Origin of the sequence: Streptomyces sp. Edi4, from assembly GCF_040253615.1 — a bacterium.
GTDB lineage: Bacteria > Actinomycetota > Actinomycetes > Streptomycetales > Streptomycetaceae > Streptomyces.
Genome location: NZ_JBEJGY010000004.1, coordinates 1,601,000 through 1,656,089, shown reverse-complemented (window position 1 = coordinate 1,656,089; position 55,090 = coordinate 1,601,000). Strand labels below are relative to the sequence as shown.

The 55,090-nt window shown below is 72.3% G+C and carries 50 protein-coding genes and 2 pseudogenes (1 of these 52 only partly in view); 28 read left to right on the top strand and 24 right to left on the bottom strand.

All coding sequences use genetic code 11. The features are described 5' to 3' along the window. A protein-coding gene (locus ABR738_RS09550; RefSeq protein ID WP_350229539.1) for an AAC(3) family N-acetyltransferase crosses the window boundary here: on the top strand, nt 1-340 show its 3' portion. The gene continues 500 nt to the left of window position 1, outside the view; the window shows 340 of its 840 coding nt (coding positions 501-840); the start codon falls outside the window, past its left edge; the stop codon is at nt 338-340. 113 nt (nt 341-453) lie between these two features. Continuing rightward, a complete protein-coding gene (locus ABR738_RS09545; protein ID WP_350229538.1) occupies nt 454-1,410 on the top strand; it encodes a slipin family protein in 957 nt (318 codons plus the stop codon). Nucleotides 1,411-1,427: 17 nt separating this feature from the next. Here ABR738_RS09545 and ABR738_RS09540 read toward each other — a convergent pair whose 3' ends face one another. Next, entirely contained in the window at nt 1,428-2,468 is a 1,041-nt protein-coding gene (locus ABR738_RS09540) for an ABC transporter permease (RefSeq protein ID WP_350229537.1), read from the bottom strand. Nucleotides 2,469-2,634: 166 nt separating this feature from the next. Between ABR738_RS09540 and ABR738_RS09535 the strand changes: the two genes are divergently transcribed. The 3 genes from ABR738_RS09535 (at nt 2,635) to ABR738_RS09525 (ending at nt 8,069) form a co-directional block, all read left to right on the top strand. Continuing rightward, complete coding sequence (locus tag ABR738_RS09535; protein ID WP_350229536.1) at nt 2,635-3,432, top strand: VOC family protein; 798 nt, start codon at nt 2,635-2,637, stop codon at nt 3,430-3,432. Between the two features lie 123 nt (nt 3,433-3,555). Beyond that, complete coding sequence (locus tag ABR738_RS09530) at nt 3,556-7,104, top strand: DNA polymerase III subunit alpha (RefSeq protein WP_350229535.1); 3,549 nt, start codon at nt 3,556-3,558, stop codon at nt 7,102-7,104. Beyond that, nucleotides 7,101-8,069, top strand: coding sequence for a DNA polymerase Y family protein (locus ABR738_RS09525; RefSeq protein ID WP_350229534.1), 969 nt, complete (start codon nt 7,101-7,103; stop codon nt 8,067-8,069). Before ABR738_RS09530 ends, ABR738_RS09525 begins: the two co-directional genes overlap by 4 nt. Before the next feature lie 88 nt (nt 8,070-8,157). On the opposite strand, the gene ABR738_RS09520 is transcribed toward ABR738_RS09525, so the two are convergent. Then, nucleotides 8,158-8,895 carry an SDR family oxidoreductase gene (locus ABR738_RS09520; protein WP_350229533.1) on the bottom strand — a complete coding sequence of 246 codons (738 nt, stop codon included), beginning with the start codon at nt 8,893-8,895 and terminating at the stop codon, nt 8,158-8,160. A 101-nt stretch (nt 8,896-8,996) separates the two neighbouring features. On the opposite strand from ABR738_RS09520, the gene ABR738_RS09515 reads away from it, so the two are divergent. Both ABR738_RS09515 and ABR738_RS09510 read left to right on the top strand, forming a co-directional pair. Continuing rightward, nucleotides 8,997-9,644, top strand: a complete 648-nt coding sequence (locus ABR738_RS09515) for a TetR/AcrR family transcriptional regulator (protein WP_350229532.1) — start codon at nt 8,997-8,999, stop codon at nt 9,642-9,644. Nucleotides 9,645-10,868: 1,224 nt separating this feature from the next. Further along, nucleotides 10,869-11,729: an esterase/lipase family protein gene (locus ABR738_RS09510; protein WP_350229531.1), complete on the top strand. Its 861-nt coding sequence runs from the start codon at nt 10,869-10,871 to the stop codon at nt 11,727-11,729. Nucleotides 11,730-11,844: 115 nt separating this feature from the next. Here the strand turns inward: ABR738_RS09510 and ABR738_RS09505 are convergent, their stop codons facing one another. Further along, entirely contained in the window at nt 11,845-12,864 is a 1,020-nt protein-coding gene (locus ABR738_RS09505; protein ID WP_502964058.1) for a lytic polysaccharide monooxygenase auxiliary activity family 9 protein, read from the bottom strand. Nucleotides 12,865-13,143: 279 nt separating this feature from the next. Between ABR738_RS09505 and ABR738_RS09500 the strand changes: the two genes are divergently transcribed. Together ABR738_RS09500 and ABR738_RS09495 are read left to right on the top strand one after the other, a co-directional pair. Continuing rightward, nucleotides 13,144-13,593, top strand: a complete 450-nt coding sequence (locus ABR738_RS09500; RefSeq protein WP_350229530.1) for a GNAT family N-acetyltransferase — start codon at nt 13,144-13,146, stop codon at nt 13,591-13,593. A gap of 56 nt (nt 13,594-13,649) precedes the next feature. Further along, nucleotides 13,650-14,222, top strand: a pseudogene (locus tag ABR738_RS09495) (class I SAM-dependent methyltransferase); the annotation flags it as partial. Between the two features lie 164 nt (nt 14,223-14,386). Here ABR738_RS09495 and ABR738_RS09490 read toward each other — a convergent pair. Then, entirely contained in the window at nt 14,387-14,890 is a 504-nt protein-coding gene (locus ABR738_RS09490) for a ribonuclease FAU-1 family protein (protein WP_350229528.1), read from the bottom strand. A gap of 109 nt (nt 14,891-14,999) precedes the next feature. On the opposite strand from ABR738_RS09490, the gene ABR738_RS09485 reads away from it, so the two are divergent. Continuing rightward, entirely contained in the window at nt 15,000-15,374 is a 375-nt protein-coding gene (locus ABR738_RS09485; protein WP_350229527.1) for a GntR family transcriptional regulator, read from the top strand. A 43-nt stretch (nt 15,375-15,417) separates the two neighbouring features. Here ABR738_RS09485 and ABR738_RS09480 read toward each other — a convergent pair whose 3' ends face one another. Next, complete coding sequence (locus tag ABR738_RS09480) at nt 15,418-16,548, bottom strand: DUF5925 domain-containing protein (RefSeq protein WP_350229526.1); 1,131 nt, start codon at nt 16,546-16,548, stop codon at nt 15,418-15,420. A 100-nt stretch (nt 16,549-16,648) separates the two neighbouring features. Here ABR738_RS09480 and ABR738_RS09475 point away from each other — a divergent pair, with 100 nt between their 5' ends. Continuing rightward, complete coding sequence (locus ABR738_RS09475; protein WP_350229525.1) at nt 16,649-18,028, top strand: xylan 1,4-beta-xylosidase; 1,380 nt, start codon at nt 16,649-16,651, stop codon at nt 18,026-18,028. Here the strand turns inward: ABR738_RS09475 and ABR738_RS09470 are convergent. The 4 genes from ABR738_RS09470 to ABR738_RS09455 are packed head-to-tail and all read right to left on the bottom strand — an operon-like array spanning nt 18,001 to nt 21,930. Next, nucleotides 18,001-19,281 carry a lipopolysaccharide biosynthesis protein gene (locus ABR738_RS09470; RefSeq protein ID WP_502964057.1) on the bottom strand — a complete coding sequence of 427 codons (1,281 nt, stop codon included), beginning with the start codon at nt 19,279-19,281 and terminating at the stop codon, nt 18,001-18,003. The genes ABR738_RS09475 and ABR738_RS09470 overlap by 28 nt on opposite strands. Nucleotides 19,282-19,283: 2 nt before the next feature. Continuing rightward, nucleotides 19,284-20,093 (bottom strand): polysaccharide deacetylase family protein, encoded by an 810-nt coding sequence (locus ABR738_RS09465; protein WP_350229524.1) that lies wholly within the window; start codon nt 20,091-20,093, stop codon nt 19,284-19,286. Beyond that, nucleotides 20,090-21,115, bottom strand: a complete 1,026-nt coding sequence (locus ABR738_RS09460; RefSeq protein WP_350229523.1) for a glycosyltransferase family 2 protein — start codon at nt 21,113-21,115, stop codon at nt 20,090-20,092. Before ABR738_RS09460 ends, ABR738_RS09465 begins: the two co-directional genes overlap by 4 nt. Then, a complete protein-coding gene (locus tag ABR738_RS09455; protein ID WP_350229522.1) occupies nt 21,112-21,930 on the bottom strand; it encodes a glycosyltransferase family 2 protein in 819 nt (272 codons plus the stop codon). The genes ABR738_RS09460 and ABR738_RS09455 overlap by 4 nt, the downstream gene beginning before the upstream one ends. 893 nt (nt 21,931-22,823) lie before the next feature. Between ABR738_RS09455 and ABR738_RS09450 the strand changes: the two genes are divergently transcribed. Then, nucleotides 22,824-23,633: an SGNH/GDSL hydrolase family protein gene (locus ABR738_RS09450; RefSeq protein WP_350229521.1), complete on the top strand. Its 810-nt coding sequence runs from the start codon at nt 22,824-22,826 to the stop codon at nt 23,631-23,633. Between the two features lie 388 nt (nt 23,634-24,021). Next, a complete protein-coding gene (locus ABR738_RS09445) occupies nt 24,022-24,285 on the top strand; it encodes a hypothetical protein (protein ID WP_350229520.1) in 264 nt (87 codons plus the stop codon). 179 nt (nt 24,286-24,464) lie between these two features. Here the strand turns inward: ABR738_RS09445 and ABR738_RS09440 are convergent, their stop codons facing one another. Continuing rightward, entirely contained in the window at nt 24,465-25,247 is a 783-nt protein-coding gene (locus ABR738_RS09440) for an ABC transporter permease (protein ID WP_350229519.1), read from the bottom strand. Then, nucleotides 25,244-26,206, bottom strand: a complete 963-nt coding sequence (locus ABR738_RS09435) for an ATP-binding cassette domain-containing protein (RefSeq protein ID WP_350229518.1) — start codon at nt 26,204-26,206, stop codon at nt 25,244-25,246. The genes ABR738_RS09440 and ABR738_RS09435 overlap by 4 nt, the downstream gene beginning before the upstream one ends. 64 nt (nt 26,207-26,270) lie before the next feature. Between ABR738_RS09435 and ABR738_RS09430 the strand changes: the two genes are divergently transcribed. Together ABR738_RS09430 and ABR738_RS09425 are read left to right on the top strand one after the other, a co-directional pair. Beyond that, nucleotides 26,271-26,978 (top strand): TetR/AcrR family transcriptional regulator C-terminal domain-containing protein, encoded by a 708-nt coding sequence (locus tag ABR738_RS09430; RefSeq protein WP_350229517.1) that lies wholly within the window; start codon nt 26,271-26,273, stop codon nt 26,976-26,978. A gap of 53 nt (nt 26,979-27,031) precedes the next feature. Next, nucleotides 27,032-27,565 (top strand): GNAT family N-acetyltransferase, encoded by a 534-nt coding sequence (locus tag ABR738_RS09425; protein ID WP_350229516.1) that lies wholly within the window; start codon nt 27,032-27,034, stop codon nt 27,563-27,565. A 42-nt stretch (nt 27,566-27,607) separates the two neighbouring features. Here the strand turns inward: ABR738_RS09425 and ABR738_RS09420 are convergent, their stop codons facing one another. Genes ABR738_RS09420 through hmgA form a run of 3 tightly spaced genes read right to left on the bottom strand, consistent with a single transcriptional unit; the run spans nt 27,608 to nt 30,930 of the window. Next, on the bottom strand, nt 27,608-28,807 hold the full coding sequence (locus ABR738_RS09420) for a type ISP restriction/modification enzyme (protein WP_350229515.1): 1,200 nt from the start codon (nt 28,805-28,807) through the stop codon (nt 27,608-27,610). Nucleotides 28,808-28,831: 24 nt separating this feature from the next. Further along, entirely contained in the window at nt 28,832-29,587 is a 756-nt protein-coding gene (locus ABR738_RS09415; protein ID WP_502964214.1) for a GntR family transcriptional regulator, read from the bottom strand. A 17-nt stretch (nt 29,588-29,604) separates the two neighbouring features. Continuing rightward, nucleotides 29,605-30,930: a homogentisate 1,2-dioxygenase gene (hmgA, locus tag ABR738_RS09410; RefSeq protein WP_350229513.1), complete on the bottom strand. Its 1,326-nt coding sequence runs from the start codon at nt 30,928-30,930 to the stop codon at nt 29,605-29,607. 147 nt (nt 30,931-31,077) lie between these two features. Between hmgA and ABR738_RS09405 the strand changes: the two genes are divergently transcribed. The 4 genes from ABR738_RS09405 to ABR738_RS09390 all read left to right on the top strand — a co-directional run bounded on the left by ABR738_RS09405 (nt 31,078) and on the right by ABR738_RS09390 (nt 35,877). Next, on the top strand, nt 31,078-31,653 hold the full coding sequence (locus tag ABR738_RS09405; protein ID WP_502964056.1) for a TetR/AcrR family transcriptional regulator: 576 nt from the start codon (nt 31,078-31,080) through the stop codon (nt 31,651-31,653). Nucleotides 31,654-31,826: 173 nt separating this feature from the next. After that, complete coding sequence (locus ABR738_RS09400; RefSeq protein ID WP_350229511.1) at nt 31,827-33,236, top strand: CitMHS family transporter; 1,410 nt, start codon at nt 31,827-31,829, stop codon at nt 33,234-33,236. 100 nt (nt 33,237-33,336) lie between these two features. Further along, complete coding sequence (locus tag ABR738_RS09395; protein ID WP_350229510.1) at nt 33,337-34,731, top strand: aldehyde dehydrogenase family protein; 1,395 nt, start codon at nt 33,337-33,339, stop codon at nt 34,729-34,731. Between the two features lie 66 nt (nt 34,732-34,797). After that, entirely contained in the window at nt 34,798-35,877 is a 1,080-nt protein-coding gene (locus ABR738_RS09390) for a Zn-dependent alcohol dehydrogenase (RefSeq protein ID WP_350229509.1), read from the top strand. A 60-nt stretch (nt 35,878-35,937) separates the two neighbouring features. Here ABR738_RS09390 and ABR738_RS09385 read toward each other — a convergent pair whose 3' ends face one another. Then, nucleotides 35,938-36,582 (bottom strand): TetR/AcrR family transcriptional regulator, encoded by a 645-nt coding sequence (locus tag ABR738_RS09385; protein ID WP_350229508.1) that lies wholly within the window; start codon nt 36,580-36,582, stop codon nt 35,938-35,940. 85 nt (nt 36,583-36,667) lie between these two features. On the opposite strand from ABR738_RS09385, the gene ABR738_RS09380 reads away from it, so the two are divergent. From ABR738_RS09380 to ABR738_RS09370, 3 genes are all read left to right on the top strand, one after another. Next, nucleotides 36,668-37,819, top strand: a complete 1,152-nt coding sequence (locus tag ABR738_RS09380) for an acyl-CoA dehydrogenase family protein (RefSeq protein WP_350229507.1) — start codon at nt 36,668-36,670, stop codon at nt 37,817-37,819. 79 nt (nt 37,820-37,898) lie between these two features. Next, nucleotides 37,899-38,186 (top strand): YiaA/YiaB family inner membrane protein, encoded by a 288-nt coding sequence (locus ABR738_RS09375; protein WP_350229506.1) that lies wholly within the window; start codon nt 37,899-37,901, stop codon nt 38,184-38,186. 71 nt (nt 38,187-38,257) lie between these two features. Next, a complete protein-coding gene (locus ABR738_RS09370; protein ID WP_350229505.1) occupies nt 38,258-38,893 on the top strand; it encodes a TetR/AcrR family transcriptional regulator in 636 nt (211 codons plus the stop codon). Nucleotides 38,894-38,970: 77 nt separating this feature from the next. Here ABR738_RS09370 and ABR738_RS09365 read toward each other — a convergent pair whose 3' ends face one another. Beyond that, nucleotides 38,971-39,432, bottom strand: a complete 462-nt coding sequence (locus ABR738_RS09365; RefSeq protein ID WP_350229504.1) for a MaoC family dehydratase — start codon at nt 39,430-39,432, stop codon at nt 38,971-38,973. Nucleotides 39,433-39,600: 168 nt separating this feature from the next. Between ABR738_RS09365 and soxR the strand changes: the two genes are divergently transcribed. After that, nucleotides 39,601-40,062: a redox-sensitive transcriptional activator SoxR gene (soxR, locus tag ABR738_RS09360; protein ID WP_350229503.1), complete on the top strand. Its 462-nt coding sequence runs from the start codon at nt 39,601-39,603 to the stop codon at nt 40,060-40,062. Between the two features lie 17 nt (nt 40,063-40,079). Here the strand turns inward: soxR and ABR738_RS09355 are convergent, their stop codons facing one another. Then, a complete protein-coding gene (locus ABR738_RS09355) occupies nt 40,080-40,787 on the bottom strand; it encodes a 3-keto-5-aminohexanoate cleavage protein (RefSeq protein ID WP_350229502.1) in 708 nt (235 codons plus the stop codon). 62 nt (nt 40,788-40,849) lie between these two features. Then, the gene (locus ABR738_RS09350; protein WP_350229501.1) at nt 40,850-41,461 is read right to left on the bottom strand and encodes a hypothetical protein; all 612 of its coding nucleotides are present in this window, start codon (nt 41,459-41,461) and stop codon (nt 40,850-40,852) included. A 550-nt stretch (nt 41,462-42,011) separates the two neighbouring features. On the opposite strand from ABR738_RS09350, the gene ABR738_RS09345 reads away from it, so the two are divergent. Then, nucleotides 42,012-44,792, top strand: coding sequence for a penicillin acylase family protein (locus ABR738_RS09345; protein ID WP_350229500.1), 2,781 nt, complete (start codon nt 42,012-42,014; stop codon nt 44,790-44,792). Nucleotides 44,793-44,810: 18 nt separating this feature from the next. Here ABR738_RS09345 and ABR738_RS09340 read toward each other — a convergent pair whose 3' ends face one another. Beyond that, on the bottom strand, nt 44,811-46,115 hold the full coding sequence (locus ABR738_RS09340) for a serine-threonine protein kinase (protein WP_350229499.1): 1,305 nt from the start codon (nt 46,113-46,115) through the stop codon (nt 44,811-44,813). A 128-nt stretch (nt 46,116-46,243) separates the two neighbouring features. After that, nucleotides 46,244-46,563, bottom strand: a pseudogene (locus tag ABR738_RS09335) (DUF1343 domain-containing protein); the annotation flags it as partial. Nucleotides 46,564-46,666: 103 nt separating this feature from the next. On the opposite strand from ABR738_RS09335, the gene ABR738_RS09330 reads away from it, so the two are divergent. From ABR738_RS09330 to ABR738_RS09315, 4 genes are all read left to right on the top strand, one after another. Continuing rightward, a complete protein-coding gene (locus ABR738_RS09330) occupies nt 46,667-47,950 on the top strand; it encodes a hypothetical protein (protein WP_350229498.1) in 1,284 nt (427 codons plus the stop codon). An 870-nt stretch (nt 47,951-48,820) separates the two neighbouring features. Next, nucleotides 48,821-49,594 carry an SDR family oxidoreductase gene (locus ABR738_RS09325; RefSeq protein ID WP_350229497.1) on the top strand — a complete coding sequence of 258 codons (774 nt, stop codon included), beginning with the start codon at nt 48,821-48,823 and terminating at the stop codon, nt 49,592-49,594. Next, on the top strand, nt 49,591-51,243 hold the full coding sequence (locus tag ABR738_RS09320; RefSeq protein WP_350229496.1) for a class I adenylate-forming enzyme family protein: 1,653 nt from the start codon (nt 49,591-49,593) through the stop codon (nt 51,241-51,243). Before ABR738_RS09325 ends, ABR738_RS09320 begins: the two co-directional genes overlap by 4 nt. Before the next feature lie 99 nt (nt 51,244-51,342). Next, nucleotides 51,343-51,939 (top strand): TetR/AcrR family transcriptional regulator, encoded by a 597-nt coding sequence (locus ABR738_RS09315; protein ID WP_350229495.1) that lies wholly within the window; start codon nt 51,343-51,345, stop codon nt 51,937-51,939. Nucleotides 51,940-51,951: 12 nt separating this feature from the next. On the opposite strand, the gene ABR738_RS09310 is transcribed toward ABR738_RS09315, so the two are convergent. The 4 genes from ABR738_RS09310 to ABR738_RS09295 form a co-directional block, all read right to left on the bottom strand. Further along, complete coding sequence (locus ABR738_RS09310; protein ID WP_350229494.1) at nt 51,952-53,166, bottom strand: acyl-CoA dehydrogenase family protein; 1,215 nt, start codon at nt 53,164-53,166, stop codon at nt 51,952-51,954. A gap of 8 nt (nt 53,167-53,174) precedes the next feature. Further along, a complete protein-coding gene (locus tag ABR738_RS09305; protein WP_350229493.1) occupies nt 53,175-54,197 on the bottom strand; it encodes a phosphotransferase family protein in 1,023 nt (340 codons plus the stop codon). 183 nt (nt 54,198-54,380) lie between these two features. Beyond that, nucleotides 54,381-54,701 carry a DUF202 domain-containing protein gene (locus tag ABR738_RS09300; protein ID WP_350229492.1) on the bottom strand — a complete coding sequence of 107 codons (321 nt, stop codon included), beginning with the start codon at nt 54,699-54,701 and terminating at the stop codon, nt 54,381-54,383. Further along, the gene (locus tag ABR738_RS09295; RefSeq protein WP_388458934.1) at nt 54,701-55,087 is read right to left on the bottom strand and encodes a YidH family protein; all 387 of its coding nucleotides are present in this window, start codon (nt 55,085-55,087) and stop codon (nt 54,701-54,703) included. Before ABR738_RS09295 ends, ABR738_RS09300 begins: the two co-directional genes overlap by 1 nt. Between the last annotated feature and the right edge of the window lie 3 nt (nt 55,088-55,090).

The following is a 55,090-nucleotide window of genomic DNA, read 5'->3' as shown; positions in this document are numbered from 1 at the left end:
CGCGGCCTCCCCGCTCGCCAAGCTCGTCGCCGCCGAGGCACGGGTCCTCCTGATCAATGTCGGGTTCGAGGTGTGCACCGCGTTCCACTTCGCCGAATATCTGGTGCCGTCACGGCCGGCGCGCGCCTACCGGGCGGTGATCAGGGACGAAACGGGCGCGGCCACCTGGTTCACCTACCAGGACGCCGCGCTCGACGACAGCGACTTCGCCCGTATCGGCGCCGGCTTCCCCGCCCGGCATCTGCGGCGCGGCGCCCTGGGCCGGGGTGGCGCGCTGCTCTTCCCCGTCCGGGCGGCCGTCGAGCACGCGACGGCCTGGATGACCGCCCACCGGCTGTGATCCGCGCGGGCGGCGGCCGCGCGCGTCCTCGTGGTGACCGGGGGCTCCCTCTGGGCGAGCAGCGGAGTTACCGTCGAAGGACACGCCCGATTCGCCCACCCCTGGGGGCCGTGATGGTCGAGGCACTGGTGACGGCAGGCATCGCCGTCGGTTCGGCCGGCGTCGTCTACGTGCTGGCGGCGGCCCGGGTCGTCAAGCAGTACGAGCGCGGGGTGGTGCTGCGGCTCGGCCGGCTGAAGGACTCGGTGCGCGGTCCCGGTCTGACGATGATCCTGCCCTTCGTCGACCGCCTGCGAAAAGTGAACATGCAGATCGTGACGATGCCGGTGCCCGCGCAGGACGGCATCACGCGGGACAACGTCACCGTCCGCGTGGACGCGGTGATCTACTTCAAGGTGGTCGAGCCGGCGGACGCGGTCATCCAGGTCGAGGACTACCAGTTCGCCGTCGCGCAGATGGCTCAGACCTCGCTGCGCTCCATCATCGGAAAGAGCGACCTGGACGATCTCCTGTCGAACCGCGAAAAGCTCAACCAGGGCCTGGAGTTGATGATCGACAGCCCGGCGATCGGCTGGGGCGTGCAGATCGACCGCGTCGAGATCAAGGACGTGTCGCTGCCGGAGACGATGAAGCGCTCCATGGCCCGCCAGGCGGAGGCCGACCGCGAGCGGCGGGCCCGGGTGATCAACGCGGACGCCGAGCTCCAGGCCTCGAAGAAGCTGGCAGAGGCGGCCGCGGTGATGTCCGAGCAGCCGGCCGCGCTGCAACTGCGGCTGCTCCAGACGGTGGTGGCGGTGGCCGCGGAGAAGAACTCGACGCTGGTGCTGCCGTTCCCGGTGGAACTCCTGCGGTTCCTGGAACGAGCCCAGACCCAGCAGGCCCCCACCCCGGGCCCACCCCAGGCCCCCACCGCCGGGCCTGCTCCGGCCCCGATCTCCGAGCCCGGGCCTGCTCCGGCCCCCACCCCCGAGCCCGATCCGGCACCCGGTTCCGATCCGGCACCCGCCTCCGCCGCGCCGGAAGCCCTTTCCGCGCGGCCACTCGACGCGACCGGCCCCGAGGGGGACTAAGGGGTGGCCGAGGGGGATTAGGGGGTGGGCGCGACCGGGCGTCCTGCCCCCACCGGCCCGCCCTCCTGGCCCCGCCGGAACGTCGCCATGGCCACGGTGACGGCGCTCCCGAGCACCGCCCAGATCGAGAGCACCAGAAGCGGCCAGGTGACCGCCTCCCCCCTGAAGTACGCGATGGAGCGCGCCGCCCAGGTGCCCGCGCCGGGCGGAAGGCCGGGTCCGATCGTGCGCCAGAACGGAGGCAGCAGCGGATAGGGATAGGCGCCGCCCGCGCTCGGGTTGCCGAGGACGACGATGACCAGGATCGCCAGGCCGATGCCGACGACACCGGCGAGCCCCTGGAAGGCGAGCGTGGTGGCGCCCACCGCGAACACGACGAGCGCGCCGAGCCCGGCCAGAGAGATATAGCTGCCCGGCAGCGCGCCGAGCACCGGCCCGATGATCAGAGAGCCGAGGAGCCCGGCGGCGATCGAGTACACCGCGAGCACCAGGAGCCGGATGAGCGCGCGATGGGTGTTGGCGGGCCGGGCGCCCGCGCTGATGGCCAGGATCGCGGCGCACAGATAGCCGCCCACGCACCAGCCGACGACGAGGTAGAACGAGGACAGGGTGCGCGAGTCGCCCTCGGCGGCCGGGGCGACGTCGTTCACCTTCACGGTGCGCTGCTGCGCCTTCTCGGCCGCCGTCGCGATCGCCTCCACCGCCTGCGCGAGCGAGGCCCCACCGCCGCTCGCCACGAGCAGCTTGTCGGTGGTGCCGCGCGGGTCGACGATCAGGGCGCCGTCGATACTCCGGTCGCGCAGCTGCCGGGCGGCGCCGGCCTCGTCCTTGGCGGTGCGTACGTCCAGCGGGCCGCCGGGCAGCGAGCCGAGGCGCTGGGTGAGCGGGCCGCTGATCTGCTGGGGCGCGACCACGGCGAAGGGAATGTCCTTCGGTTTGGGGCTGTGGAAGGCACCGGCGTAGGACGCGATGAAGGCGACCATCAGCCCCAGTACGCCGATGACCAGCAGGGCGGCCCGCACGGTGACGGCGTTCTTCATCTCGTCGACGAAAGTCATGCCCCCACGCTGGGCCGCCCCGCGTACGCGCGCAGTCGGGGCGAGGCCGAATGGCTGAGCCGCGCCGTTCGACTGTCGGGTGGTGGCGCCCGCTGCCACGCTGGGTCCACAGGCTCCCGTGGCCGTGGCCGCCGGGAGGACGACGCACCCGACAGGAGCACCACCGATGCTGACCTCCACACAGGTACCGGGCGGGCTGAACTGGCTCGATCTGGGGACCCCCGACATCGACGCGGCCGCCGCCTTCTACGGGAGCCTGTTCGGGCTCCGGTTCCAGTCGGCGGGGCCGGAGGCGGGTGGCTACGGCTTCCTTCAGAAGGACGGCAGGACGGTCGGCGCGATCGGACCGCTGACCGAGGGGGGTGCGAACTCGGCCTGGACGGTGTACTTCCGCACCGTGGACGCCGATGCCACCGCCAAGGCCGTGGAGCAGGCGGGCGGCACCGTGCGCTTCCCGCCGATGGACGTCTTCACGGCCGGGCGGACGGCCGGCTTCACCGACCCGGCGGGCGCCGAGTTCGCCGTGTGGCAGCCCCGGGAGACCGACGGCCTCGAACTCGTCAACGAGCCCGGCAGCGTCAGCTGGATCGAGCTGTACACCACCGACGCCGAGACGGTGAAGGAGTTCTACCGCACGGTCCTGTCGTGGGACACCCAGGACATGCACATGGGCGGGGCCGCCGGCGGTGTTGTGTACACCATCGCCGGTCCGGCGGGCGGCGGTGAGAAGACCATGCACGGGGGCATCATGCAGCTGCCCCAGCAGAACCAGGACGCCGGATCGCGCTCCGAGTGGCATCCCTACTTCGAGGTCGAGGACTGCGACGCGGCCGTGGCCCGCGCCCAGGGCCTGGGCGCCACCGTCATCATTCCCGCCGTGGACACCGAGGGCGTGGGGCGCATCGCGATGCTGCTCGACCCCTTCGGCGCCCCCTTCGCGGTCATCAGGAGCGCCACGGCCTGACCCCGGCCGGGCACCTGCCGGAGCCGGTCCGAAGGTGCCCGTTCGAACATGTCGCACGTACGTTCGAAACTGGTCTATGGTGGAAGGGAGGGGGAGGTGAGAACGGATTGGTAGGAGGTGCGGATGCCCGGCTTCACGCATCTGCACACCGTTTCGGGCTTCTCCCTGCGATACGGGGCCTCCCACCCGGAGCGGCTGGCCGAACGCGCCGTCGACCGGGGCATGGACGCCCTCGCGCTGACCGACCGGGACACCCTCGCGGGCACCGTCCGCTTCGCCAAGGCCTGCGCCAAAGCGGGCATCCGGCCGCTGTTCGGAGCCGATCTCGCCGTGCCCGAACACCCCGGGGACGTGGGCCGTGCCCGGGGCCAGGCCCGGCGCACCCCCATACGCGGCGGCGCGTTCGTCGACGAATCCGCCCCCCGGGTCACCTTTCTCGCCCGTGCCGGCGCGACCGGCTGGGCCGAGCTCTGCCGTCTGGTCAGCGCCGCGCACACCTCCGGCGGCCGCCCGCTCCTGACCCACGCCGACCTGCCCGCCGAAGGGCTCACCGTGCTGCTCGGCCCGGCCTCCGAGATCGGCCGCGCACTGAGCGCGGGCCGCCCCGACCGGGCCGCGAAGCTGCTTGCCCCCTGGCGGGAGCTCTACGGCGACGCGCTCCGCCTCGAAGCCGTCCACCACGGGCTCAGGGGCACCGGGCCCGGATCGCTGCGGCTCGCCGCGCGCACCGTGGGCTTCGCCGCCGAACAGGGCGTACGCGCCGTCCTGACCAACGCCGCGCGCTACGCCGACCCCGGGCAGGGTCCGGTCGCCGACGTGCTCGACGCCGCGCGGCGCCTCGTGCCGGTGCGCGAGCCGTTCGACAGCGGGGAGCGCTGGCTCAAGGACCCGGGCGCCATGTTCAAGATCGCCGAACGCGTCGCCGAGGCGGCCGGGTGGCGCCGCGACGTCGCCCACCGGCTGCTCGCCATGACCGAGGAGACCGCCGCCGCGTGCCTCGTCGATCCCCAGGACGACCTCGGCATCAAGACCTTTGCCCACTTCCCCGAACCGCACCTGGTCGGCGCGGCCGACCGCACCCCCCAGCGCGTCCTCGCCTCGCGGGCCGCCGCCGGCATGGTGCTGCGCGGCTACGCGGACCGGCGCGCGTACTGGGAGCGGATGCACCACGAGCTGGACATCATCGGGCACTGGGGGTACGCCCCGTACTTCCTCACCGTCGCCCAAGTCGTCGACGACGTACGGGAGATGGGCATCAGGGTGGCGGCGCGTGGCTCCGGCGCGGGCTCGCTCGTCAACCACCTCATCGGCATCGCGCACGCCGATCCCGTCGAGAACGGGCTCCTGATGGAGCGCTTCTTGTCCAAGCAACGGCCGGTGCTGCCCGACATCGACATCGACGTGGAGTCCGCCCGCAGGCTCGAGGTCTACCGCACGATCCTCGACCGCTTCGGCACCGAGCGGGTCGCCGCCGTCTCCATGCCCGAGACCTACCGCGTGCGGCACGCCGTGCGGGACGTGGGCGCGGCCCTGTCCATGGACCCGGCCGTGATCGACAAGATCGCCAAGTCCTTCCCGCACATCCGGGCCCGCGACGCCCGCACCGCCCTGCGGGAACTCCCCGAACTGCGCTCCCTGGCGGGCGAGATGGACAAGTACGGCAAATTCTGGGAGCTCGTCGAAGCTCTGGACGCCCTGCCGCGCGGCATCGCCATGCACCCCTGCGGAGTGCTCCTGTCGGACGCCTCGCTGCTGCGCCGCACCCCCGTCATGCCCACCAGTGGCGAAGTCCCTCTCGGCATCGAGGGCCAGGGAAGCGCCCCCATTCCCATGTCCCAGTTCGACAAGGAGGACGTGGAGGACCTGGGCCTGCTCAAACTCGACGTCCTGGGCGTACGGATGCAGTCCGCGATGGCCCACGCGGTCACCGAGATCGGCCGGACGACGGGAGAAGAGCTCGACCTCGACGACCCGGCGCAGGTCCCGCCGGGGGACGCGAAGACCTACCAGCTCATCAGGTCGGCCGAGACGCTGGGCTGCTTCCAGATCGAGTCGCCGGGCCAGCGCGACCTGGTCGGGCGGCTCCAGCCGTCGACCTTCCACGACCTCGTCGTGGACATCTCGCTGTTCCGGCCCGGGCCGGTCGCCGCCGACATGGTGCGCCCGTTCATCGAGGCACGGCACGGGCGGGCTCCGGTCCGCTTCCCCCACCCCGACCTGGCGGACGCGCTGCGCGACACCTACGGCGTGGTCGTCTTCCACGAGCAGATCATCGAGATCGTGAACATCATGACCGGCTGCGGCCGGGGCGAGGCCGACCGGGTGCGGCGCGGGCTCTCCGACCCGGAGTCGCAGGCGCGCATCAAGGTCTGGTTCGCCCAGCTCGCCGAAGAGCGCGGCTACGCGCCCGAGGTGATCGCCCGCACCTGGGGGATCGTCGAGGCCTTCGGGTCGTACGGTTTCTGCAAGGCGCACGCCGTCGCCTTCGCCGTGCCGACCTACCAGTCGGCCTGGCTCAAGGCGCACCACCCGGCCGCCTTCTACGCCGGGCTGCTCACCCACGACCCCGGCATGTACCCCAAGCGCCTGCTGCTCGCGGACGCGCGCCGGCGGGGGGTGCCGATCCTGCCGGTGGACGTGAACCGGTCCTCCGTCGCTCACACAATCGAACTGGTGTCCGGAACCTGGGGGGTGCGGCTCGCGCTCTGCGATGTCCACGGCATCAGCGAGGCCGAGAGCGCGCGCATCGAGGCAGGCCGTCCCTACACCTCGCTGCGCGACTTCTGGCAGCGGGCCAGGCCCAGCCGCCCCGTCGCCGAACGGCTCGCCCGGATCGGCGCGCTCGACGCGTTCGGCGGCAACCGGCGCGATCTGCTGCTCCACCTGTCCGAACTCCACGGCCTGCGCCACGCCGCCGGAGGCCAACTCCCGCTGGACGGCGGCACCTTGACGGCAGGCGCCGGGCTGCCCGACCTGGACGACGCGGAGCGCCTCAGCGCCGAACTCGGCGTCCTCGGCATGGACGCCTCCCGCCACCTGATGGAGGACCACACCACCTTCCTGCGTGAACTCGGCGTCCTCTCCGCCAAACGGCTGCGCGAGGCCGAGCACGGACAGACCGTCCTGGTCGCGGGCGCCAAGGCGGCCACCCAGACGCCGCCGATCCGCTCCGGCAAACGCGTCGTCTTCAGCACTCTCGACGACGGCACGGGCCTGGTCGATCTCGCCTTCTTCGACGACAGCCACGACGCCTGCGCCTACACCGTCTTCCATTCCTGGCTCCTTCTCGTACGGGGTGTGGTGCAGCGGCGCGGCCCGCGCAGCCTCAGCGTGGTGGGCGCCCGCGCCTGGAACCTCGCCGAACTCGCGGAACTGCGCCGCGAGGGCGGCCTGGACGCGGTCGCCTCCCGCCTCGCCGCCCCACCCGACCCGCCCGGCTCATCCGAGTCCCCTGAACCCTCTACGTCCTCCTCCGACTCCGACACCGAAACAACTGCGACCTCGACTGCGACGTCGGCCCCGACTGCGGTCAAGCCGGCCGCCGGCAACGACCGCCGCATCCATCTGTCCACCGGCTACGAGCTGAACCCGTGGGCCGACCTGCGCCCCGCCGGCGAAGGGGCACCCACCGGGCGGAAGCTGTGGCACTCCAGCCCAGGGAGCGCGGGATGATCCTTTGTGCGCGCTTCGCCCTCGCGGACGGGGGAGCGGCGCTTCCTCCGCTGATCGCGCTGGCCGAGAACCTGACCCCCGTCGTCCAGGCGCTCCCTCCCGACGGTCTCCTCGCCGACCTGGGCGGCGCCGAGAAGTACTTCGGCCAGGACGCGGGACAGCTCGCCGCGGTCCTGCGGGTGCGCGCCCTCGCCCACTTCGGCCTGGAGTGCGCCATCGGGCTCGCGCCCAATCCGATGCTGGCCAGGATGGCGGCGCGGGACGCCGGGCCCGGCACGACCCGCACGGTGCGACCGCATGAGGTGGAGCGCTACCTCGCCACGCGGCCGGTCCGCGCCCTCGACGGCGTCGGCCGCTCGACCGCCCGCACCCTCTGCGCGTACGGACTCGACACGGCGGGGCGGCTAGCCGAGGCCCCGCCGGGCACCGTCCAGCGGATCCTCGGCGCGAGGTCCGGGCGAGACCTCCAAGAACGCGCTCGTGGCATCGACCGCGCCCCCGTGGTGCCGAACGCGTCCGCCCGCTCCCTCGCCGCCGAACGTGCCTTCCCCCGCGATGAGTTGGACCCCGTGCGCCAGCGCCGGGAACTGCTCTCCCTCGCGGAGGAACTGGGCGTCCGGCTGCGGGGCGCCGGCCAGGTGTGCCGCTCGCTCAGTCTCACCGTGCGCTACGCCGACCGGTCCACCACGACCCGCACCCGTCACCTGCGCGAACCCTCCGCCCACTCACCCGCGCTGGCCGATCTGGCCTACGCCCTCCACGCGGCGCTGGGCTTGCAACGGGCCAGGGTGCGCGGCATCTCGCTGCGGGCCGAGGGTCTGACGACGGCCGAACTCGCCGCGCACCAGCTCACGTTCGACCCCCAGGACGAGCGGGCCCGCCGCATCGAGGCGGTGGCCGACCGTGCCCGGGCCAAGTTCGGCCCCCGCGCCATCATCCCGGGCTCCCTGTCGGACGCGGCCTGACCTGCCCGGCGGCGTGCACGGTCCCGCGCCGCAATGAACGGTCCGGCGCCGCAATGAACGGTCCCGCGCGGCGCGGTCGTCGGTGCCGTCACGCTCCCGAGGCCAGGCGGGCGCCTCCGTCCACCGTCAGGACGACGCCGGTCGTGAAGCTGTTGCCCACCAGGAAGGAGAGCGCGTCCGCTATGTCCTCGGGGCTGCCGCAGCGGCCGGCCGGTGTCGACTTGGCGTAGGCGGCGAAGGTGTCCGCCTTGGCTTCCGCGTCCATCCAGTCCCACCACGGGGTGTCGACCACTCCGGGGGACACCGCGTTGCAGCGGACCGGGGCCAGCTCGACCGCCAGGACCGGGACCATCGCCGCCACCGACGCGTTGACCGCGGCCAGGCCGGACGTGCCGGGCATGGCGGCGCCGGCCGACGCGGCGGTCACGAAGGTGATCGACCCGGTGGGGGACAGGACGTCGAGGGCGGCCCGCGCGGTGAGGCTGTGCGTGATCAGCTTGCCCTCCGCGGCCTCGCGCAACGCCTCCGTCGTCACCGACCGGAACGGCCCGGCCGCCGTGGAGCCCGTCGCGGCGACGATCACGTGATCGACCCGGCCGAGCCGTGTGAAGAACTCCCGCGTCGCTCTCTCGTCCCGGGCGTCCACCACCGAACCGCTCACCGCGGCCGATACGCCCTCGATCGCGGCCAGTTCGTCCAGCGCGGTCCGCAGACGCTCGGGGGAGCGGCCTGTGACGACGACGTCCCTCCCCTCCTTGAGCTGGCGTCGCGCCGTGGCCAGACCGATGCCGGACGTGCCGCCGACGATCACAACTTGCTCGTTCATGGTGCAGTCCTTTCAGACCTCTCGCGCAGGTCCTCGTTCTTTTCGAGGCTCGCTGTCTCGTAAAGAGTATTCCGAGGCACCGTGTCTTGTAAACTGTCCCCATGAAAAAAACCGAGAACGCGGCAGAGGACGGGTCCACGGACGGCTCCCCGCCGCGCGGGCGGCCCCGCAGCGAGGCGGCCCGGCGGTCCGTGCTCGACGCGGCACTGGAGCTGTGCCGGCGCGACGGCTACCAGGAGCTGACGATGAAGGGCCTCGCGGATGAGGCCCACGTCGGCAGGCAGACCATCTACCGCTGGTGGCCCACCAAGCAGGACGTCCTGCTCGAAGTCCTGACCGAGCTCCCGCACCGCAGCAGAGCCGAGCTGTTCCCCGACACCGGCGACGTGTACCGGGACGTCGAGGAACTGCTCGGCCACACCTTCCGGCTGACCCGCGGGCCGACGGGCCGGGCTGTGGTCGGGCTGATGGCCGACGCGCAGGCGGACGCCTCGCTCGCGCGCAGATTGCAGGACGAGGTGATCACTCCGCGCCGGTCCGCGCTGCGCGAGATCCTTCAACGGGGCGTGGCGCGCGGCCAGTTGCGCGGGGACGGCGCCGTCTCCCTCGACCTCGCCGTCGACATCGCGTTCGGCGTGATGTGGTACCGCCTGCTCAGCGGGCACGCCCCGGTCGACGGGGCACTGGCCTCGGAGATCGCCGACGCGCTGGCGCCGCTGCTCGGGAGCGGAGCCGTGGACCGGGGCTGACGCCCCGGCGCCGAAGGTGGCCCCGTCCCACCCCGGCGGGACCACCCCGGCGGGACCACCCGGCGGGGCGCCCCGACGGGATCGCCTCGCGTGACCGCCCCGACGCGACCATGCCGGCACGATCGCTCGGCGGGACTACCCCGGCGGGACCACCCGGCGGGGCGCCCCGACGTGATCGCCTCGCGTGACCGCCCCGACGCGACCATGCCGGCACGATCGCTCGGCGGGACTACCCCGGCGGGGTGGTCCGACGTGGCCATCCCGCGGGACCATCCCGCGGGGCCACCCCGGCGGGACCATCCCGGCGGCCCCGGCCAGCCGGGATCGCCCTAACGGGGCTGCTGCCTCGACGGGACTATCCCCGGCGGTCCCGGCCGGCGGGACCGCCCCCGACGGGACCGCCCGGCCGGGGGCCGCTCCACCGGGACCCCGGCCGCGCGGGGTCCGTCTTACCGGGGTCTGCGCCGCAAATGGCGCGCGCTTCCAGTGCCGCTTGGCGGCCAAGCCCCGCGCCCCGGCCCGGGCTCAGCCCCCCCGCCCAGCGATGAAGCGCCGCCCTCCCTGGTCCGGGCTCGGCGGCCCCGTCCAGCGGTGAAGTACCGCGCCCTGGCCCGGGCTCGGCGGCCCCGTCCAGCGATGAAGCGCCGCCCTCCCTGGTCCGGGCTCGGCGGCCCCGTCCAGCGGTGAAGTACCGCGCCCTGGCCCGGGCTCGGCGGCCCCGTCCAGCGGTGAAGCGCCACGCCCCGGCCCGGGCTCAGCGGCCCCGCCCGGCGGCCAAGCACCGCGCGCCCCGGCCTCCGGCTCGGCGGCCCCGTGCGGCGGCCAAGCATCGCCCGCCCCGGCCCGGGCTCAGCGGCCCCGCTCGGCGGTGAGGCACCGCGCGTCCCGCCCCCGCTTGGGCGGCGAAGCGCCACGCCCCGGCCCGGGCTCGGCGGCCCCGCCCGGCAGCCAAGCATCGCCCGCCCCGGCCCGGGCTCAGCGGCCCCGCCCGGCGGCCAAGCACCGCGCGCCCCGGTCCGGGCTCAGCGCCCCACTCGCCGGCGGCCCCCCGCGTCCGCCCCGGTCCACCAGTTTTTTACTGACGCGTAACTTCACTCCCACGCTACCGATGCGTAATTTGGCATGAGCACGCCCCGTACGCACCCAGTACGGCACTCACTTGTGGTCCGGGCCGCAGGGCGAATCCCCCATCGCAACTCCCTTGAGCCGCAAGGAGATCCCCCGATGCTGCCCTGGAAACGTGTGCTCAGACCGCTGTCCGCGCTCCTGCTCGCCGCCGCGGCCGCGCTCGCCCCCGCCGCCTCCGCGCACGCCCAGCCCGCGCCGAGCAGCGGCTGGAACAACTACTCCTGCAAGCCCTCCGCCGCCCACCCCCGGCCCGTCGTCCTCGTGCACGGAACCTTCGGCAACGGCACCGACAACTGGCCGGCGCTCGCCCCGTACCTGGTCGACCGCGGGTACTGTGTCTTCTCCCTCGACTACGGCCAGCTGCCCGGCGTCCCCCTGTTCGACGGCCTCGGCCCCATTGATCAGTCCGCCGCCCAGCTCGCCACCTTCGTCGACAAGGTGCTCGCCGCCACCGGCACGCCCAAGGCCGACCTCGTCGGGCACTCCCAGGGCGGCATGATGCCGCGCTGGTACCTGAGGTTCCTCGGCGGCGCCGCCAAGGTCAACGCCCTCGTCGGCATCGCGCCCGACAACCACGGCACCACCCTCGACGGCCTGACCCAGCTCCTGCCGTACTTCCCCGGCGCCGAGAACCTGCTGACCCTCGCCACGCCCGGCCTCGCGGACCAGATCGCCGGCTCCCCCTTCATCACCCGCCTGAACCAGGGCGGCGACACCGTCCCTGGCGTCCACTACACGGTCATCGCGAGCAAGTACGACGAGGTGGTCACCCCCTACCGCACCCAGTTCCTGACCGGCACCGACGTGCGCAACGTCCTCATCCAGGACAAGTGCGCGCTCGACCTCTCCGAACACGTGGCGATGGGCCTCACCGACCGCGTCACCTATCACGAGGTGACCAACGCCCTGGACCCGGCGCACGCCACCCCCACCACCTGCGCATCCGTCGTCGGCTGACGCGCACCACGTGACCACGCGGGCCCGCGCCCCCCAACTCCCGGGAGACGCGGGCCGACTCGGCGACTCGGCGACTCGGCGACTCGGCGATTCAGCGACTCAGTGACTCGGCGACTCAACGGCCCGGGCGGCCGGCCGCCGCCCTGCGGCGCAGCGCCGCGAAGAGGGTCACCGCGCCGAGCGTGATCGCGCCGGCGCCCCCGATGGCCAGATACGAGGCGCTGCCGTCGCCCCCGGTCTCGGCGAGCTTGCGCGGGGCGGGCGTCCCGGCCCCGTCCGGCGCGACGGCGTCCGGGGCGGCGGTGTTCGCGGGGGCCTGCGGAGTGGCGGCGTTCGAGGGCGCCCCGGGCGCGGCGGAGGCGTGGTGGTGCTGGACCTTCGACTTCGCCGCGCCGGCCGCGATCTCCCGATCGGTGGGCGCCGAGGCCGCGGGAGCCGGGGCGCCCGTCGTGCCGCTGTCCTTGCCGAACACGACGTCGGAGCAGGTGTAGAAGGCCTCGGGGCTGTCCGAACGCTGCCAGATCGAGTAGATCAGGTGGCGCCCCGAACGGGCTGGGATCTTCCCGGTGAAGACATAGTCGCCGCCGCGCATCGGCGGATCGGTGACCTTGAGGAACGGCGTCGGTTCCAGGTCCGACCACGTCAGCGGCTTCGACGGGTCGTAGCCGTCCTTGGTGATGTAGAGCGCGAACGAGCCCTTGTGCGGCGCCGTTCCCTTGTAGTGGAAGGTGTGGCTGCCGGCCGACAGCTGGGTGGCCGGCCAGTCGGCGCGCGGCAGGTCGAGACCCTTGTACTTGTCGTTGCCCGCGCCGCACAGCTTGCCGTCCGGGATGATCTGCCTGGACCGGCCGGCGGCGTTCGCCATGTTCACCGCGTTCCAGTCGTACAGGGCCTGCGCGCCACCGGCCGCGACGGCGGCCTTGCACGCCGCCGACCCGGGGTGCTCCGGACCTTCCGCGTAACAGGCCGCTACCCGGCTGACCGGATCCGTCATGGAACCGTGGGCGGCGGCCGGTCCGGCGGCGAGCACCGTCAGAGCGAGGGGCGCGACGCCGGCCGCGAAGACGACGACGACGGCGGCCCGGCGCGGTCCCCGCTGCCCGAACGCGGTGGAGAGCTGGGGGGAGGTCGTCACGGCGTACTCCTTCAATGGGCATGCGGCGATGGGGGCAATGGTCGTGCGGCGATGGGGATTTCGGACGCCCGCACCGTCCGGACCGCCCGGACCGTCCGCGCCGTCCGCGCCGTCCGGACCGCCCGCACCGTCCGGCGTCCCGTCCCGCGCTTAGCACGCTAGCCTCGCGATGGCGTGAAATCCCCTGCTGGGAGCGGGTGATGGCGATCCTTATGGCCGCGTTAAGGAACCACTCAGCGGCGATTAAGAACGGGGCGGCCCCCGGCGTACCGTGGCGCGATGAACCATGAGATCCGCCTCGCGAACGCCGACGACGTACCCCGCGTGAAGGAGGTCACCGACGCCGCCTACCGCCCCTACATCGAACGCATCGGCGTGGCCCCCGCACCCATGGAGGCCGACCACGCGGCCGACGTCGCGGCGGGACGGGTCTTCGTCACCGGCGACCCGGTGGTCGGGGTCCTGGTCCTCGTCCCCGAACCGGACCATCTCTTCCTCGAATCGGTGTCCGTCCACCCGGACGTCAGGGGCACGGGCCTCGGACGGCGGCTGCTGCGCTTCGTGGAAGACCACGCGCGAGAGCTGGGCCTCCTGGAAATCCGGCTCTACACCAACGCGATGATGTGGGAGAACCAGCGGATCTATCCCCGGTACGGGTACGAGCTGGTCGAGCGGCGCGTGGATGGGGCGTACGACCGCCTGCACTATCGCAGGACGCTCACCCCGTGATCCGGCGCGGAGGCGGGCCGGGGCCGATTGTCAGTGGCTGGTGGCAGCATCGGTGCATGGACACCGACTGGGACGAAGCGGCCGCCACTTTCGACGAGGAGCCCGACCACGGGCTGCTCGACCCCGCCGTGCGCGCCGCCTGGGACGAGCGCCTGGGAAGCTGGTTGCCCGAGCGCCCGGGGCAGTTGCTCGACCTCGGGTGCGGCACCGGGAGCCTGTCGCTGCTGGCCGCCGCGCGGGGCCACCGGGTGACGGCCGTCGATCTGTCGCCCCGCATGGTCGAGCGGGCCCGGGCAAAGCTCGCCGGCACCGGCGCGCGGGTGCTGACCGGCGACGCGTCGCGGCCACCCGTCGAAGGGGGCGCCTTCGACGTGGTGCTGGCCCGCCACGTGGTGTGGGCCCTGCCCGATCACGAGGCGGCGCTGCGCCACTGGTGGTCCCTGCTGAGGCCGGGCGGCCGGCTCGTCCTGGTCGAGGGGGTGTGGGGCGCCACCGGCATACCCGCCGAGTGCCTGACCGGAGCGCTGGCTCGGCTGAACGCCGTGACGCGCTGCGAACGGCTCACCGGGGACGCCCAGTTGTGGGGGCGCGAGGTCGACGACGAACGGTACGCGGTGATCGCCACGGCGTCCGGAGCCTGACGCCGGCCCCGGCACCCCGGGCCCCCAGGCCCACGCGCCGTCCGGAGAGCCTCCCGAACAGCGCGGGAGCCGCCGACCGCATGCCCCGCGCCACCGCGCCCCCCGCGCCGCCCCCGTACCCCTGCGCCGCCCGCGCCGCCCCCGCCCCCGCGTCAGTCGATGAGCGCCGTGAACCGGCCGAGCTTCGCCAGGAGTTCGAGCTCGTCGAGTGCTGCCACCGCGCGGGCCGCCGCCTCGGGGTCGCGCTCGGCCAGACCGCCGGCGGCGAACTCGTCCTCGTCCAGGCGCAGTACGGCGGAGCCGTCCGCCGAGACCCATAGGTCGAGATCGAGGTCTTCGGCGATGACCTCGCCGTCCCGCACCACGGCGGGCCGGGTGATGTCGCAGTACCAGCCCTTGAGCGAGGCGTCGCCCGCGCGCACCTCCTTCACGGCGTACCAGCGATCGCGCCAGTAGTGCTCGGTGAACACATCGCCCGGCTCGAACCGTACGAAGCCGAAGTCCCGGGTGCTCTCCGTGGCCCAGGGGGCCCGCGCGGTCAGCCGGGTCCCGTCGTCGGACACCACCGACGCCGGGTAACGCAGCTTGGTGCGCCCGGCCTTGACCAGGACGACATGGATGGGGGCGCCGGCCGTCTCGGCGGGGTTCGTGGTCATGGCGTACCTCCGTGGCACACATCGAGGACTGGGGTGCGCACGGTATGCCGGGCCCCGCCGCCCGCGCCTCCCGTTTTCGCCGGGCGACGGGGCGGGGCAGAATCGGATCGTGACCCTCAAGATCGTGATTGACCAGGGCGCGGCCACCGCGCCGTACGAGCAACTGCGCGCCCAGATCGCCGACCGGGCCCGGTCGGGGAAACTGCCGGTCGGCTACAAACTGCCCACGGTCCGCGGCCTGGCCGAGGAGCTGGGGCTCGCCGCGAACACGGTGGCCAAGGCCTACCGGGCCCTTGAGGCGGACGGGGTCGTGGAGACCCGGGGCCGCAACGGCACGTTCGTCGCGGCGGCGGGGGACGCGTCACAGCGCCTCGCGGCGGCCGCGGCGGCAGCGTACGCGGGGGAGGCCCGCAGGCTGGGACTGGGGCGGGACGCCGCCCGCGCCGCTGTCGAGGACGCGCTGCGGGCGGCCTACGGCGCGTGAGCGGGCCGTAGGCCCCGACCGCCCGGCCGCGCGGACGGCCCGCTCACAGATAGAGCCCCGCGTCCGCGCCGGCCCGAGGGCTGGGCACGGACGCGGGCGACGTGCCGCGGCGCAGACCGTACAGCTCGGCCAGGGTCGCGCCGTCGCGGGCCACGCCCTCCTCCGTGCCCAGCCAGCCGACCGCCTCCGTCCGGGTCAGCGGGCCCACCTCGATGCGGGCGAGGCAGCGGCCCGGGCGTACCACCGCCGGGTGCAGGCGCTCAAGGTCCTCGTTGGTCGTGACCCCCACCAGGACGTTGCGGCCCTGGCCCAGCAGGCCGTCGGTCAGATTGAGCAGCCGTGAAAGAGCCTGGCCCGCCGTGTGCTTGGCCTCGCCACGGATCAGCTCGTCGCAGTCCTCGAGGAGCAGCAGCCGCCAGCGGCCCTTCGCGCTGCCCTCGTCCTCACCGATCGCGATGTCCATCAGATAGCCGATGTCGTTGAAGAGGCGTTCCGGGTCGAGCACGCAGTCCACCTGGCACCAGTCGCGCCAGGACCTGGCCAGGGTGCGCAGCGCGGAGGTCTTGCCCGTCCCCGGCGGGCCGTGCAGCAGGAGCAGGCGGCCCGCGATGTCGTCCGGCGTCACCTTCATCAGGCGGTCGAGCGCGTCGGCCACCGGCGCGGTGTAGTTGGGCCGCACCTCCTCCCAGGTGCCGGCCGCGATCTGCCGGGTCGTGCGGTGCGGGCCACGGCGCGGCGAGACGTACCAGAAGCCCATCGTGACGTTCTCCGGCCGCGGCTCCGGCTCGTCCTCGGCGCCCTCGGTGGCCTGTTTCAGCACCTGTTCCGCCAGTTCCGCGCTGGTCGCGGTCACCGTCACGTCCGCGCCCCGGCTCCAGCGCGAGACCAGCAGCGTCCAGCCCGCGCCCTCGGCGAGCGTCGTGCTGCGGTCGTCGTCGCGGGCGGTCCGCAGCACCTTGGCGGCGGGCGGCAGCAGGCTGACGCCCTTCTTGACCGGGTCGATGGAGGAGCTGTGCGAGAACGGCTGCTCGCCCGTGGCGAAGCGGCCGAGGAAGAGCGCGTCGACCACGTCGGCCGGCGAATCGCCGTCGTCCATGGTCAGCCGGATCGGCAGGGCGGCTTCTGGGTTCGCGGACATGGCGCCCATGATCCGGCAACGGGGCCGCCCGCGCATGTGCTTTGCCCGGGTGCGGCCCGACCGTCGGCCTCAGGACCCCACGCCGCGCGTTCCGACAAAGAGCGCCATACATCAACTGCCGCCCGTACGCTGGCCCATGATGGAACGTCACCGCGCGAGCGCCATCCGGGGCGGCGGACCCGGCGGCCGGTACAGGCGCCGGATCCCGGCGATGGTGGTCGCCGTCCTGCTCGCCCTGGCCGGGTGCGACGGTTCAGACCATGACCTGGGCGAGCCCGGCCCCGGGCGGACCGGGCCGAGCAACACCGGCCTCGCGCTCGGCTGGGGCTTCACCCACACCCAGTACAGCGCCGACAGTGGCGCCGACGACGCCGTGGCGCGCGCCCGCCGGCTGCTCGCGGCGCGGGCCCTGCCGCAGAACCAGGCGATCATGGGCTGGGGCGTGGGCAACCCCGAACCGGCGCCCGGCGCCTACGACTTCACCGACCTCGACCGCCGTGTCGCCTACATCCGCTCCACCGGTGCCACCCCCGTCATCACCCTGTGCTGCGCGCCCGACTGGATGAAGGGCGGCCGCCCGGGAGCGGCGGGGACCAACTGGAGCACGCGCTCCCTTGAGACGGCTCCGCTGCCCGCCCACTACGCGGACTTCGCGGCGCTTGCCGCCCGCATCGCCGAGCGCTATCCGGACGTGCGGCACTTCATCGTGTGGAACGAGTTCAAGGGCTTCTACGACGACACCCGCCACCGCTGGGACTACGAGGGCTACACCCGGCTCTACAACCAGGTCTACGACGCGCTGAAGAAGGTCGACAAAACCAATCTGGTCGGCGGCCCCTATCTGGCCATGGACAGCTACGGACCGGGGGACCAGTCGTACGCGTCCGGCCTCAAAGGCCCCTGGGGCTCGGTCGACCAGCGGGTGCTCGACGCCTTCACATACTGGAACAAGCACAAGGCGGGCGCCGACTTCGTGGTCGTCGACGGCGCCGGCTTCACCCGCGCGGGCCGGCTGCTGCCCGACGCCTTCGCCGCCGCCGACAAGCTCACGGCCGTCAGCGAGTGGGTGCGCGGCGTGAGCGGGCTGCCGCTGTGGTGGGCGGAGTACTACATCGAGCCCGAGGCGTCGGGGTGGAGCGAACAGCGGCGCGTGGCCACGCAGGCCGTCGCCATGGCCGCCCTGGCGCGCGGCGGCACGAGCACCGCGTTCTACTGGAACCCCGAACAGCGCGGCGGGCCCTGCCCGGGCTGTCTGTGGCGTCCGACCCAACGGGGAGACGGCGGCGCCCCGTTGGCGATGTACGCGCTCATCGCCAAGTTCGCCGAGGCCTTTCCGCCGGGCATCCGCTTCACGAGCGTCGAGGTGACCGCGGGCGCCGACACCGCCGGGCTCCGGACGCTCGCGAGCGCCACGGACGTCCTCGTCGTCAACACCCTCGATCACGCGGTGGAGGCGAAGGCCGACGGAGCCTCGTTCCCGCTGGCCGCCTACGAGGTGCGCTGGCTACGGCGCTGAGGCTCGGCGCGACGCAGCACCTTGGACAGCTTCACCGCCGCGACCGCCGCGATCACCGAGAGCCCGGCGACCTCGGCGACGCCCACCCCGGTCAGGCCGAAGAGACCGAGCAGTACCGGCGTCAGGCCGACCACCAGAACACACAACACTCCCTGGAACAGGGCGAGTTGGGCGGTGCGGCTGCGCGCCCGCAGTACCGCGAAGTACAGCTCGATCACCACCCGCAGCAGCGCGCCCACCACCAGCCAGCGCAGCAACGGCGTGGCATGACGGGCGTATCCCGCGCCGAACACCCCGAGGACGCGCGGCGCGAGCACGAACAGGAAGACGCAGACCGGCAGCACGATCCTGGCCATGCGCGCAAGCGCCGCCCGCGCGGCGCCCGAGAGCCGAGCGGGATCGTGCGCGCCCTCCACGGTCAGCGACGCGCCCATGTTGACGGCGAGGAGTTCCACCGTTCCGCCGATGGTCGCCGTGATGTAGAAGTACGCGTTCTCGGCCGGGCTGATCCGCGAGGCGACGACGACCGGCACCAGATAGACCACGGCCAGCGCGAACAGCGAGCCCGTGCAGTCCCCGGCCAGGAAGCGGCCCAGCTCGCGGGGGCCGGGCGGCCGGGCGCGGTGCGCGGTGAGCGCGGCGTGGCGGGGGATGAGGCGGCAGAAGACCAGCCGGCCCAGCGGCAGGACGGAGACCGCGATCGCCGCCACCCAGGACACGAAGACGCCGCTCGTCGGCAGCGCGGCCGCGATAGCCACCAGCAGGAGCAGTTTGACGGCGGAGAACGCGGTGTTGCCCACCGGCACCCACACCGCGCTGCGCAGCCCGGTGAGCACCCCGTCCTGGAGGGTGAGGACCGACCAGGCGATCACCGCCGCGATGAAACCGAGTCCTTTGAACGGGCCGTGCAGAAAACGGTACGAGGGCCCCCAGAAGTCCAGCGTCTCCAGGAAGACCAGTGCCGCCGCGCCGACCACCCCCGCGCTGAGCCCGTAGGCGCGCAGGACGAGACGGCCGGTGGCCGCGCCCGACACCGGGATGAAGCGCGCCATCGCCCCGGTCAGGGTGAGGGCGCTGATCCCGGCGAGGAACTTCATCGCGGCGATCGCCGCCGAGCCCTGGCCGACCGCGTCGTCGCTGTAGTAGCGGGCGGCGATCAGCCAGAAACCGAGCCCGAGCACCGCGCTGATGCCCGTGTTCAGCATCAGCGCGTAGGCGTTGCGAAAGAGGGGCGCGCCGCGGTCCGGGTCCATCGTCAGGGGCCGCCGAGCGCGCGCCAGGACCGGCGGGCGCCGCGCATCACGGCGTACCCCTTGGTCAGGGCGCGGTCCTTGGCGAAGACGCGCGCGATGTCGCGTCCTCTCCCGCACAGGAGCCGTTCGAACGTCTCGATGCCGGTGGTGCGCCGGATCGTCACCCGCTCGATGGCGTACGGACCCTGGCTCCGCTCGGCGAGCGCGTTGCCCACGGCGAGCGCCTGGGCGAACCCCGCCGAGCGCACCGTGCGCCGTACCCGGCGCGTGGAGTAGCCGTAGGGGTAGGCGAACGACACGGGTGCCCGGCCCAGTTCCCCGGCCAGGATCTCCCGGCAGCGCGATGTCTCGGACCACAGCCGCGCGTCGTCGAGCTGGTCCAGCTGGGGATGGCTGTGGCTGTGCCCGCCGATCTCGGTCCCGGCAGCCGCGAGGGCGCGTACCTGGTCCCAGTCGAGCATGGTGTCCGGGGCGCCGCCCACCTCGTGGGCGCCACGCAGCCAGCCGGTGGAGACGAAGAGCGTGGAGGCGAAGCCGTGCCGGGCCAGGACCGGCAGGGCGTGGCGGTGCACCCCTTCGTAACCGTCGTCGAAGGTGATCAGGACGGGGTGGCGCGGCAGCGGCCGGCCCGAACGCCAGGCGTGCGCGAGCTGGGCGGTGGTGAGCGGTGTGCGGCCGAGGCGGGCCAGCAGGTCCATCTGGGCCGCGAAGGCGTCCGGCGTGACCGACAGCCCGTGGGCGGCCTCGGCGGGGGAGTGGGACACCGCGTGGTACATGAGGACGGGGACGGGCCCGCTCGGCGTGGCCGTCATGCCGCCTCACCCTCTTCGGGGGGCCCGGCCCGTCCCGCGCGCACGACGGGAGCGACGGTGAAGACCATGGTGCCCCTGCGGGCCCGCACGGTGCCGACCAGATAGCCGCAGGCCGCCGCCGCGACGCCGGCCACGATCGCGCCCGCGCGCCCCGCGCCCCCGGCCCGGCCGAGCACCGCGTCGCGCGCTCCTCGGGCGACCGCGGCCGGAAGCACCCGGCTCGTGTAGCGGCGCTCGGCCTCAAGTCCCTTGGCGCGCCCCACGCTTCGGGCCACCAGCGCCTTGGAGAGCCCTTCCGCGTACGCCCGCGCGCGGAAGTAGCCGAAGCGCTCGCGGACCGCGGGCACCCGGTGGTGGATGACCGCGCGGTCGTCGATGAGCAGCACCGCGCCGGGCAGCGCGCCGCTCAGCCGGATGCACAGCTCCGTCTCCTCGCAGCCGAGCGGGCGCCGGTCCCCGTCGCGGCCGATGCCCGTGGCGAAGCCGCCCGCGGCGTCGAAGGCGCACGCGCGGAAGGAGGCGTTGCCGCCGAGGACGTTGCGCACCGCGACCCGGCCCCCCGGCAGTCCCCGGTAGGTGCAGCCGACGATCCAGTCGAACTCCTCGGGAAACCAGGCGGGTCTGCGCCCCGAGGCCCAGGAGGGCAGGGTGCGGCCGCCGACCGCCATCACCCGGGGGTCCGCGTATCCCTCGGCGAAGTGGCGCAGCCAGTCGCGCTCGGCCACCGCGTCGTCGTCGAGGAAGGCCACGAACGCGCCCCGGGCGGCGGCGATCGCGGTGTTGCGTCCGGCCGAGAGGCCCCGGGGGCCCGCGTTGGCGAGCACCCGCACCTCCCCGGACAGCGCGTGGTCGGCGTACTCCTCGCCGAGCCGGGCCAGCAGCCGTTCGTTGTGGTCCACCACGACCAGTGTCTCCAGGGGCGGCAGCGACTGGGCGCGCACCGAGGAGACCGCCGCCAGGATGTCCGTCCAGCGGTCCTCGGTGTACGCGCAGATCACCACCGAGAATTGACGCACCGTCAAGACGATGCTCCCCGCCGGGCGTTGAGGAAGACCGCCTGGGTGCGCCGTAGCGCCCTGGGCACCGCCTTCTCCTTGAGGATCACCTTGAGCACCCGGATGCCGTCGCGCACCGCGCTGAGGTGGGAGACGCCGTGGATGCGGTTGTACTCGTAGCTCGGGACCTCCTGGACGCGCAGTCCCGCCTTGACGATCCGGATGTTGATCAGGGTCTCTATCTCGAACCCGGTGCAGTCCAGCACGATCTTGTCCAGGCAGTGCTTCCAGAAGGCGTTGTAGCCGTAGCAGAGGTCTGTGTAGCGGGCGCCGAACTTGCGGTTGACGATGCCGCACAGCACGGCGTTGCCCAGTCTGCGGATCGGGGTCATGTCGTCGGTGCCGCCGCCGTTGGCGAAGCGGGACCCCTTGGCGAAGTCGGCGCCGCCGGCCAGCGCCGAGACGTAGCTGACGATCTCGTCGCCGTCGGCCGAGCCGTCCGCGTCGACCATCACGATGATGTCGCCGGTGCAGGCGGCGAAGCCGCTGATCAAGGCGTCACCCTTGCCCTTGCCGACCTGCCTGACGACCTTGACGCCGGGCCACAGTTCGCGCGCGACCCGCACCGTGTCGTCGGTGGAATTCCCGTCGACCAGGACGACTTCATGGATCCAGTCCGGGAGGGACCCGAACACATGCGGAAGGTTTTCGGCCTCATTCATGGCCGGGATCACGACGCTCACCGGCGGCGCGATCGCGAGATTCGCGGAAACCGGACGATAAGCGGCGGGTATTCGGCTGCCAGCCGGGGCGGACGGCGCGTGAACCGGTGAATTCGCCATTAACTGATCTTGGCCCGTTGTGGCCGGGTGCACGGAAGGAGTCACGATGATTCTCTGTCCCTCTCGTCCGGTGGACCGTCCGCCTCCGGGCGGTCCGGATGGTTTTCCGGTGACGAAAGGGGGGTTCTCACGCCGGTCATGACGGCATGGCACACCGCACTCTTCGGGTGAGCCGGCTTTCGCCGGCGGCGCGCACCCGTCTCCCGGCTTCGACCAGGCGAGACCGGTTACGGCACCCCCCCACGCGCCCCGCGCCGGAAACCATCGCGGCGCTCGGACCCTCCCCCAGCGCCGCCGTGCGTGATGGACCGATGCGAGTGGATGTAGACGGTATTGATGTCCGGGACCGTAGGGCAAGGCCTGAGTAAGGCCTTACTTTCTGGGATTTACGCCGGGCTTTCCCGGCCGTGCCCGGATCGGTTCACCCCCGTTCCCCCCACGAAATGGAGAATGCCGCGCGCCCGGCGGGCAGAGCGCGAGCGGGGCGCGCGAGGCGGCGTCCGGAACGAAGAGCGCCGAGGCCGCGCCGGTGGCCGAGATGGCCGGCGTCGCTCCCGCGAGGACGGACGGGGGTGGGCGCCGCGCGCCGCGCTCTCCGCCGGTCTGTCACTGATGGTCTGCATTGGCGACGGTTCCCCCCGATGCGCCGGATGCGAGGCTTCAATGTGGCGCAGTCCGGACAGTCGCGTCAAGACGGCACATCACCACGGGCGCAAGGAGTTTGACGGAGCGTCAGCGGAGTGTGGTCCTCCGGTGAAGGATTACCCGCGAGTTGCTGACGGATCACCGGATAAGCACAGATGTCCGTCCGACGTTCTTGGCATGGACACTTCCCGCGACTCGTACCGGCTGGTACCACTGCCGTGGCGGAAAACCCGCTACAAGGAGGTTCCATGAAACTGTCCCGAATCGCGGCTTATGCATGGGCGCTCGTGCTGGCTGTCGCGCTTTCCCTCACCGGGGCCGGCGTGGCAGCGGCGGCAACCCAGGCGGCCGGATCCCACTACGTGGCCCTCGGCGACTCGTACTCCTCCGGCGTCGGCTCCGGGAGTTACGACAGTTCGAGCGGCAGCTGCAAGCGCTCCACCAGGGCCTATCCGGCCCTGTGGGCGGCGGCGCATTCACCCGCCTCGTTCGACTTCACCGCTTGTTCCGGCGCTCGTACGGGTGATGTGACGGCAAGCCAGCTCGGCCCCCTGAGCTCCACCACCGACCTCGTCTCGATCACCATCGGAGGCAACGACGCCGGCTTCTCGGACGTCATGACCAACTGCGTCCTGTACTCGGAGTCCACCTGCCTCAGCAAGGTGGCGGCGGCCCGCGCCTACGTCGACTCGACGCTGCCCGGCCTGCTCGACTCGGTGTACTCGGCGATCAGATCCAAGGCCCCCAACGCCGACGTCGTCGTCATCGGCTACCCGCACTTCTACAAGATCGGCGGCAGCTGCGTCGCCGGTCTCAGCGAGAACTCCCGCTCGGCCATCAACGGCGCCGCCGACGAGCTCAACACGGTGACCGCCAAGCGCGCCGCCGACCACGGCTTCACCTTCGCCGACGTCGTTGCGGGCTTCACCAACCACGAGATCTGCTCCAGCAGCCCGTGGCTCAACAGCGTCGTATGGACCAACATCGGCGAGTCCTACCACCCGACCGCCGCCGGCCAGTCCGGCGCCTACCTGCCCGCCTTCACCCGCGCCGCCTGATCCGACGCCGGGTTCCGCGCCGCCCGGAACCACGCGTCCAGGTCCGCCGGTCCGGCGCGCCCGTGCGGCGGGCGGGGCGGCGGGCCGGCCGGCTTCGGCGACGAGGAGGGCCCGCTCGTCGGGCTCTCCTCGTCGCACGTCACCAAAGAGGCGCGGCCGCCGCCTCCTTGAACGGCATCGCGTCGCTCGTGCGAACAGGGGCGCGACACTGCGTGACGACCACGCGGCAACCTGTCCAACTCGCCCTGGAATCACCTGGATTCGGCGAATCCTCGTCAACACGGCGCCGCGTGAGGTGAATCCCGTCACCGGGATACACGCGTGTGACGCGGGGGCGATAGGGTTACCCTGCCCGGGGCCGGGTGCCCTCGTACGGGTGGGGAGTGACATGGAACAGATAACAGTGCGCAGCAGGGCGCGAGTGCCCGCGATCACCTGCGGAAGCACCGCGACCAGCTCGCGGCTCGACCGCCATCTCTCGGTGCTCGGCGGTCCCGCCGTCCCGCAGCGCGAGGCGGCCGAGGCGACGCTGCTGATGCGCGAGCTGACCTCGCGTGACGTCGCGCACACCCGCGGGAGCAGGACCGCTCGGGTCTCGCTCTTCGCGCCACTGCGGCGGCTGCGCCGCTCGCTCTTCGGCAGCCGCGGCTGAATCCACTCCCGACATCACGCGCACCGCGTTCCGGCGATCACGCCGTCCCGGCGCAGCCCGGCACCCGCTCGTCCGTCATTCCCAGGGCCCGCGGGGCTGCGCGGGGTTCCCTCTGTCCTCTGGTCCTTCAGGCCCATTCAGGGCTCGTTCAGGGCTCGGGGAAGGTGCCCCGGGTGTAACTAGCGGCCCGAGTGCGCGTAGCGGCGTATCGCGAGCGGCACGAAGACGGCCAGCAGCAAGGCGCACCAGGAGAGCGAGCCCGCCACCGGGTGGGCGACCGGCCACGCGGCGCCCTGCGTGGGCGAGGCGTTGCCGCACAGATCCCGGACGGCCGAGGAGAGCGCGCTGATCGGGTTCCACTCGGCGATCGCGCGCAGCCAGCCCGGCAGGTGGTCCGTCGGGATGTAGGCGTTGGAGAGCAGGGGCAGGACGAAGGTCGCCGAGCCCAGCTGTCCCGCCGCCTCCTCGCTGCGGGTGAGCAGGCCGAGGAAGAGCCCCGCCCAGGTGGCCGCGAGGCGGAACAGCAGCAGGAGTCCGAACGCGCCGAGCAGGCCCGGCAGTCCGCGCTCGGCGCGCCAGCCGACCGCGAACCCGACCGCCATCAAAGGGATCGTGCCTGCCGCGTGCGTGAGCAGATCGGCCGCGCTCTGGCCGAGCGGCACCGCGGCCCGGCTCATCGGCAGGGTGCGCAGCCGGTTCATCACCCCTCGGTGGGAGTCCTGGGCGGCCTGGAACATGCCGGTCATCAGGCCGTTGGCCGCGGTCGCCACCAGGAGGCCCGGTACCAGGAAGGCCCGGTACCGCTCGCCCGGTGTGGCGAGCGCGCTGCCGAAGACGTAGCCGAAGAACAGGAGCATCGTGATCGGCATCGTCTGGGTGAGGATCAGCACGCCGGGCGCGTGCTTGAGGCGCTGGAGCTGGCGGCCGAGCAGCGCGGTGCTGTCGTGGGTGAGCGACGTCATGTCACGGTCTCCTCGCGGGAGTTGGGGGTGTCGGTGAGGCGCAGGAACACCTCGTCGAGGGTGGGCGGGCGCAGGCTCACGTCGAGCAGGGGCACCGAGGCCGCGTCCAGTTCGCGCACGATGCGCGCCACGGTGAGCGTGGGGTCGAGGCAGACGGCGCCCACGGTGCGCCTGACGGGGTCGAGCCGGGGCTCGGCGCCCGTCAACCGGTGCAGGGCGGCGGCTGCCTGGGCCAGCGCGGCCTCACCGGTCACCACCGCCTCTGCGTAGGAGCCGATCCGGGCCTTGAGTTCGGCCGGGGAGCCGGTGGCGGCGGCCCGGCCCCGGTCGATCAGGACGATGTCGTCGGCGAGCTGGTCGGCCTCCTCCAGGTACTGCGTGGTGAGCAGCACCGTGGCGCCCTGGTCCGCGAGCGCGCGTACGGCGGCCCAGATCTGGTTGCGGCTGTGGGGGTCGAGGCCGGTGGTGGGCTCGTCGAGGAACAGCACCCGGGGGCGGGTGAGCAGGCTCGCCGCGAGGTCGAGGCGGCGGCGCATGCCGCCCGAGTAGGTGCCGGCGGCCCGGTCCGCCGCGTCCGCGAGACCGAACTCGGCCAGGAGTTCGTCGGCGCGGGCGCGCCCCGTGGCGCCGCGCATGCCGTGCAGCTTGGCGAACAGGCGCAGGTTCTGGCGCCCGGTGAGTTCGATGTCGACCGAGGTGGACTGGCCGGTGACGCCGATGTGCCGGCGCACCGCGTCCTGCTCGCGCACCACGTCGTACCCGGCCACCCGGGCCGATCCGCCGTCCGGCGCGAGCAGCGTCGTCAACAGCCCCACCGCCGTCGTCTTGCCCGCCCCGTTGGGGCCGAGGACCCCGCAGACGGTGCCCTCGGCCACCGCGAGATCGAGCCCGCGCAGCGCGTGGACGTCGGCGAACCGCTTCTCCAGACCTTCACTAAGTACGGCGTACGTAGTTGTCATGCGGCTCACCATAGCGCACTACGTACGGCGTACGTAACTACGATGGTGAGCGAGGTGATGATCCATGGCAGGGCGACCTGCTGAACCAGAAGTGATCTGGGCGCGCCCCGAGCGCGCCGGGCGGGGCCCAAGGCCCGCATTCAGCCGTGCCGACATCGCGGCCGCCGCCGTGCGCGTCGCGGACGCGGAGGGCATCGACGGGGTCTCCATGCGCCATGTCGCGGCCGAACTGGGCTGCGGAACGATGTCGCTGTACAACTACGTGCCGCGCAAGGAGGACCTGTACGAGCTGATGGTGGACGCGGTCAGCGCCGAGTACGACCTGAGTGCCCCGACGGGCGACTGGAAGGCCGACATGGTGGCCCTCGCTCATCAGACCCGGGCGCTGATGCACCGCCACCCCTGGGTGCCCCGCCTGATGTCCCCGGTCTACGGCTTCAGCCCGAACGCCCTGCGGTACCTGGAGCACTGCATGACGGTCCTGGACCCGCTGGAGGCGACGTACGGCACCAAGATGGAGCTGGTCGCCTCCGTCAACGGCGTCGTGACCACCTACGTCGCCAACGAGATCGCCACCGCCGAACGGACCCGCTCACTGCCCTGGTCCCCGGAGCAGGAGCAGGGCGTGCGGATCGCCTACCTCTTCAGCCAGGTCGCCACCGGCCGCTATCCGCGCCTGGCCGCCGCCTTCACCGAGGACTCGGGCCCCATCGACCTGGACGCGGTCTTCGAGCGGGCCCTGGCCAGGACCATCGGCGCCTTCGGCAAATGAGGGGCCGCGGGGGCGGATTTCCGGCGCGGCCCCGGTCGGGGGAGGATGGCCCCATGACCGAGATCCGCACCCCCCGCCTCCTGCTGCGCCGCTGGACCGACGACGACCTCGTCCCCATGGCGGAGATCAACGCCGACCCCGAGGTCATGCGCTACATCGGCGACGGCTCGGTGCGCGATCTGGACCGCACCGCCGCCGACATCGAGCGCTGGGAGGAGGAGTGGGACGACGAGGGCTTCGGGCTCTTCGCCGTCGAGCTCCTGGGCTCCGGCGAGATGATCGGCTTCACGGGTCTTTCCGTGCCCCACTTCCTGCCCGAGGTCTCCCACGAGGTGGAGATCGGCTGGCGGCTCGGCCGGCCCTTCTGGGGCCAGGGCTATGCCTCGGAGGCCGCGCACGCCGCCTTGGAGTTCGCCCTCCAGGACCGCGGGCTCGGCCGCGTCATCAGCATCTCCCGGATGGGCAACGACGCCTCGGAGAACGTGATGCGCAAGCTGGGGATGAAGCTGGAGCGCGAGACGGTCCACCCGCAGTTCGGGCACGCCCTGAACATCCACTCCATCGACCTGACCGAGTACGAGGCCTGATCCGGGCGGCCGCGCCCCGCGTCCCGCCGAGCGGCCGGGGCGTCAGACGAGGGCGAACTGCCCGCCCGGCCCCTCCTCGTGGTGGTCGAACACGGAGGCCGGACGCCGTGCGGCGTCCGCCACCGGCAGCACCCCGGCCGCCCGCAGGTCCATGCGTGTCAGGTGCGACCCCGCCGCCAACTCGGCCTGCTGCGGGGCGAGTTCGGCCAGCAGCGCGAGTACCGTGATCAGTTCGAGCAGGTCCGAGGTCCACTCCTGGGGCCAGGCAGAGGGCCCGACGGCGGCGAGCGTGCCCGGCTCGGCGGGCTCCGTGCGCCGCTGGAACCACCACGGCAGCAGCCGCACCCCGCCCGCCTCGAACTCCCAGGCCGAGGCCGGCACCGGCGCGATCCGTCCCTCATCGCCCACGCGCAGGGTGTCCTCGGCGGCGTCGTAGCGCAGCTGTTCCGGCCGGGCCGGCAGCGCGGCCCGCACATAGGGACGGCGCCCGCCGGGCAGCCGGGGCTTGTCGCCCCCGCGTGCCCCGCGCGTCATCACGGCGGTCATCCGGTGGCCCAGCGCCACGCCCGCGCACCACAGGTGGGGATCGCGCGGCAGCGCCACCGCGCACCCCGCCGGGCCCGCCCGCCCCGCCGCCACCGCCCAGGCCAGCACATCGGGCGCGGTGACCTCGACGGCGTACGTCGTGGACAGGAGGGCGAGCAGGCCCGGCGCGAGGTTCGGTTCGAGGCCGCCGGGGCGGCGGTACAGGGGGCGGACGCGGCCCGGGCGCCCGGTGGGGGAGCGGCCGTCGGGCAGCGCGGCCGAGACGGTCAGGGCCGGCCCCGGGGTCTTCGGGGCGTACGCCTGCTCCACCGCGAAGAGCTGGCGCTCGTCCGCCACCCGCCACAGCTCCGGGCGGGCCGCGTCGATCAGGCGCTGGTCCGCAAGCAGCCACTGCTCGTCGAAGGGCCCGTACCGCAGGCGGACCGGCCGGGGGCAGGCGCCGCGCTCACGGGCGAGCGGCCCGGTGCCGCCGGTCCGGCCGGGCAGGGCGGCGGCGGGGGAGGAGAGCGTACGGGAGCGGGTCGGCGCGAACAGCCGCTCCCGCTCGGCCCCTTCGGAGCGTACGAGCAGGTCCCAGCGGGCGCGCAGGGTCTGCTCGTCCGGCGCCACCACCCAGTCGCGTCCGAGCCGCAGCGGAGCCACCGACCAGGGCATCAGGTCGTCGAGGAGAGGCACGTCATCGCTCACGCCCAGCATGCTAGTGACGATGACGCGCCCGTATCAGCGGGCCTCGACCGTCATCGAGAACGAGAACCGGTCGCCGCGGTAGTGGATCCGGGCCACGTCCACGACCCGGCCGCGCCCGTCGTAGGTGACCCCCGTGTAGTGCAGGATCGGCGAGAGCAGCGGCACCTTGAGCAGGCCGGCGGTGACGGGGTCGGCGAGGCGGGCCTCCACCGTGTCCGTGATGCGCGCGATATCCACCCCGACCGCGTCCCGCAGCACCTTGGTCATCGGCCAGCGCTCCAGATCGGCCAGCTCGATCGCGGCGGCGATCTTCGGACGCACCGCGTTGTACGCCCAGTTGGTCGGCTCGCCGCTCTCGTCGCAGCGCAGCCGCCTGTAGGCCACGACCTCGGCGCAGTCCGGGAAGTGCTCGGCCAGATCGCCGGGCACCGCCTCGGGGCCGTGGCCGAGGATCGTGGTGCGCTCGCCCGACTGCTGGGCCACGATCGCGTCGATCGAACCGAGAAGCCGCACCGGGGAGGCCCGCCTGGCCGAGGGCTCGATGAACGTGCCGCGCCGCCGGTGCCTGCTGATCAGGCCCTCCTCCTCCAGCTCCTTGAGCGCCTGACGCATCGTCAGAACGCTCACCCCGTAGTGCGTCGCCAGCTGCTCCTCGGTGGGCAGGCGCAGCGAGGCGTCGGGGGTGCGCCCCAGTATCGAGGCGCGCAGTGACTGGGACACCTGGTACCAGAGCGGGAGTTTCCGGTTCAGGACCAGTGAGTCGGGTGCGAAGGAGGAGGTCACAGGGATTCCGTATCAGGCGGTGCTCAGGAGCGGAAGTGGCGCTGAAGACCCTGCCATACGTCGTCGTAGCCCCGCTGGAGGTGTTCCGCCGTCGCCGCCTGGCCGGTGGCGGTGACCGGCCAGCGCGTCTCGAACATGAAGGCAAGGCCGTCGTCGATCTTCTGCGGCTTCAGCTCGGCGGCGCTCGCGCGGTCGAAGGTCTCCCGGTCGGGGCCGTGCGCGGACATCATGTTGTGCAGCGAGCCGCCGCCCGGCACGAAGCCCTCCGCTTTCGCGTCGTACGCGCCCTCGATGAGGCCCATGTACTCGCTCATCACATTGCGGTGGAAGTACGGCGGGCGGAACGTGTCCTCGCCCACCAGCCAGCGCGGCGCGAACACCACGAAATCGACGCCGGCAAGGCCCGGGGTGTCGGACGGCGAGGTGAGCACGGTGAAGATCGAGGGGTCGGGGTGGTCGTAGCTGATGCTGCCGATGACATTGAAGGTGTGCAGGTCGTAGACGTACGGCGTGTGACTGCCGTGCCAGGCCACGACGTCGAGCGGGGAGTGGTCGTAGGTGGCGCTCCAGAGGTTGCCGCAGAACTTGTTGACCACCTCGACGGGCCCCTCGTGGTCCTCGTACGCGGCGAGCGGGGCCCGGAAGTCCCGCGCGTTGGCCAGGCCGTTGGCGCCGATCGGGCCGAGCTCGGGCAGTTCGAAGGGCCGCCCGTAGTTCTCGCAGACGTAGCCGCGGGCGCTCTCGTCCAGGAGCTCGACCCGAAAGCGCACGCCGCGCGGGATCAGGGCGACCTCGCCGGGGTCGGCGGCGAGCAGGCCGAGCTCGGTGCGCAGGAGCAGGCCGCCGCGCTCGGGGACGATCAAAAGCTCACCGTCCGCATTGCTGAACACCCGTGATTCCATCGAGGCGTTGGCGTGGTAGAGGTGCACCGCCATGCCCGTGCGCTGTGTCGCGTCGCCGTTGCCGCCGAGCGTCCACAGGCCGGCCAGCCAGTCGGTGCCCGCCGGGGGCTCGGGAAGCGGGTTCCAGCGCAGCCGGTTGGGGTCGGGCGCGGTCTCGGTGAAGGGCGCCGTGCGCAGATGGCCGTTGTCGGCACGGGTGAAGGGCGGGTGCGCGGCCGATGGCCGGATCCGGTACAGCCAGGAGCGGTGGTTGTGCGCGCGGGGCTCGGTGAAGGCGGACCCGCTCAACTGCTCCGCGTACAGGCCGAGCGGGGCGCGCTGGGGTGCGTTGCGGCCGTGCGGGAGGGCGCCGGGGACCGCCTCCGAGCTGTGCTCATTGCCGAAGCCGCGGGAGTGGCCGAGGCCTTCCGCGATCTTCCGCGCCTGTCCGCCGGTAGGTGTCGTCATCGTGCGCTCTCCTGCTCCCGTGCCGGAATCCTATGCTCAACCGTAGGATTACGATGCGGTCGCGTCAACGGCAAAACCGGCCGCCCGGGGGATGATGGGCGGGTGTCTCCTGCTCATGATCTCCACGCGAATCTCCGCCGGGCGCCCGTGCAGCAGCGCAGCGCCGAGCGGCTGTCCCGGATACTCGACGCCTGCGCCGAACTCCTGGACGAAACCGGCTACGAAGACCTCTCCACGCGGGCCGTGGCCCAGCGCGCGGGCGTGCCCATCGGCTCGGTCTACCGCTTCTTCCCCAACAAGCGCGCCATGGCCGAGGCGTTGGCCGCCCGCAATCTCGACCGGTACGCCGGCATGATCAACGCGCGCCTCGCGACGATCGAGGCGGCCGACTGGCGGGGCGCGGTGGACGCGGTCCTGGACGAATACCTCGTCCTGAAACAGACGGTGCCCGGGTTCAACCTGGTCGACTTCGGCGGCCCCCAGCCGGTGCCCGACCCGGACGCCGACGCCAACCACCTCCTGGCCGCGCGCCTGGCCGAACTCCTGCCCGCGCAGTTCGGCCGCACCCTGGACGCGGAACTGCGCCGCACGATCCTGGTCGCGGTGGAGGCGGCCGACGCCACCCTGCGCCTGGCCTTCCGCACGGATCCGCAGGGCGACCCGGCCATCGTCGCCGAAACCCGCCAGCTCCTGCACGCCTACCTCGCCCGCACCCTGGACTGACCGGGCCGCCCACGGGCCCCTCCGCCCGGCGATCCCGGGCCCCGGCGTGACCTGGAGTTTTGCTCGTATTGCTCAGGTGTCAACGTCTTGTTGAGGCCAGAATCGGCCACCTAACGTCATCCGCACCGCCGGCTCCCCGGCGGGAGTTCAAGGGTGAACGTTAGGTGTCCTCCATGCTGACCATCCTCGGCTTCGCCATGATCGCGACCTTCCTGGTCCTCATCATGCTGAAGAAGATGTCGCCGATCGCGGCGCTGGTTTTGATCCCCGCTCTCTTCTGCGTCTTCGTCGGCAAGGGAGCCCACCTCGGCGACTACGTCATCAAGGGCGTGGGCTCGCTCGCGCCGACGGCCGCGATGCTCATGTTCGCGATCATCTACTTCGGCGTGATGATCGACGTGGGCCTCTTCGACCCCGTCGTGCGCGGCATCCTGCGCTTTTGCAAGGCGGACCCGATGCGGGTGGTGGTCGGCACCGCGGTGCTCGCCGCGATCGTCTCGCTCGACGGCGACGGCTCCACCACCTTCATGATCACCGTCTCGGCGATGTACCCGCTGTACAAGCGGCTCGGGATGAGCCTGGTCGTGATGACCGGCGTCGCCGCCATCGCCAACGGCGTCATGAACACGCTGCCCTGGGGCGGTCCGACGGCCCGTGCCGCGACCGCGCTCAAGGTGGACGCCTCCGACATCTTCGTACCGATGATCCCCGCGCTCGCCGTCGGCCTGGTCGCGGTCCTCGTCCTGTCCTACGTCCTCGGCATGCGCGAGCGCCGGCGCGTGGGTTACCTCTCGCTCGACAAGGTCCTCACGCCGCACGGCGAGACGGTGCTCGTGGGCGCGGGCGGCTCCGGCGACACCCCGGCCACGGCCGGCTCCGACCGGGCCCCGGGTGTCTCGGGCGACGGTCCCGGCGCGGACGCCCCGGACGGCGAGGACGACTTCCAGGGGCTCGACGCCGCACGGGAGACGCTGCGGCCCCGGCTGTACTGGTTCAACGCGCTGCTCACTGTCGCCCTGCTCACCTCCATGATCATGGAGTGGCTGCCGATCCCGGTGCTCTTCCTCATCGGCGCCGCGCTCGCGCTGAGCGTGAACTTCCCGCACATCCCCGCCCAGAAGGCCCGCATCGCCGCCCACGCGGACAACGTCGTCAACGTCTCCGGCATGGTCTTCGCGGCCGCCGTCTTCACCGGCGTACTCAATGGCACCGGCATGGTCAAGCACATGGCCGACTGGCTGGTCGGTGTCGTGCCGGACAGCATGGGCTCGCAGATGGGGCTCGTCACCGGACTGCTCAGCCTGCCGCTCACGTACTTCATGTCCAACGACGGCTTCTACTTCGGTGTCCTGCCGGTCCTGGCCGAGGCGGGCGCCGCGCACGGCGTCTCCTCCCTGGAGATCGCCCGCGCCTCGCTGGCCGGGCAGGCCCTGCACATGTCGAGCCCGCTGGTGCCCGCGGTGTACGTCCTGGTGGGCATGGCCAAGGTGGAGTTCGGCGACCACACCCGCTTCACCGTGAAGTGGGCGGCCCTCACGTGTCTGGTGGTGCTGGGCTCGGGCATCCTGTTCGGCATCATCTGACGTCGCGGGCGGACCGGGGCACGGGGTGCCTCTGGCGCCCAAAAACTAACGGCGCTAGTTTGTGCGACGGACGACACCGGCCCGCTCGGGAGGAAATGCGATGAAGGCCCACGACGGTATGTACATCGACGGCGCGTGGCGAGCCGCCGCGGGCCGGGACGGCATCGCGGTGGTGAACCCGGTGACCGAAGACGTCATAGCCGAGGTCCCCGCGGGCACGGCCGAGGACGTCGACGCCGCCGTGCGCGCCGCCCGCGCGGCCTTCCCTGCCTGGGCCGCGACCCCGGCCGCCGAGCGCGCCGCCCGGCTCGCGGCCCTGCGCGATGGCCTGGCCGCCCGCAAGGACGAGATCGCCGAGACCATCAGCGCCGAACTGGGCGCCCCGCTGCCCTTCGCCCAGAGCGTGCAGACGGGCCTGCCGATCGCCATCGCCGGCTCCTACGCCGAACTCGCGGCGTCGTACGCCTTCGAGGAGCGGATCGGCAACTCCACCGTCTACCAGGAGCCGGCCGGTGTCGTCGGCGCGATCACGCCCTGGAACTATCCGCTGCACCAGATCGTCAACAAAGTGGCACCCGCGCTGGCGGCGGGCTGCACGGTGGTCCTCAAACCCGCGGAGGACACACCCCTCACCGCGCAGCTCTTCGCCGAGGCGGTGCACGAAGCCGGCCTGCCCGCCGGTGTGTTCAACCTGGTCACCGGCCTCGGTCCGGTCGCGGGCCAGGCACTGGCCGAGCACGAGGGGGTCGATCTGGTCTCCTTCACCGGCTCGACGGCCGTCGGCAGGCAGATCGGCGCCACGGCGGGCGCCGCCATCAAGCGCGTCGCGCTCGAACTCGGCGGCAAGTCCGCCAACGTCATCCTGCCCTCCGCCGACCTCGCCAAGGCGGTCCAGGTGGGCGTTGCCAACGTGATGAGCAATTCGGGCCAGACGTGCAGCGCCTGGACGCGGATGCTGGTCCACGCGGGCCAGTACGACCGGGCCGTCGAGCTGGCCTCGGCGGCCGCGGCCAAGTACACCGTCGGCGACCGCGTCGGCCCGCTGGTCAATGCCAAGCAGCGCGAGCGCGTGCGCGGCTACATCGAGCAGGGGATCCGGGAGGGCGCCCGGATCGTGGCGGGCGGCCCCGAAGCGCCCCTGGAGCGGGGCTACTACGTCACGCCGACGGTCTTCGCGGATGTCACCCCCGAGATGACCATCGCGCAGGAGGAGATCTTCGGCCCGGTCGTCTCGATCATCAAGTACGAGGACGAGGACGACGCCCTGCGGATCGCCAACGGCACGGTGTACGGCCTGGCCGGCGGGGTCTGGGCGGCCGATGAGGCGGAAGCCGTCGCCTTCGCCCGCCGCATGGACACCGGCCAGGTCGACATCAACGGCGGACGGTTCAACCCCCTGGCGCCGTTCGGCGGCTACAAGCAGTCGGGGGTCGGACGCGAACTGGGCGTCCACGGTCTGACGGAGTACCTCCAGACCAAATCGCTCCAGTTCTGACCCCGCGCTTCCCGGCCCCGCTTCTCGCCCTCGCTTCCCGCCGCTCGCTTCAGGAGTCACGCCCACATGGTTCGCGCCGCCGTACTGCCCGCCGTCGGCTCTCCGCTGGAGATCACCGACATCGAACTGCCCGAGCCCGGTCCCGGCCAGGTCCGGGTCCGCCTGGCCGCCGCCGGGGTCTGCCACTCCGACCTTTCGCTCACCAACGGCACCATGCGGGTCCCGGTGCCCGCCGTCCTCGGCCATGAGGGCGCGGGCACCGTCGTCGCCGTGGGCGACGGGGTCACCTCGGTCGCGCCCGGCGCCGAGGTCGTCCTCAACTGGGCTCCCGCGTGCGGCAGTTGCCACCCCTGCTCGCTCGGCGAGGTGTGGCTCTGCGTCAACGCGCTGGCCGGCGCGGCCTCGGTGTACGCGCGCACGGCCGACGGCACGGAGCTCCACCCCGGTCTGAACGTCGCCGCGTTCGCCGAGGAGACCGTCGTCGCGGAGAACTGCGTCATCCCCCTCCCCGCCGGCATCCCCCTCACCGAGGCCGCGCTGCTGGGCTGCGCGGTGCTCACCGGATACGGGGCCGTCCACCACTCGGCGAAGGTGCGCCAGGGCGAGACGGTCGCGGTCTTCGGCGCGGGCGGCGTGGGCCTTGCCACGCTCCAGGCCGCGCGGATCGCGGGCGCGGGGCAGATCATCGCCGTCGACGTCTCCCCGGACAAGGAGGAACTGGCCCGGGAGGCCGGGGCCACCGACTTCGTTCTCGCCTCGGACACCACGGCCAAGGACATCCGCCGGCTCACCGGCGGCCAGGGCACGGACGTGGCCGTCGAATGCGTGGGCCGCGCGGTGACGATCCGTACGGCCTGGGAGTCCACCCGGCGTGGCGGCCGCACCACCGTGGTCGGCATCGGCGGCAAGGACCAGCAGGTCACCTTCAACGCCCTGGAGATCTTCCACTGGGGCCGCACCCTGGCGGGCTGCGTCTACGGCAACTGCGACCCGGCCAAGGACCTCCCGGTCCTGGCCGCCCACATCCGCGCGGGCCGGCTGGACCTGGCGTCCCTGGTGTCCGAACGCATCCCCCTGACCGCCATCCCGGCCGCCTTCGACAACATGCTGGCGGGCAAGGGGGGAAGGGCGCTGGTGGTGTTCTAGGAACCGGCCAGGAGGCGTGGGCCGGCCCGGCGTGGCGGCCCACGCCTGGCGAAGACGCGATCAGGCGTCCCGTGCCGCCGGGTACTGGAGCGCGAGCCCGTCGAGCAGCGCCCGCAGGCCCGTCTCGAACGCGCCCTCATCGATCTCCTCCTGCCGCTCGGCGAGGAGGTGCGCCTGGCCGAGGTGGGGATAGTCGGCCGGATCGTACGCCGTCTCGTCGTCCACGAAGCCACGGGCGAAGGAGCCGAGCGCGGAGCCCATGATGAAGTAGCGCATCAAGGCGCCGATGCGGGTCGCCTGGGCGGGCGGCCAGCCCGCGGCGACCATCGCGCCGAACACCGCGTCCGCGAGCCTGAGACCCGCGGGGCGCCGGCCCGGCCCCTGGGCGAGCACCGGGACGATGTGGGGATGCCGGGTCAGGACCGCGCGGTAGGCGAGGGCCCAGTCGTGCAGGGCGGTACGCCAGTCGCGCCCGTCCCCCTCCTCGAACATCGACAGATCGACCTGCGCGGAGGTGGCGTCCGCGACGGCTTCCAGGATCTCGTCCTTGGTGCGGAAGTGGTTGTAGAGCGAGGGCCCGCTGACCCCGAGCTCGGCGGCGAGGCGCCGGGTCGAGACGGCCGCGAGGCCCTCCGCGTCCACGAGCGCGCTCGCCGCCGCGACGATGCGGTCGGTGCTCAGAAGGGGCTTGCGCGGTCGGGCCATGCGGCACATAGTAGGCCCGGCAACCAAAAACTAGCAGTGGTAATTAAATCTGGGGTGCACTCACCATGAACCTGGAGCTGAGCCCATGAACCTGGAGCTGAGCGAGGAGCAGGCGGCCGTCCGGCAGCTCGCCGAGGAGTTCGTCGCGCGCGAGGTAACCCCGCACGTCGTGGCCTGGGACCGCGCGGAGAACGTCGACAAGTCGATCGTGCGGAAGCTGGGCGCGCTCGGCTTCCTCGGGCTCACCATCGACGAGGAGTACGGCGGCTCGGGCGGCGACCATCTCGCCTACTGCCTGGTCACCGAGGAGCTGGGCCGGGGCGACTCCTCGGTCCGCGGCATCGTGTCCGTCTCGCTCGGCCTGGTCGCCAAGACCATCGCGTCCTGGGGCGACGAGCGGCAGAAACGCGCGTGGTTGCCCCGGCTCACCTCGGGCGAGGCCATCGGCTGCTTCGGCCTGACCGAGCCGGGCACGGGCTCGGACGCGGGCAACCTCTCCACCCGGGCCGTCCGGGACGGCGACAGCTACGTGATCGACGGCGCGAAGATGTTCATCACCAACGGCACCTGGGCCGATGTGGTGCTGCTCTTCGCCCGCACCAACGACACGCCGGGCCACCGGGGCATCTCCGCCTTCCTAATCCCCACCGACACTCCGGGCCTGACCCGCCGTACCGTCCACGGCAAGCTCGGACTGCGCGGCCAGGCCACCGCCGAGCTGGTCCTGGACGGCGTACGCGTCCCGGCGAGCGCCCTCATCGGCCCCGAGGGCAAGGGCTTCTCGCTCGCGATGTCCGCGCTCGCCAAGGGCCGCATGTCGGTCGCCGCCGGCTGCGTCGGCATCGCGCAGGCGGCCCTGGACGCGGCCGTGCGCTACGCCGGCGAACGCGAGCAGTTCGGCAAGCCCATCGCGCACTACCAGCTGGTCCAGGAGCTGATCAGCGACATCTCGGTGGACGTCGACGCGGCCCGGCTTCTGACCTGGCGGGTCGCCGATCTCATCGACCGTGGCCAGGAGTTCGCGACCGCCGCCTCCAAGGCGAAGCTGTTCGCGTCGGAGGCCGCGGTACGGGCCGCCAACAACGCCGTCCAGGTCTTCGGCGGCTACGGCTACATCGACGAGTACCCGGTGGGAAAGCTGCTGCGCGACGCCCGTGTCATGACCCTGTACGAGGGCACAAGCCAGATCCAGAAACTGATCATCGGCCGCGCGGAGACCGGGGTTTCGGCCTTCTGAGCGGTCCCGGCGCACCTGAGTACGTACTGAGTACGCGAGCGGATGGGGCGGGTGCCACATCCGCTGCATGCTGTCGGTCATGAGTGAGACACAGGTCAAGCAGCAGAACACCGCGGCCTACTACGGTCAGGCCGTCGCCGCCTTCTCGATCGCGCTCGGCGCCACCGCGGTCGGCATCCTGCGCCTCCAGGCCGACGCCTGGGTGCGGGCGTTCCTCGCCATGGCGGTCCTCTACCTGGTGACGTCCGCCTTCACCCTCGCCAAGGTGATCAGGGACCGGCAGGAGGCCGGCCAGATCGTCAGCCGCGTCGATCAGGCGCGCCTGGAGAAGCTGCTCGCCGAACACGACCCGTTCCAGAAGCTCTAAGCGCTTGCTCACCCTCGGGGTATGGTGTTCGTCCTGCTGAACGAAGCGCGGACGGACGAAAGGGGCGAGCGATGGGCACGGCTGACGTGACAAGGGAGACGGCCGGCGGCGAGGAGAAGCCGTGGGGCGAGGTCACGCCGGAGGCCGCGCGGAGGCTGCTCGTCGCCGCCGTCGAGGCGTTCGCCGAGCGCGGCTACCACGCCACCACCACCCGGGACATCGCGGGCCGGGCCGGGATGAGCCCGGCCGCGCTCTACATCCACTACAAGACCAAGGAAGAACTGCTCCACCGGATCAGCCGGATCGGCCACGACAAGGCCCTGGAGATCCTGCGGTCCGCCGCCGAGGGCGAGGGGAGCGCGGCCGAACGGCTCGCCGCCGCCGTGCGCTCCTTCGTCCGCTGGCACGCGGGCCACCACATGACGGCCCGCGTCGTCCAGTACGAACTGGACGCGCTCGGCGAGGAGCACCGCACCGAGATCGTGGAACTGCGCCGCCGCAGCGACGCGGCGGTGCGCGGCATCCTCAACGACGGCGTGGCCGCAGGCGAGTTCGACGTGCCGGACGTGCCGGGGACCACGCTCGCCGTGCTCTCGCTCTGCATCGACGTGGCCCGCTGGTTCAACACCGAGGGCCGCAGGACGCCCGACGAGGTCGGCGCGCTCTACGCCGGCCTCGTGCTGCGGATGGTCGGCGCGCGCACCTGACGGGGCGCCGTGCTCGGAGAAAGCCGTGCTCAGAAGAAGCCGCTCTCGGAAGAAGTAGCGCTCAGAAGAAGTAGCGCTCAGAAGAAGTAGCGCGAGACCGACTCCGCCACGCACACCGGTTTGTCGCCGCCCTCGCGTTCGACGGTGACCTTCGCGGTGACCTGGACGCCTCCGCCCGCCTCCACGACCTCCGTCAGCTCGGCCGTGGCGCGCAGCCGCGAGCCGACCGGCACGGGGGCGGGGAAGCGGACCTTGTTGGTGCCGTAGTTGATGCCCATCTTCATGCCCTCCACGCGCAGCACCTGCGGCACCAGCGTCGGCAGCAGCGAGAGCGTGAGGTAGCCGTGCGCGATCGTTGTCCTGAAGGGGCCGGCTGCGGCCCGCGCGGGATCGACGTGGATCCACTGGTGGTCACCCGTGGCGTCGGCGAACAGATCGATCCGCTTCTGGTCGATCTCCAGCCAGTCGCTGTGTCCCAGCTGCTCGCCCACGCCGGCCCTCAGCTCCTCGGCGGACGTGAAGATCCTCGGCTCTGCCATGTCCCTGGTCCCTGCCTCTCACGACGCTCTCGCGGTCCTGGCCAAGCGCTTGCTCAGCAACCTCAGCATGGTTCGGGTGGAGGGTCCTGTCAACGAGGGGCCGGGCGCCGGGGCCGTGCGGGGACGGGGGCCCGCGACGGCGCCGGGGCTGCCCGTAGGGTTCGAGGGGTGCCGCAGATTCCAGAGAAGATCCACGAACTCACGGTCGGGCAGCTGTCCGCCCGCAGCGGAGCCGCCGTGTCCGCCTTGCACTTCTATGAGGCCAAGGGGCTCATCACGAGCCGTCGCACCTCCGGCAACCAGCGCCGCTACGGCAGGGACACTCTGCGCCGCGTCGCCTTCGTGCGGGCCGCGCAGCGGGTGGGGATCCCTCTGGCCACCATCAGGGACGCGCTCGCCGAGCTGCCCGAGGAGCGCACCCCGACCCGGGAGGACTGGGCACGTCTCTCGGAGGCCTGGCGCTCCGAACTCGACCGGCGCATAGCGCAATTGGGCCAGCTGCGCGATCACCTCACGGACTGCATCGGCTGCGGCTGCCTGTCCCTGGACAACTGCGTCCTGTCCAACCCGGACGACGTGTTCGGCACCGGCCTCATCGGCTCCCGCCTTCTGGGCGAGCGCAGAACCTGACGGTCCCCGCGCCCCCGTTACGCGCAGGCCAGCGCCGCGGTCACCAACTGGGCGTTGGACCGGGTCCGTTGGCCGTCCGGCAGGGTCAGTACGTCCTCCAGGCCTGTGCGGGTGTCGAGGCCGAGCCGCAGGGCCAGGCGCAGCACCGGCCAGGCGCCGTCGTCCTGGCCGTGCAGGAGCACGGGCCTGCCGTGCGCGGTGCCCAGCTCGGCGAGAAGGGCGCGGGCCACGGGCTCGGCGGTCCCCGCGTCCGTCTCCGTCACCTCGGCCAGAACACGCAGCACCCGCGCGGCGTGGGGGGAGGCCAGGAAACGGCGCGTGGCGTCGGTGCCGGACCAGATGCCCGCCTCGATCCCCACGCCCCGGTCCAGCAGGGCCGCCGCCACCTCCTCCGCGCCGTCCTCGTGCCAGTTGACCGACGCGTAGTCGGGCAGCACCGTCCAGGACCGTATGTGCTCCACGCGGCGCGCCGGGTCGGGCTCCGCCCAGGCGCCCGTGGTCACCCCAACCGGCACGCCCACCGCCGCCCGTATCGCCTCAAGTGCCGCTCCCACCACGCGGGGTGAGAGCGAGTCGCCGCCACAGGGGGTCTTGGGGTGGACATGGACCTCGGCCGCGCCGGCCGCCACGGCGGCCGCGGCGGACTCGGCGAGAGCGGCCGGGGACAGCGGCACCGCCGCTCCGTCATCCGCGCCGCGAGCTCCGTTCAGACAGACCTGAATCATGGGTCCGATGGTGCCAGAGGCCACTGACGACGCGGGGGAGAGCCGGCTCGCCCCCGCGCTCCTCAGGCCACCGATGCCAGTTCTCCGCGCCGTGCCGTCTTGGCCCGCGTCAGGGCCTCGGGGGTCAGGACCGGCTGCGGCACGAGGATCCCGCAGCCCGAACAGACCGGTCCGAACCACGGCTCGTGCGCCAGGTCCTGGCTCCACACCAGGCGGCTCCCGCCGCAGACCGGGCACGCCGTACCGGGTTCGGCCCGCAGGGCCGAGATCATGCGGCCCAGCACTTCGGCCATCGGCCCGGTGGGATGCGTACGGGGGTCGTCGCACCACGCCACGCCGAAGCCGCCCCAGGTGCGCCGGTGCCAGTCGTCGAAGGAGCCGGGACGGCGCAACCCCGCGCGCTTCTCGCGCTTCCTGCGCCTGGCGAACTCCACTTCGTAGGCGAGCCAGACGGCGCGCGCCGCCTCCAGCTCCTCCAGCGCGGCCACCAGCCGCGCCGGATCGGGAGCCCGGTCCTCGGGCCCGATGCGGTGCCTGCCGCACAGATGGTCCCAGGTCGCCCGGTGTCCATAAGGAGCGAACCGCTCCAGGCACTTGCGCAGCGAATAGCGTCGCAGCGCGAGATCATTGCGCGGGTCGCGCACCTGTCTTGCCAGACTGCGGAAACCAGCCATGGCCCTGCCACCTCCGTCGCTCGTACTTCGGCGTCGAGGAATGGACGTACCCGAAGGCGATCCGGCTCCATCGAATTTCTGATGACGTCCATTACGGGGGTTTCGCCTACCCTGCCCCAAGGGTTGGAATCCGTTTCTCACGAACTACTCAGAACGTGGCCCATATACGGCGGTTGCGCCGCCGACCTGCCGGAACGCCCTCGGGCCCCGGCGCGGGGCGGCTCAAACCCCCGGCCGGGAGGCGGCTCAACACTGGCCGTGCTTGCCCCGGCCAAGTGGCCCCGGACGAAAAGGGACCGGAGGAAATACGCGTGTCGGCGGAGGCGGAAAGGGTACGGCTCGAGGGGCGCCCTCGGTCCGAGCCCGGGCGCCGGTGCGATCCGGCGGGCGCCTGGGGGCGTGTGGGGATTCGGCGAAGGTGACGTATGTTCACCTTACGCGGCGCCGTACCCCTGAGTAGCCTCCCGCGCATCGGCCCCCACTAGGAGCGCGCATGCGACGACGCACCGCAAGGCTCAGAACTGCCCCTCGGAACAAGGGACTCGGGTCCATGACGGCCCGCGTGAAACGGGGCAGGGCCGCCGCCTGCGCCCTGACCGTGACCGCCCTGTGTGCCGCCCTGCTCGGCCCGGCGCTGCCCGCCGGCGCCGCCGAGCCCTCGGACGGCGACCTCTGCCAGGGCCAGTGCTCCGACATCCTGCCGCCCGGCGCCAACGGCAGCGCCACGCTCGTGGAGATCCTGGGCAACAAGATGTTCGGGACCCACCCCGCGCACAGCGACGACGAGCTCGGCAAGTACGACGCCCTGGTGGCGGGCCAGTCCTCGCTCACCGACGACAAGCTCAACACCTTCTTCAACGACGCCTCGTTCGGTGTGCCGAGCGGCCAGGCCCAGTCGACCACCTCGCCCCGCCCCGACGTCACCATCACCAGGGACAAGGCCACGGGCGTACCGCACATCAGGGGCACCACGCGGTACGGCACCGAGTACGGCGCCGGGTACGCGGCCGGCCAGGACCGGCTCTGGCTCATGGACCTCTTCCGCCACATCGGGCGCGGCGAGCTCACCTCGTTCGCCGGCGGCGCGCTCGCCAACCAGGGCCTCGAACAGGAATTCTGGCCGCAGGCCCCGTACACCGAGGCCGATCTCCAGGCCCAGGTCGACCGTATCCGCACCACCAACGGCGCCCGGGGCGAGCAGGCCATGGCCGACGCGCAGGCCTACGTCGACGGCATCAACGCCTATGCCAAGCAGGCCAAGGACGGCCGTTACTTCCCCGGCGAGTACGTCCTCACCGGGAAGATCGACTCCGTCACCAACGTGGGGGAGATCCAGCCCTTCAAGCTCACCGACCTCATAGCCCTCGCCTCCGTGGTCGGCGGCCTGTTCGGCGGCGGCGGAGGCGGAGAGGTGCAGGCCGCGCTCTCGCTCCAGGCCGCCCAGGCCAAGTACGGCGTGGCCGAGGGCACCAAGGTCTGGGAGTCCTTCCGCGAGCGCGACGACCCCGAGGCGGTGCTGACGGTCCACGACGGCACCAGCTTCCCGTACGCGGGCAAACCCGCCAGCCCCCAGGGCGCCGCGCTGCCCGACACCGGCTCCGTCGTGCCCGAACAGCTCGTCTACGACCGCACCGGCTCGGCGGTCACGGGCGCCAAGGCGGATGTGAAGGTGCCGCAGAAACTGAAGCCGCTGAAGGGCATGTACGACAGCGGGGCGCTGCCCGGCATCGACCTCGGCAAGCCGCGCGGCATGTCCAACGCCCTGGTGGTGTCCGGCGCACACACCGCGAGCGGCAATCCGGTGGCGGTGTTCGGACCCCAAACCGGATACTTCGCGCCGCAGTTGCTGATGCTCCAGGAGATCCAGGGCCCCGGCATCAGCGCCCGGGGCGCCTCCTTCGCGGGGGTCGGCATGTACGTCCAGCTCGGCCGGGGCCAGGACTACGCCTGGTCGGCCACGTCGGCCGGCCAGGACATCACCGACACCTACGCGGTGGACCTGTGCCAGGACGCCACCCACTACGTGTACCGGGGCGTGTGCACGCCCATGGAGAAGCTGGAGAAGACCAACTCCTGGAAGCCGACCGTCGCCGACACCACCGCGGCCGGCTCCTACCGGATGCAGGTGTACCGCACCAACTACGGCATCGTCACCGCGCGCGCCACCGTCGCGGGCAAGCCCGTCGCCTACACCTCGCTGCGCTCCACCTACCGCCACGAGGCCGACTCGATCATCGGCTTCCAGATGATGAACGACCCCACGTTCGTCAAGGACGCCAAGTCCTTCCAGGAGGCGGCCCAGTCGGTCGACTACACCTTCAACTGGTTCTACGCCGACTCCCGCACCGCCGCCTACTACAACAGCGGCCTGAACCCGGTCCGCGACCCGGACGTCGACCCGTCCCTGCCCGTCAAGGCCGACCGGGCCTATGAGTGGCAGGGCTTCGACCCCGCCGCGAACACGGCAAACTACACCCCCTCGGCCCAGCACCCCCAGTCGACCGGCCAGGACTACTACGTCTCCTGGAACAACAAGCAGGCCAAGGGCTACTCCACGGCCGGCTTCGGTGACGGCTCCGTGCACCGCGCCAACCTCCTCGACGACCGCGTGAAGGCGCTGGTCGCCCAGGGCGGCGTCACCCGGTCCTCGCTCACCCGGGCGATGGCGCAGGCCGCCGTCACCGATCTGCGCGGCGAGGACGTCCTGCCCGAACTGCTCCAAGTGCTGCGCACGGCGCCCGCGACCGATCCCCAACTCGCCACTGCCATACAGCAGTTGGAGGCTTGGCAGGCCGACGGGTCCCAGCGTCGCGCGACCTCGCAGGGCTCGGGCACCTACACCCACCCCGACGCGGTGCGCCTCATGGACGCCTGGTGGCCGCTGCTGGTCGAGGCGGAATTCCGGCCCGGCCTCGGTGACCCCCTCTACAGCGCCCTGACCGCCAACCTCGGCATCGACGAATCACCGTCCGCCGGGCACGGCCCGACCGGCGCACACGCCGGGTCCGCCTTCCAGTACGGCTGGTGGAGCTACGCCGACAAGGATCTGCGTACGGTCCTCGGACAGCCGGTCCAGGGTCCCCTGGCCCGCGCGTACTGCGGTGACGGCAAGGTGGACGCCTGCCGCGAGAGCCTGCTCGGCACCCTGAAGCAGGCCGTGGCCAAGACCCCGGCCCAGGTCTACCCCGGGGACGCCGGCTGCAAGGCCGGTGACCAGTGGTGCGCCGACTCCATCGTGCAGCGCCCGCTCGGCGGCATCACCCAGTCCGCGATCAGCTGGCAGAACCGGCCGACCTACCAGCAGGTCGTCGAGTTCCCCAGCCACCGCTAGGACGCCCGTGGCCGCGGGTCAGGTCGGGATGATCCGGCCCGCGGCCAGCACCACCCGGACCAGCTCCGGGTGGCAGATGTCGCTGTGCGCGCCGGTGGGCGGGCCACCGTTCTTCACCACGGCCGCCGCGTCCACGCTGACGCAGCCCGAGTCGGGCACGCCGTCGCGCAGTGCCTCGGCCAGGGTCAGGGCGGTGCAGGGGCTGACGGCCTGGATCCCGTCGTGGCCGATCGCCCACCACCGCCTGTCCAGGCCCGGCAGGGCGCTCGCGTCGTCGCCCGAGACGGCGGAGGCCAGCGGGTAGATCACACCGAGCGCGGTGTCGAGGTGTGAGTAGCAGGAGACGACCGGTCCGTCGATCCGCGCCTGCGCGTCGCTCAGCGCGCCCGAACCCGCCAGGCCGTCCGGCAGCCGCTCGGCGAAGGCGTAGTGCGAGAAGGCTCCTTCGAGCAGCGTCAGCGACTTCACGTTGCGCGCGCCCGGCGGAAGTCCTTTCAGGGCGAAGGCGACCAGGCGCGCGCCCTGGCTGTGTCCGACGAGATGGACCCGCAAGCCCGGTCTGGCGAGGGCGAGTTGGCCGATGAGCGGCCCGAGACCGCGCTGCCCGACGGTGCCGGCCCGGTGTTTCATCTCGTAGTACGTCGTCTGGCGCAGCACTTCCTTTGCGCCGTCCCAGAGGTGCTTCAACGAGCCGCCGATCGAGAACGCGGGCCCGGGCGGCCCCGGTTGTACGTCCATGCCGGTCTCGGCGAGCGCGGCCGTGAACCGCCGGCACAGCTCCAGTGTGTCGTCCGTGAGGAGCGCGGGGGGCGGCGGCGCGGCGCCGTCCAGGATCAGATCCCCGGCGCCCGCACCTGCCCCGGCCGCCACTAGCTGCCTGGTCAGCCGCCCGAAGTCGGTGAACGCCTCGGCGCTGTCCGGGCGTTCGGCGAGGTAGGTGGCGACCCGGTCGATGGCGGCGTCCTGGCCGGGGAAGAACCCCTTGAGCGCGGCGACGGTCGCGCTGTCGAGTCCGGGCCCGGGGGCGTTCGGCACGGCGTGCGGGAAGTCGGGGATGCTTTCGTCCGCGAAGCGGATCGAGGGCCAGATCACGCCCCCGTACGCGAGCCGTACGCCGGGCGAGCCGGTGAGGAGCGCGGGGTAGGCGGCGAAGTAGGCGCGGAACAGGCCCCGGGCCGAGGTCGGGGTGTTGTTCCAACCGTGCGCGAACAGCACCAGGTCCGTGGCGTCCACGCCGGTCAGGGCGGCGCGCTCGGCGGGATCGGCGTCGCCGTCCGCGTCGAAGGTGATCTCCCGGTACGGCTCGACTCCGATGTCCGTCATGCCCAGACCTCCGGTCCGCTCGACGATGAGCGTCCTCCATCGTCCCGCCGCACCACGCGATCGGCCATACGCGCGACGGCGAAGGTTGCAGCAAGGGGGCGCCGGCTGCGCTCAGGCGTACATCAGGTTTACGCCCGGCGTACCTCCCGGAAGGCGTCGAGCCCCGGCTGCCAGGCGGCGACGATCTCGTCCGGGCCGTCGCCCGCGTCGACCATCGTCCGTACCAGGGCCGAGCCTGTGAGCTTGTCGATCCGGTGGTCGGGCCGCCAGGCGAACCGCCCACCCACATCCCCTGGAACTTGGAGAACGTCGGCGCGAAGTAGGCCTCAAGGAACAGGACGCCGGGCAGGGCGAGTTCCTTGAGCGTGGCGGCCCAGCGGCCGTCGCCCTCGGCACCCAGGATCTCGAAGGGCCGTGTCGTGCCGCGCCACCTCCGCATTCCCGTGCCCGGGCACCCCGGGGGCCATGCCTGGGCAACAGGCTGGTAACAGTGGGGCAACCTTTGGGGTGAGTTGCGGGTCTGGACCGGCATGAGAAGTCACCTGACGATTTTGGCTGCCACCGCACTGCTGACCCTGAGTGCGATGGGCTCGGCACATGCGGACGGCCAACCCTCCGACGAGCAACTGAAGTTCGGATGGGTCGATCTGCCCAAGGACAGCCAGCGCGGCGTCGTCCAGCACGGCCGATTCGCCCTCATCAACAAGGGCCCGCACGCGGTCGACGGAGTCATCCTGGAATTCAAGACCACGCGCGGCATCGAGTTGCCACAGCGTTTCTCCAACTGTGAGTACAGCACCCTCCAGGAGGATGCAAGCAAGATCCAGTTCATCCACAACAGGGTGCTCTGCTTCGTGCCCGGCACCTACGAGCCGGGTGCGGCCTACGACGTGGCGCCGAAGGTCGACATGGTGGGCGGGGACGTCGCGTACAAGGAGTGGTTCCAGACCGCCGCCTACGCCGATACACCGGCCACGCGGGCACGGTTGCGCGGGGAAACGCCGGGAGCCAAGGGGACCGGGCCCGCGTTGAAGCTGGAGCAACTGCCCAAGGGTGAGCCCGCGCCGCAGGTGGACGCGGATGACGACTTCCGCTATCCCAATACGGCCGATCTGTCGGTCAAGGGCGCTCAGGTCGAGGGCGCGGCCGGAGCGCACGTAACGGCGGCCCTGGAAATGAACAACCTCGGGCCCGCTTGGGTGAGTGAGCTGTGGGAGTTCCGCCCCATCGCCTATGTCGACATCGACTTCCCCGATGGAGTCAAGGTCATCAAGGCGCCCAAGGGCTGCCGGGTGGCGCACAAGGAGCAGGACGAGGACCACCCGGGCGCCCCCGTGGAGGCGACCGGTGTCGACTACCGGTGCATAACCGGAGCGTTCGTCCTGGACCACGAGAAGGTCAGCTACCCCTTCGAGCTCCAACTCGGCTCACACCCGGGCACGGGCAAGGGCTCCCTCACCGTGCTCAGCAGGACCATGTCGGGCTTCGACCACAAGCCGCAGGACGACCGGGCCGAGATCGTCGTCAAGACCAAGGGTGGGAACTCGACCACCGGTGGCAGCGGCGGCGCCGGGTCGACGGGCGGGACGAGTGCGTCGGGCGCCTCCGGCTCGACAGGGACGGCGGGCGCCTCCGGCACTTCCGGCTCGACGTCGGCCGGGACGACCGCGGGCGGATCCACGGCCGGCACCATCTCGGGCGGCACCGCGGCGTCCGCCTCCGCTCAGGGCGGAAGCCTGGCTTCGACCGGTTCGTCGGCCGCGCTGGTCGGAGCCGGCGCTCTGTCCCTGCTCGCCGCGGGCACGGCCGTACGGCGGGCCGTACGACGACGGTAGGAGCCGGTTCCGGAGCCGCCCCGCACGATTGTCGGCGCGCCGACAGAGACATCGATGACCGGACTCCGCTGGATCACGCCGCCGTGGACCACGGGCCGGGGGCGGAACTGCGCGCTCAGCCACGCACGGTCCGCAGCCGGGTTCCCTGGGGCTCCGCCCCAGACCCCGGTCGGCCTGAACGGCCTCGTCCTCAATCGCCGGACGGGCTGAGGTTGCCGGGGATGGGCCAGCATGAGTCCTGCCTCGAGACAACCCACACGGGCCGGCACCAGTCCCGCCAGGAGCGCGGGGAACTGCGCGCGCCGCCACGCATGGCCCGCAGCCGGGTTCCCTGGGGCTCCGCCCCAGACCCCGGTCGGCCTGAACGGCCTCGTCCTCAATCGCCGGACGGGCTGAGGTTGCCGGGGATGGGCCAGCATGAGTCCTGCCCCGAGACAACCCACACGGGCCGGCACCAGTCCCGCCAGGGGCGCGGGGAACTGCGCGCCCAGCCACGCACGGCCCGCAGCCGAGCCCCCTGGGGCTCCGCCCCAGACCCCGGTCGGCCTGAACGGCCTCGTCCTCAATCGCCGGACGGGCTGAGGTTGCCGGGGATGGGCCAGCATGAGTCCTGCCCCGAGACAACCCACACGGGCCGGCACCAGCCCCGCCAGAGGCGCGGGGAACTGCGCGACCGGCCCAGCGCGGTCCGCAGCCGGGGTCCCTGGGGCTCTGCCCCAGACCCCGTTCGCGCCTTGAGGCGCCCGGGGCACCGAGCTGCCGGTCGCACGCGGCCCGCACGCGGAGGCGGGGGTTTCGCCATGACATACCGACCGGTTAGTCTGCCAAGGCATCCGGCACGGCACGGCACACCCGCGGAGAGGCGGCCCCATGAGCACGGCACAGGCGGTCCGGAACAGCACGGTGGTCGTCACCGGCGCCGGCGGCGGCATCGGCGCGGCCCTCGCGCGCAGATTCGCCGAGGAGGGCGCCCGCGTCGTCGTCAACGACCTGGACGCCGACAAGGCCCGCAGGACCGCCGACGAGATCGGCGCCATCGCCGTGCCGGGCGACGCCTCGACCGTCGTCGGCCCCGCCCGCGACGCGCTCGGCGCCCCCATCGACATCTACTGCGCCAACGCCGGTCTGGGATCGGCGGGTTCGCAGGCGGCCCCCGAGGACCTCTGGGCCGCCGCCTGGGACGTCAACGTGATGGCCCACGTCCGCGCCGCCCGCGAACTGCTGCCCCACTGGCTGGAGCGCGGCAGCGGCCGGTTCGTCTCCACCGTCTCCGCCGCCGGCCTGCTCACGATGATCGGCGCCGCCCCGTACAGCGTCACCAAGCACGGCGCGCTCGCCTTCGCCGAGTGGCTTTCGCTGACCTACCGCCACCGAGGCGTCCAGGTCCACGCGATTTGCCCGCAGGGCGTACGCACCGACATGCTGGCCGCCACCGGCACGGCCGGTGACCTCGTGCTCAAGCCCACCGCGATCGAGCCCCACGAGGTCGCCGACGCGCTCTTCGCCGCGATGGCCGACGAGCGCTTCCTGGTTCTGCCCCACCCTGAGGTGGCCGACTACTACACCGCCCGCGCCGCCACCCCGGACCGCTGGCTGACCAGCATGAATCACCTTCAGCAGAAGTGGGAGACGCAAGCGGGATGACCTCGATCTACGCGACCAGGCCCTGGCTCGCCCAGCTCAGCGCCGCCCAACGCGCGGACATCACCCCGCCCGAAACGGTGCTGCACTCCTTGCGCGCCGCCGTCGCCCGCGCCCCCGAGCACACCGCGCTCGCCTACTTTGACGGCCGCCTCAGCTACCGGGAGGTCGACGCCCTGTCCGACTCCGTGGCCGGGCACCTGGCCGAGCGCGGCCTGGCCCGTGGCGAGCGCGTCGCGCTCATGCTCCAGAACACCCCGCACTTCGTGATCGCCCTGCTCGGCGCCTGGAAGGCCGGCGCCGTGGTCGTGCCGCTCAACCCGATGTACAAGTCCGGCGAGGTGGCGCACGTCCTCGCGGACGCCGAGGCCGCCGCGCTGATCTGCTCCGACCGGGCCTGGGAGCAGTACCTGCGCGAGAGCGCCGCCCGCTCCCCGGTACGCATCGCGCTCACCGCCTGCGAACTCGACCTCCAGACCCGCGACGACAAGCGTGTCCTCGGCTTCGAGCGGCTGCCGACACCGGCCGACGCGGACGACCTCGTCGCCGTCGCCCAGGAGGGTCACGACGCCCCGCCGGGACGGGAACCATCCGGTGACGACACGGCGTTGATCAGTTACACCTCCGGCACCAGCGGAACCCCCAAGGGCGCGATGAACACCCATCGCGGCATCACCTACAACGCGGAGAGGCAGCGCACCGGACACCCGATAGCCGAAGGCTCGGGCTACTTCACGCTCGCGCCGCTCTTCCACATCACCGGCATGGTCTGCGAACTCGCGACGTGCCTCGCCAACGCGGGCACCCTGATCCTGACCTACCGCTTCCACCCGGGCGTCGTCCTGGACGCGTTCGCCGAACACCGCCCCGCCTACACGGTCGGCCCCGCCACGGCCTTCATGGCGCTCGCGGCCGCCCCCGGCGTCACCCGGGAGCACTTCGCCTCCTTCCGCATCATCTCCTCGGGCGGCGCCCCGCTGCCGCCCGCCCTGGTGGAGAAGTTCCGCGCGGACTTCGGACCGTACATCCGCAACGGCTACGGCCTGACCGAGTGCACCGCCCCCTGCGCCTCGGTCCCACCGGAGAAGGAGGCCCCGGTCGATCCCGTCTCCGGCACGCTCTCCGTCGGCGTGCCCGGGCCGCGGACGGTCGTACGGATCATCGACACCGAAGGCAACGAGGTGCCCTTCGGCGAGCAGGGCGAGATCGTGGTGCGCGGACCGCAGGTGGTGCCCGGCTACTGGCGCCGCCCCGACGCCACCGCCGAGGCGTTCCCGGACGGCGAACTGCGCACCGGCGACATCGGGTTCATGGACCGCGACGGCTGGCTCTACGTGGTCGACCGGATGAAGGACATGATCAACGCGTCCGGCTTCAAGGTCTGGCCGCGCGAGGTCGAGGACGTCCTCTACACCCACCCGGCGGTGCGGGAGGCCGCCGTCGTGGGCATTCCCGACCCCTACCGGGGCGAGAGCGTCAAGGCGTACGTCAGTCTGCGCCCCGGCTCGGAGACCGACCCGGACCGGCTCGCGGCGTACTGCGAGGAACGGCTCGCGGCCTACAAGTACCCGCGCGAGGTGGAGATCCTGACGGAACTTCCCAAGACCACGAGTGGGAAGATCCTCAGGCGGGAACTGCGCGACCGGGCGTAGCGCCCGAGGAGCGGGCCGGCGCGGCACGACTGGTACCGCGCGACAAGCACATGGCGGGGGCAGCGCCCCTCGCGCAAGCACCACAGAAAGGTGGCGGCGATGGCCAAGGCGACGGACACGAGCGGCACCACGCCCGTCCCCCAGCGGCTGCTCGCCGCCGCCACCCGGCTGTTCGCGGAGAACGGCTACGACCGCACCTCCGTGCAGGAGATCGTCGAGGCGGCGGGCGTCACCAAGGGCGCCCTCTACCACTACTTCGGTTCCAAGGAGGACCTGCTCCAGGAGGTGTACGCCCGGGTGCTGCGCCTCCAGCAGGAACGGCTCGACGCGTTCGCCGACGCGGACGAGCCGATCGAGAAGCGGTTGCGCGAGGCGGCCGCCGACGTGGTGGTGACCACCATCGACAACCTGGACGACGCGGCGATCTTCTTCCGCTCGATGCACCATCTGAGCCCGGAGAAGAACAAGCAGGTACGGGCCGAGCGCCGGCGCTACCACGAACGGTTCCGCGCGCTCATCGAAGAGGGCCAGGAGGCGGGCGTGTTCTCCGCGGCGACCCCGGCCGACCTGGTGGTGGACTACCACTTCGGCTCGGTCCACCACCTGTCCACCTGGTACCGCCCCGGCGGCCCGCTCACCCAGCAGCAGGTCGCCGACCACCTCGCCGACCTGCTGCTGCGCGCGCTGCGCCCCTGAACCGCCCCTTCGCTACAGGTACTTCTTCAGCTCGCGGCGGGCCAGTGAGCGCTGGTGCACCTCGTCCGGGCCGTCCGCGAGCCGCAACGTCCTTGCCGCCGCCCACAGTTCGGCCAGCGGGAAGTCCTGGCTCACGCCGCCCGCCCCGTGCAGCTGTACGGCGTCGTCGAGGATGCCGACCACGGTGCGCGGGGTGGCGATCTTGATGGCCTGGATCTCGGTGTGTGCGCCCCGGTTGCCCTCCGTGTCCATCAGCCAGGCCGTCTTCAGGACGAGCAGGCGCAGCTGCTCGACCGCGACCCGCGCGTCCGCGATCCACTCCTGCACCACGCCCTGCTGGGCGATCGGCTTGCCGAACGCCGTACGGGACACGGCCCTGCGGCACATGAGCTCGATGGCCCGCTCGGCCATGCCGATCAGCCGCATGCAGTGGTGGATCCGGCCGGGCCCGAGCCGGGCCTGCGCGATGGCGAAGCCGCCGCCCTCCTCGCCGACCAGGCTGCTCACGGGTACCCGGGCGCCGTGGAAGACGACCTCGGCGTGGCCGCCGTGGGAGTGGTCCTCGTAGCCGTACACCCGCATCGCGCGCCGGATCTCGACGCCGGGGGTGTCGCGCGGCACCAGGACCATCGACTGCTGGCGGCGCACGTCGGCGTTGCCCGGGTCCGTCTTGCCCATCACGATGAAGATCTTGCAGTCCGGGTTCATCGCGCCGGAGATGTACCACTTGCGCCCGGTGATGACGTAGTGGTCACCGTCCCGCTCGATCCGCGTCTCGATGTTGGTGGCGTCGGAGGAGGCCACCTCCGGCTCGGTCATCGCGAAGGCCGAGCGGATCTCCCCGGCGAGCAGCGGCTCCAGCCATTGCTTCTTCTGCTCGTCCGAGCCGAACTGGGCCAGGACCTCCATGTTCCCGGTGTCGGGGGCCGCGCAGTTGAGGGCGGTGGGCGCCAACTGCGGGGAGCGGCCGGTGATTTCGGCCAGCGGAGCGTACTGGAGGTTGGTGAGCCCCGCGCCGTGCTCGGCGTCGGGAAGGAAGAGATTCCACAGGCCCTGGCGGCGCGCCTCGGCCTTGAGCTCGCCGACCACGCGCGGGGTGTCCCAGGGCGAGGCGAGCTCGGCGCGCTGCTCGTGCGCGGTGACCTCGGCGGGGTGGACGTACTCGTCCATGAAGGCCAGGAGCCTGGTCCGCAGCTCTTCGGTGCGGGCGTCGAATGCGAAGTCCATGCGGGGGTTCAGCCTTCCTGAAGGGTGGTGAGGCCGTGCTCGATGAAGACGGGGACCAGCTCGCCGATGCGGTCGAACCCGGCGCCCACGGTCTGGCCGAGGGTGTAGCGGTAGTGGATGCCTTCGAGGATCACGGCGAGCTTGAACCAGGCGAACGCCGTGTACCAGGAGATGGCGGAGGTGTCCCGGCCGGAGCGGGCCGCGTAGCGTTCGATCAGCTCGACGGGGGAGGGGTGCCCGGCGGCGCCCGCCGTGGTGGACACCGGCGAGTGGGGCAGGTCGAGTTTCGCGCTGTACATGACGAGCAGCCCGAGGTCGGTCAGCGGGTCGCCGAGCGTGGACATCTCCCAGTCGAGTACCGCCTTGATCCGGTCGTCGTCGCCGATCAGGACGTTGTCCAGACGGTAGTCGCCGTGCACGACGGTGGGCGCGGGCGAGGCCGGCAGGTCGCGCCCGAGGGCGGCGTGCAGTTCGTCGATGCCGGCGAGCTCGCGGTTGCGCGAGGCGTCAAGCTGCTTGCCCCAGCGCCGCAGCTGGCGGTCGAGGAAGCCGTCCGGCCGTCCGAAGTCGCCGAGCCCGACCGCCTCGGGGTCCACGGCGTGCAGCTCGACCAGGGTGTCCACGAGGGAGAGCACGGCGGCCCTGGTCCGCTCGGAGCCGAGCGGCGCGAGCTGTTCGGCGGTGCGGTACGGGGTGCCCGCCACGTACTCCATGACGTAGAACGGCGAGCCGAGCACCGACTCGTCCTCGCACAGCAGCACCGGCTCGGGCACCGGGACGTTCGTCGGGTGCAGTGCGCTGATGACCCGGTGCTCGCGCTTCATGTCGTGCGCGGTGGCGAGCACATGGCCAAGCGGCGGCCGCCGCACGACCCACTGCCCGGCGCCGTCGGTGACGACATATGTCAAATTCGACCGGCCGCCCTCGATCAGGCGGGCGCTGAGCGGTCCGCTCACAAGGCCCGGCCGCGCGCGGTCCAGATGGGCCCGCAGCCGCTCCGGATCGAGGCCTGGCGGGGGGACTGCGCTCATCTTCGGCACCTCCACAGCGGGGTCGGTCATCGTGTACCGGGATACGCTACCGACCAGTCGGTATGCCGTCCAGGCCGGGCCCTGGATCGACGGGCGCGTCGGGCGAGGGAGGTCCGGAAAACATCAGGCTCAGTAAGAGCGTCCGGCTCGGAAAGGGCGTCGGGCTCGGAAAGGGCGTCGGGCTCAGAAAAGTATCGCGACGGCGAACGAGGCCAGGGCCACCGTGCACGCGGCGGCGCCCAGCGCGGCGCGGGGCGCGAGCACCCGGGGGCGGGCGCCGTCGCTCAGGGTCTGGATGCGGCGGTGCGCCACGGCAAGGAAGCCGAGCCAGACCAGCGCGCTGAGCGCCACCGCCGCCAGGGCGAAGGGCGAACTCCCTTGCCGCAGCGCCTGTTTGGCGGCGAGCACGGCCGCCACCGTGCAGGACAAGGTGGTACGCCGCCACGCGAGCCGGGTCCGCTCCGGCTGGAGCCCGGGGTCGCGGACGGCGCCCGGCGCGGACATCAGCCCGCCCAGCCGAAGACGACGACGAGCACCATCGCCACGGCGACCAGCGCCACCGCCAGGCCGAGGACGGTGGGGAAGCGCGAGACCGGAAGGTCCTCGCCGCGCCGCATGGCCCGCTCGCACCGCACCCAGTGGTTGACCGCGCGCAGTGCGCACAGCACCCCCGACGCCAGCAGCGCGAGCGCGAGCGCGACCCGCACGCCCCAGCGCAGTCCCGGCAGGAACTGATCGACCGCGAAACCGCCCCCGACCAGCGCGAGCGAGGTCCTGATCCAGGCCAGGAAGGTGCGCTCGTTGGCGAGGGAGAACCGGTAGTCGGGGGTGTCGCCCTCCTCGCCGATGCGCCCGGGCGCGAACCACAGCCGCAGGGTCTGCACGATCATGAT

What these genes read in the sequence shown, in the direction of transcription:
- ABR738_RS09545 (WP_350229538.1), top strand. Translation starts at nt 454, where the DNA reads ATGGTCGAGGCACTGGTGACGGCAGGCATCGCCGTCGGTTCGGCCGGC.
- ABR738_RS09540 (WP_350229537.1), bottom strand. Translation starts at nt 2,468, where the DNA reads ATGACTTTCGTCGACGAGATGAAGAACGCCGTCACCGTGCGGGCCGCC.
- ABR738_RS09535 (WP_350229536.1), top strand. Translation starts at nt 2,635, where the DNA reads ATGCTGACCTCCACACAGGTACCGGGCGGGCTGAACTGGCTCGATCTG.
- ABR738_RS09530 (WP_350229535.1), top strand. Translation starts at nt 3,556, where the DNA reads ATGCCCGGCTTCACGCATCTGCACACCGTTTCGGGCTTCTCCCTGCGA.
- ABR738_RS09525 (WP_350229534.1), top strand. Translation starts at nt 7,101, where the DNA reads ATGATCCTTTGTGCGCGCTTCGCCCTCGCGGACGGGGGAGCGGCGCTT.
- ABR738_RS09520 (WP_350229533.1), bottom strand. Translation starts at nt 8,895, where the DNA reads ATGAACGAGCAAGTTGTGATCGTCGGCGGCACGTCCGGCATCGGTCTG.
- ABR738_RS09515 (WP_350229532.1), top strand. Translation starts at nt 8,997, where the DNA reads ATGAAAAAAACCGAGAACGCGGCAGAGGACGGGTCCACGGACGGCTCC.
- ABR738_RS09510 (WP_350229531.1), top strand. Translation starts at nt 10,869, where the DNA reads ATGCTGCCCTGGAAACGTGTGCTCAGACCGCTGTCCGCGCTCCTGCTC.
- ABR738_RS09500 (WP_350229530.1), top strand. Translation starts at nt 13,144, where the DNA reads ATGAACCATGAGATCCGCCTCGCGAACGCCGACGACGTACCCCGCGTG.
- ABR738_RS09490 (WP_350229528.1), bottom strand. Translation starts at nt 14,890, where the DNA reads ATGACCACGAACCCCGCCGAGACGGCCGGCGCCCCCATCCATGTCGTC.
- ABR738_RS09480 (WP_350229526.1), bottom strand. Translation starts at nt 16,548, where the DNA reads ATGCGCGGGCGGCCCCGTTGCCGGATCATGGGCGCCATGTCCGCGAAC.
- ABR738_RS09475 (WP_350229525.1), top strand. Translation starts at nt 16,649, where the DNA reads ATGATGGAACGTCACCGCGCGAGCGCCATCCGGGGCGGCGGACCCGGC.
- ABR738_RS09470 (WP_502964057.1), bottom strand. Translation starts at nt 19,281, where the DNA reads ATGGACCCGGACCGCGGCGCGCCCCTCTTTCGCAACGCCTACGCGCTG.
- ABR738_RS09465 (WP_350229524.1), bottom strand. Translation starts at nt 20,093, where the DNA reads ATGACGGCCACGCCGAGCGGGCCCGTCCCCGTCCTCATGTACCACGCG.
- ABR738_RS09455 (WP_350229522.1), bottom strand. Translation starts at nt 21,930, where the DNA reads ATGGCGAATTCACCGGTTCACGCGCCGTCCGCCCCGGCTGGCAGCCGA.
- ABR738_RS09450 (WP_350229521.1), top strand. Translation starts at nt 22,824, where the DNA reads ATGAAACTGTCCCGAATCGCGGCTTATGCATGGGCGCTCGTGCTGGCT.
- ABR738_RS09445 (WP_350229520.1), top strand. Translation starts at nt 24,022, where the DNA reads ATGGAACAGATAACAGTGCGCAGCAGGGCGCGAGTGCCCGCGATCACC.
- ABR738_RS09440 (WP_350229519.1), bottom strand. Translation starts at nt 25,247, where the DNA reads ATGACGTCGCTCACCCACGACAGCACCGCGCTGCTCGGCCGCCAGCTC.
- ABR738_RS09435 (WP_350229518.1), bottom strand. Translation starts at nt 26,206, where the DNA reads ATGACAACTACGTACGCCGTACTTAGTGAAGGTCTGGAGAAGCGGTTC.
- ABR738_RS09430 (WP_350229517.1), top strand. Translation starts at nt 26,271, where the DNA reads ATGGCAGGGCGACCTGCTGAACCAGAAGTGATCTGGGCGCGCCCCGAG.
- ABR738_RS09425 (WP_350229516.1), top strand. Translation starts at nt 27,032, where the DNA reads ATGACCGAGATCCGCACCCCCCGCCTCCTGCTGCGCCGCTGGACCGAC.
- ABR738_RS09420 (WP_350229515.1), bottom strand. Translation starts at nt 28,807, where the DNA reads ATGCTGGGCGTGAGCGATGACGTGCCTCTCCTCGACGACCTGATGCCC.
- hmgA (WP_350229513.1), bottom strand. Translation starts at nt 30,930, where the DNA reads ATGACGACACCTACCGGCGGACAGGCGCGGAAGATCGCGGAAGGCCTC.
- ABR738_RS09400 (WP_350229511.1), top strand. Translation starts at nt 31,827, where the DNA reads ATGCTGACCATCCTCGGCTTCGCCATGATCGCGACCTTCCTGGTCCTC.
- ABR738_RS09395 (WP_350229510.1), top strand. Translation starts at nt 33,337, where the DNA reads ATGAAGGCCCACGACGGTATGTACATCGACGGCGCGTGGCGAGCCGCC.
- ABR738_RS09390 (WP_350229509.1), top strand. Translation starts at nt 34,798, where the DNA reads ATGGTTCGCGCCGCCGTACTGCCCGCCGTCGGCTCTCCGCTGGAGATC.
- ABR738_RS09385 (WP_350229508.1), bottom strand. Translation starts at nt 36,582, where the DNA reads ATGGCCCGACCGCGCAAGCCCCTTCTGAGCACCGACCGCATCGTCGCG.
- ABR738_RS09380 (WP_350229507.1), top strand. Translation starts at nt 36,668, where the DNA reads ATGAACCTGGAGCTGAGCGAGGAGCAGGCGGCCGTCCGGCAGCTCGCC.
- ABR738_RS09375 (WP_350229506.1), top strand. Translation starts at nt 37,899, where the DNA reads ATGAGTGAGACACAGGTCAAGCAGCAGAACACCGCGGCCTACTACGGT.
- ABR738_RS09370 (WP_350229505.1), top strand. Translation starts at nt 38,258, where the DNA reads ATGGGCACGGCTGACGTGACAAGGGAGACGGCCGGCGGCGAGGAGAAG.
- ABR738_RS09365 (WP_350229504.1), bottom strand. Translation starts at nt 39,432, where the DNA reads ATGGCAGAGCCGAGGATCTTCACGTCCGCCGAGGAGCTGAGGGCCGGC.
- ABR738_RS09355 (WP_350229502.1), bottom strand. Translation starts at nt 40,787, where the DNA reads ATGATTCAGGTCTGTCTGAACGGAGCTCGCGGCGCGGATGACGGAGCG.
- ABR738_RS09350 (WP_350229501.1), bottom strand. Translation starts at nt 41,461, where the DNA reads ATGGCTGGTTTCCGCAGTCTGGCAAGACAGGTGCGCGACCCGCGCAAT.
- ABR738_RS09345 (WP_350229500.1), top strand. Translation starts at nt 42,012, where the DNA reads ATGACGGCCCGCGTGAAACGGGGCAGGGCCGCCGCCTGCGCCCTGACC.
- ABR738_RS09340 (WP_350229499.1), bottom strand. Translation starts at nt 46,115, where the DNA reads ATGACGGACATCGGAGTCGAGCCGTACCGGGAGATCACCTTCGACGCG.
- ABR738_RS09325 (WP_350229497.1), top strand. Translation starts at nt 48,821, where the DNA reads ATGAGCACGGCACAGGCGGTCCGGAACAGCACGGTGGTCGTCACCGGC.
- ABR738_RS09320 (WP_350229496.1), top strand. Translation starts at nt 49,591, where the DNA reads ATGACCTCGATCTACGCGACCAGGCCCTGGCTCGCCCAGCTCAGCGCC.
- ABR738_RS09315 (WP_350229495.1), top strand. Translation starts at nt 51,343, where the DNA reads ATGGCCAAGGCGACGGACACGAGCGGCACCACGCCCGTCCCCCAGCGG.
- ABR738_RS09310 (WP_350229494.1), bottom strand. Translation starts at nt 53,166, where the DNA reads ATGGACTTCGCATTCGACGCCCGCACCGAAGAGCTGCGGACCAGGCTC.
- ABR738_RS09305 (WP_350229493.1), bottom strand. Translation starts at nt 54,197, where the DNA reads ATGAGCGCAGTCCCCCCGCCAGGCCTCGATCCGGAGCGGCTGCGGGCC.
- ABR738_RS09300 (WP_350229492.1), bottom strand. Translation starts at nt 54,701, where the DNA reads ATGTCCGCGCCGGGCGCCGTCCGCGACCCCGGGCTCCAGCCGGAGCGG.
- ABR738_RS09295 (WP_388458934.1), bottom strand. Translation starts at nt 55,087, where the DNA reads ATGATCGTGCAGACCCTGCGGCTGTGGTTCGCGCCCGGGCGCATCGGC.